The sequence below is a fragment of the Bradyrhizobium sp. genome (assembly GCF_047605465.1).
GTDB lineage: Bacteria > Pseudomonadota > Alphaproteobacteria > Rhizobiales > Xanthobacteraceae > Bradyrhizobium.
Genome location: NZ_JASGFS010000015.1, coordinates 1 through 56,175 on the forward strand (window position 1 = coordinate 1; position 56,175 = coordinate 56,175).

Annotated in this window: 55 protein-coding genes and 1 riboswitch (1 of these 56 only partly in view); of the genes, 34 read left to right on the plus strand and 21 right to left on the minus strand. The window is 65.2% G+C overall.

The features are described 5' to 3' along the window. On the minus strand, positions 1–834 hold an 834-nt coding region (locus QM712_RS14680), incomplete at its 3' end, for an NAD(P)/FAD-dependent oxidoreductase (RefSeq protein ID WP_415023832.1). 306 nt (positions 835–1,140) lie between these two features. Between QM712_RS14680 and QM712_RS14685 the strand changes: the two genes are divergently transcribed. Next, complete coding sequence (locus QM712_RS14685) at positions 1,141–2,313, plus strand: ABC transporter substrate-binding protein (protein WP_415023833.1); 1,173 nt, start codon at positions 1,141–1,143, stop codon at positions 2,311–2,313. A gap of 187 nt (positions 2,314–2,500) precedes the next feature. Here QM712_RS14685 and QM712_RS14690 read toward each other — a convergent pair whose 3' ends face one another. From QM712_RS14690 to QM712_RS14730, 9 genes are all read right to left on the minus strand, one after another. Then, entirely contained in the window at positions 2,501–4,372 is a 1,872-nt protein-coding gene (locus tag QM712_RS14690) for a bifunctional sugar phosphate isomerase/epimerase/4-hydroxyphenylpyruvate dioxygenase family protein (protein WP_415023834.1), read from the minus strand. Beyond that, on the minus strand, positions 4,369–5,106 hold the full coding sequence (locus QM712_RS14695) for an ABC transporter ATP-binding protein (RefSeq protein ID WP_415023835.1): 738 nt from the start codon (positions 5,104–5,106) through the stop codon (positions 4,369–4,371). The genes QM712_RS14690 and QM712_RS14695 overlap by 4 nt, the downstream gene beginning before the upstream one ends. A 10-nt stretch (positions 5,107–5,116) precedes the next feature. Next, a complete protein-coding gene (locus QM712_RS14700; protein ID WP_415023836.1) occupies positions 5,117–5,860 on the minus strand; it encodes an ABC transporter ATP-binding protein in 744 nt (247 codons plus the stop codon). Next, complete coding sequence (locus QM712_RS14705; RefSeq protein ID WP_415023837.1) at positions 5,857–6,855, minus strand: branched-chain amino acid ABC transporter permease; 999 nt, start codon at positions 6,853–6,855, stop codon at positions 5,857–5,859. Before QM712_RS14705 ends, QM712_RS14700 begins: the two co-directional genes overlap by 4 nt. Next, a complete protein-coding gene (locus tag QM712_RS14710; RefSeq protein WP_415023838.1) occupies positions 6,852–7,727 on the minus strand; it encodes a branched-chain amino acid ABC transporter permease in 876 nt (291 codons plus the stop codon). Before QM712_RS14710 ends, QM712_RS14705 begins: the two co-directional genes overlap by 4 nt. Before the next feature lie 184 nt (positions 7,728–7,911). Then, entirely contained in the window at positions 7,912–9,042 is a 1,131-nt protein-coding gene (locus QM712_RS14715) for an ABC transporter substrate-binding protein (protein ID WP_415023839.1), read from the minus strand. Between the two features lie 58 nt (positions 9,043–9,100). Beyond that, positions 9,101–9,976: a shikimate dehydrogenase gene (locus QM712_RS14720; protein ID WP_415023840.1), complete on the minus strand. Its 876-nt coding sequence runs from the start codon at positions 9,974–9,976 to the stop codon at positions 9,101–9,103. Between the two features lie 131 nt (positions 9,977–10,107). Then, a complete protein-coding gene (locus QM712_RS14725; protein WP_415023841.1) occupies positions 10,108–11,049 on the minus strand; it encodes a LysR family transcriptional regulator in 942 nt (313 codons plus the stop codon). Between the two features lie 118 nt (positions 11,050–11,167). Continuing rightward, on the minus strand, positions 11,168–11,344 hold the full coding sequence (locus QM712_RS14730; protein WP_415023842.1) for a hypothetical protein: 177 nt from the start codon (positions 11,342–11,344) through the stop codon (positions 11,168–11,170). Positions 11,345–11,513: 169 nt separating this feature from the next. Between QM712_RS14730 and QM712_RS14735 the strand changes: the two genes are divergently transcribed. The 7 genes from QM712_RS14735 (at position 11,514) to QM712_RS14765 (ending at position 16,965) form a co-directional block, all read left to right on the plus strand. Continuing rightward, a complete protein-coding gene (locus QM712_RS14735) occupies positions 11,514–12,242 on the plus strand; it encodes a helix-turn-helix transcriptional regulator (RefSeq protein ID WP_415023843.1) in 729 nt (242 codons plus the stop codon). An 84-nt stretch (positions 12,243–12,326) separates the two neighbouring features. Then, entirely contained in the window at positions 12,327–12,986 is a 660-nt protein-coding gene (locus tag QM712_RS14740) for an acyl-homoserine-lactone synthase (RefSeq protein ID WP_415023844.1), read from the plus strand. Between the two features lies 1 nt (position 12,987). Beyond that, positions 12,988–13,206 (plus strand): hypothetical protein, encoded by a 219-nt coding sequence (locus QM712_RS14745; protein WP_415023845.1) that lies wholly within the window; start codon positions 12,988–12,990, stop codon positions 13,204–13,206. A 419-nt stretch (positions 13,207–13,625) separates the two neighbouring features. Then, the gene (locus QM712_RS14750) at positions 13,626–14,543 is read left to right on the plus strand and encodes a branched-chain amino acid ABC transporter permease (RefSeq protein ID WP_008143427.1); all 918 of its coding nucleotides are present in this window, start codon (positions 13,626–13,628) and stop codon (positions 14,541–14,543) included. Next, entirely contained in the window at positions 14,540–15,484 is a 945-nt protein-coding gene (locus QM712_RS14755; RefSeq protein ID WP_415023846.1) for a branched-chain amino acid ABC transporter permease, read from the plus strand. Before QM712_RS14750 ends, QM712_RS14755 begins: the two co-directional genes overlap by 4 nt. After that, a complete protein-coding gene (locus QM712_RS14760; RefSeq protein ID WP_415023847.1) occupies positions 15,477–16,244 on the plus strand; it encodes an ABC transporter ATP-binding protein in 768 nt (255 codons plus the stop codon). The genes QM712_RS14755 and QM712_RS14760 overlap by 8 nt, the downstream gene beginning before the upstream one ends. Before the next feature lie 16 nt (positions 16,245–16,260). After that, positions 16,261–16,965: an ABC transporter ATP-binding protein gene (locus tag QM712_RS14765; protein ID WP_415023928.1), complete on the plus strand. Its 705-nt coding sequence runs from the start codon at positions 16,261–16,263 to the stop codon at positions 16,963–16,965. Between the two features lie 194 nt (positions 16,966–17,159). Here the strand turns inward: QM712_RS14765 and QM712_RS14770 are convergent, their stop codons facing one another. From QM712_RS14770 to QM712_RS14780, 3 genes are all read right to left on the minus strand, one after another. Then, complete coding sequence (locus QM712_RS14770; protein WP_415023848.1) at positions 17,160–17,498, minus strand: hypothetical protein; 339 nt, start codon at positions 17,496–17,498, stop codon at positions 17,160–17,162. A 326-nt stretch (positions 17,499–17,824) separates the two neighbouring features. Further along, on the minus strand, positions 17,825–19,261 hold the full coding sequence (locus tag QM712_RS14775) for a glutamine synthetase family protein (protein ID WP_415023849.1): 1,437 nt from the start codon (positions 19,259–19,261) through the stop codon (positions 17,825–17,827). A gap of 145 nt (positions 19,262–19,406) precedes the next feature. Further along, positions 19,407–20,765, minus strand: coding sequence for a Rieske 2Fe-2S domain-containing protein (locus tag QM712_RS14780; RefSeq protein WP_415023850.1), 1,359 nt, complete (start codon positions 20,763–20,765; stop codon positions 19,407–19,409). A 207-nt stretch (positions 20,766–20,972) separates the two neighbouring features. Between QM712_RS14780 and QM712_RS14785 the strand changes: the two genes are divergently transcribed. The 3 genes from QM712_RS14785 (at position 20,973) to QM712_RS14795 (ending at position 23,767) form a co-directional block, all read left to right on the plus strand. Next, complete coding sequence (locus QM712_RS14785) at positions 20,973–21,758, plus strand: IclR family transcriptional regulator C-terminal domain-containing protein (protein ID WP_415023851.1); 786 nt, start codon at positions 20,973–20,975, stop codon at positions 21,756–21,758. Between the two features lie 61 nt (positions 21,759–21,819). Then, a complete protein-coding gene (ybaL, locus tag QM712_RS14790; protein ID WP_415023852.1) occupies positions 21,820–23,556 on the plus strand; it encodes a YbaL family putative K(+) efflux transporter in 1,737 nt (578 codons plus the stop codon). Positions 23,557–23,602: 46 nt separating this feature from the next. Then, positions 23,603–23,767 carry a hypothetical protein gene (locus QM712_RS14795; protein ID WP_415023853.1) on the plus strand — a complete coding sequence of 55 codons (165 nt, stop codon included), beginning with the start codon at positions 23,603–23,605 and terminating at the stop codon, positions 23,765–23,767. Between the two features lie 22 nt (positions 23,768–23,789). On the opposite strand, the gene QM712_RS14800 is transcribed toward QM712_RS14795, so the two are convergent. Both QM712_RS14800 and QM712_RS14805 read right to left on the minus strand, forming a co-directional pair. After that, the gene (locus QM712_RS14800) at positions 23,790–24,470 is read right to left on the minus strand and encodes a transglutaminase-like domain-containing protein (protein ID WP_415023854.1); all 681 of its coding nucleotides are present in this window, start codon (positions 24,468–24,470) and stop codon (positions 23,790–23,792) included. Between the two features lie 124 nt (positions 24,471–24,594). Next, positions 24,595–24,990, minus strand: a complete 396-nt coding sequence (locus tag QM712_RS14805; RefSeq protein ID WP_415023855.1) for a group II truncated hemoglobin — start codon at positions 24,988–24,990, stop codon at positions 24,595–24,597. A 276-nt stretch (positions 24,991–25,266) separates the two neighbouring features. Between QM712_RS14805 and QM712_RS14810 the strand changes: the two genes are divergently transcribed. Beyond that, entirely contained in the window at positions 25,267–25,881 is a 615-nt protein-coding gene (locus QM712_RS14810; protein WP_415023856.1) for a GNAT family N-acetyltransferase, read from the plus strand. Positions 25,882–25,887: 6 nt separating this feature from the next. Here the strand turns inward: QM712_RS14810 and QM712_RS14815 are convergent, their stop codons facing one another. Then, a complete protein-coding gene (locus tag QM712_RS14815; protein WP_415023857.1) occupies positions 25,888–26,796 on the minus strand; it encodes a helix-turn-helix transcriptional regulator in 909 nt (302 codons plus the stop codon). Positions 26,797–26,917: 121 nt separating this feature from the next. Here QM712_RS14815 and QM712_RS14820 point away from each other — a divergent pair, with 121 nt between their 5' ends. The 5 genes from QM712_RS14820 (at position 26,918) to boxB (ending at position 33,338) form a co-directional block, all read left to right on the plus strand. Then, on the plus strand, positions 26,918–28,459 hold the full coding sequence (locus QM712_RS14820) for a benzoate-CoA ligase family protein (RefSeq protein WP_415023858.1): 1,542 nt from the start codon (positions 26,918–26,920) through the stop codon (positions 28,457–28,459). Positions 28,460–28,587: 128 nt separating this feature from the next. Beyond that, positions 28,588–29,406 (plus strand): alpha/beta fold hydrolase, encoded by an 819-nt coding sequence (locus QM712_RS14825; protein ID WP_415023859.1) that lies wholly within the window; start codon positions 28,588–28,590, stop codon positions 29,404–29,406. Positions 29,407–29,427: 21 nt separating this feature from the next. Beyond that, a complete protein-coding gene (locus tag QM712_RS14830) occupies positions 29,428–29,952 on the plus strand; it encodes a DUF309 domain-containing protein (RefSeq protein ID WP_415023860.1) in 525 nt (174 codons plus the stop codon). Positions 29,953–30,073: 121 nt separating this feature from the next. Next, positions 30,074–31,762: a 2,3-epoxybenzoyl-CoA dihydrolase gene (gene boxC / locus QM712_RS14835; RefSeq protein WP_415023861.1), complete on the plus strand. Its 1,689-nt coding sequence runs from the start codon at positions 30,074–30,076 to the stop codon at positions 31,760–31,762. A 124-nt stretch (positions 31,763–31,886) separates the two neighbouring features. Continuing rightward, positions 31,887–33,338 carry a benzoyl-CoA 2,3-epoxidase subunit BoxB gene (boxB, locus tag QM712_RS14840; RefSeq protein WP_415023862.1) on the plus strand — a complete coding sequence of 484 codons (1,452 nt, stop codon included), beginning with the start codon at positions 31,887–31,889 and terminating at the stop codon, positions 33,336–33,338. Between the two features lie 185 nt (positions 33,339–33,523). Here boxB and QM712_RS14845 read toward each other — a convergent pair whose 3' ends face one another. Then, complete coding sequence (locus QM712_RS14845) at positions 33,524–34,333, minus strand: SDR family oxidoreductase (protein WP_415023863.1); 810 nt, start codon at positions 34,331–34,333, stop codon at positions 33,524–33,526. 133 nt (positions 34,334–34,466) lie between these two features. Beyond that, complete coding sequence (locus QM712_RS14850) at positions 34,467–35,525, minus strand: polysaccharide deacetylase family protein (protein ID WP_415023864.1); 1,059 nt, start codon at positions 35,523–35,525, stop codon at positions 34,467–34,469. Between the two features lie 165 nt (positions 35,526–35,690). Here QM712_RS14850 and QM712_RS14855 point away from each other — a divergent pair, with 165 nt between their 5' ends. The 10 genes from QM712_RS14855 (at position 35,691) to phoB (ending at position 45,662) form a co-directional block, all read left to right on the plus strand. Beyond that, positions 35,691–37,085: an OmpA family protein gene (locus tag QM712_RS14855; protein ID WP_415023865.1), complete on the plus strand. Its 1,395-nt coding sequence runs from the start codon at positions 35,691–35,693 to the stop codon at positions 37,083–37,085. A gap of 2 nt (positions 37,086–37,087) precedes the next feature. Next, a complete protein-coding gene (locus tag QM712_RS14860) occupies positions 37,088–37,384 on the plus strand; it encodes a hypothetical protein (protein ID WP_415023866.1) in 297 nt (98 codons plus the stop codon). 456 nt (positions 37,385–37,840) lie between these two features. Next, a complete protein-coding gene (locus QM712_RS14865) occupies positions 37,841–38,896 on the plus strand; it encodes a lysylphosphatidylglycerol synthase domain-containing protein (RefSeq protein ID WP_415023867.1) in 1,056 nt (351 codons plus the stop codon). 32 nt (positions 38,897–38,928) lie between these two features. Next, entirely contained in the window at positions 38,929–40,221 is a 1,293-nt protein-coding gene (locus QM712_RS14870; RefSeq protein ID WP_415023868.1) for an ATP-binding protein, read from the plus strand. Between the two features lie 151 nt (positions 40,222–40,372). Then, positions 40,373–41,386 carry a phosphate ABC transporter substrate-binding protein PstS gene (gene pstS / locus QM712_RS14875; protein WP_415023869.1) on the plus strand — a complete coding sequence of 338 codons (1,014 nt, stop codon included), beginning with the start codon at positions 40,373–40,375 and terminating at the stop codon, positions 41,384–41,386. Between the two features lie 163 nt (positions 41,387–41,549). After that, the gene (gene pstC, locus QM712_RS14880) at positions 41,550–42,539 is read left to right on the plus strand and encodes a phosphate ABC transporter permease subunit PstC (protein ID WP_415023929.1); all 990 of its coding nucleotides are present in this window, start codon (positions 41,550–41,552) and stop codon (positions 42,537–42,539) included. Position 42,540: 1 nt separating this feature from the next. After that, entirely contained in the window at positions 42,541–43,386 is an 846-nt protein-coding gene (gene pstA / locus QM712_RS14885; RefSeq protein WP_415023870.1) for a phosphate ABC transporter permease PstA, read from the plus strand. After that, a complete protein-coding gene (gene pstB / locus QM712_RS14890; protein WP_415023871.1) occupies positions 43,383–44,204 on the plus strand; it encodes a phosphate ABC transporter ATP-binding protein PstB in 822 nt (273 codons plus the stop codon). The genes pstA and pstB overlap by 4 nt, the downstream gene beginning before the upstream one ends. An 11-nt stretch (positions 44,205–44,215) precedes the next feature. Then, positions 44,216–44,932, plus strand: coding sequence for a phosphate signaling complex protein PhoU (phoU, locus tag QM712_RS14895; protein WP_415023872.1), 717 nt, complete (start codon positions 44,216–44,218; stop codon positions 44,930–44,932). A gap of 22 nt (positions 44,933–44,954) precedes the next feature. After that, complete coding sequence (gene phoB / locus QM712_RS14900) at positions 44,955–45,662, plus strand: phosphate regulon transcriptional regulator PhoB (RefSeq protein ID WP_074122952.1); 708 nt, start codon at positions 44,955–44,957, stop codon at positions 45,660–45,662. A gap of 274 nt (positions 45,663–45,936) precedes the next feature. Here phoB and QM712_RS14905 read toward each other — a convergent pair whose 3' ends face one another. Then, positions 45,937–46,449, minus strand: a complete 513-nt coding sequence (locus QM712_RS14905; RefSeq protein WP_415023873.1) for a GcrA family cell cycle regulator — start codon at positions 46,447–46,449, stop codon at positions 45,937–45,939. A gap of 454 nt (positions 46,450–46,903) precedes the next feature. On the opposite strand from QM712_RS14905, the gene QM712_RS14910 reads away from it, so the two are divergent. The 3 genes from QM712_RS14910 to QM712_RS14920 all read left to right on the plus strand — a co-directional run bounded on the left by QM712_RS14910 (position 46,904) and on the right by QM712_RS14920 (position 50,300). Then, on the plus strand, positions 46,904–48,109 hold the full coding sequence (locus tag QM712_RS14910; RefSeq protein WP_415023874.1) for an aspartate aminotransferase family protein: 1,206 nt from the start codon (positions 46,904–46,906) through the stop codon (positions 48,107–48,109). Then, on the plus strand, positions 48,106–49,029 hold the full coding sequence (argF, locus tag QM712_RS14915; RefSeq protein WP_415023930.1) for an ornithine carbamoyltransferase: 924 nt from the start codon (positions 48,106–48,108) through the stop codon (positions 49,027–49,029). Before QM712_RS14910 ends, argF begins: the two co-directional genes overlap by 4 nt. Before the next feature lie 263 nt (positions 49,030–49,292). After that, positions 49,293–50,300 (plus strand): Hsp33 family molecular chaperone, encoded by a 1,008-nt coding sequence (locus tag QM712_RS14920; protein WP_415023875.1) that lies wholly within the window; start codon positions 49,293–49,295, stop codon positions 50,298–50,300. Between the two features lie 157 nt (positions 50,301–50,457). Here QM712_RS14920 and apaG read toward each other — a convergent pair whose 3' ends face one another. Next, positions 50,458–50,850 (minus strand): Co2+/Mg2+ efflux protein ApaG, encoded by a 393-nt coding sequence (gene apaG / locus QM712_RS14925; protein ID WP_415023931.1) that lies wholly within the window; start codon positions 50,848–50,850, stop codon positions 50,458–50,460. Between the two features lie 182 nt (positions 50,851–51,032). Between apaG and QM712_RS14930 the strand changes: the two genes are divergently transcribed. From QM712_RS14930 to QM712_RS14940, 3 genes are read left to right on the plus strand one after another with little or no spacing between them, the layout of a single operon-like run. Then, entirely contained in the window at positions 51,033–52,274 is a 1,242-nt protein-coding gene (locus QM712_RS14930; RefSeq protein ID WP_415023876.1) for an OpgC domain-containing protein, read from the plus strand. After that, entirely contained in the window at positions 52,274–53,053 is a 780-nt protein-coding gene (locus QM712_RS14935) for an SGNH/GDSL hydrolase family protein (RefSeq protein WP_415023877.1), read from the plus strand. Before QM712_RS14930 ends, QM712_RS14935 begins: the two co-directional genes overlap by 1 nt. Before the next feature lie 12 nt (positions 53,054–53,065). Then, positions 53,066–54,049, plus strand: coding sequence for an SGNH/GDSL hydrolase family protein (locus tag QM712_RS14940; protein WP_415023878.1), 984 nt, complete (start codon positions 53,066–53,068; stop codon positions 54,047–54,049). Between the two features lie 59 nt (positions 54,050–54,108). On the opposite strand, the gene QM712_RS14945 is transcribed toward QM712_RS14940, so the two are convergent. After that, positions 54,109–55,296, minus strand: coding sequence for an O-succinylhomoserine sulfhydrylase (locus QM712_RS14945; protein ID WP_415023879.1), 1,188 nt, complete (start codon positions 55,294–55,296; stop codon positions 54,109–54,111). Between the two features lie 73 nt (positions 55,297–55,369). Then, positions 55,370–55,449: riboswitch (SAM riboswitch) on the minus strand. 110 nt (positions 55,450–55,559) lie between these two features. Between QM712_RS14945 and QM712_RS14950 the strand changes: the two genes are divergently transcribed. Next, positions 55,560–56,175 carry the 5' portion of a 2'-deoxycytidine 5'-triphosphate deaminase gene (locus tag QM712_RS14950; RefSeq protein WP_415023880.1) on the plus strand. 491 nt of this gene lie beyond the right edge of the window, so 616 of the gene's 1,107 nt are visible here — the first part of the coding sequence; it begins with the start codon at positions 55,560–55,562; its stop codon lies off the right edge, out of view.

The window sequence follows — 56,175 nt, forward strand, 5'->3', positions numbered from 1 at the left end:
GCGGTCCGCCGGTGCGCCGAGCCACTCGGCGGCGGGCGAGGCGCGCACGCCGGCGGCCCAGATCCTCGTCTTGGCGTCGAGCCGCGTGCCGCCGAAGACAACGCCGTCGCGGTCGATCTCGGTGACGGCCTGGCCCAGCACGACCTCGACGCCGATCCTTTCCAGCGAGGCCTGCGCATAGGCCGAGAGGTCGTCGGGAAACCCGGCCAGCACGCGCGGACCGGCCTCGATCAGCACCACGCGCGCCTTGTGCGTGTCGATGTTGCGGAAATCGCCGGGGAGGGTGTGATGCGCAAGCTCGGCGATGGTGCCGGCGAGTTCGACCCCGGTGGGGCCGGCGCCGACGATGACGAAGGTCAACCGCGCGGCACGTCGCGCGGGGTCGGTCTCGCGCTCGGCGCGCTCGAACGCCACCAGGATGTGCCGGCGCAGCGTGGTCGCGTCCTCCAGCGTCTTCAGGCCGGGTGCGAACTGCTCCCACTCGTCATGGCCGAAATAGGCGTGCCGCGCGCCGGTCGCGAGCACCAGCGTGTCGTATGGCACCTCGCTGCCGTCGTCGATCAGCACGCACCGCCTGACGGTATCGACACCGCTCACGGTCGCGAACAGCGTCGTCACCTCGTTGCGGTCGCGCATGAGGTGGCGGACCGGCCAGGCGATCTCGCTGGTCGCCAGCGACGCGGTCGCGACCTGATAGAGCAGCGGCTGGAACAGGTGATGGTTGCGGCGATCGATCAGCGTGATCGCGACCGGGCAGCCTGCGAGCCGGTGGGCCGTCTCGAGCCCGCCGAAACCGGCTCCGACGATGACGACGCGATGGAGTGTCGTGGTCATGGACATTCCCCTGGCCTTCGATTCGATCTCTCCGGTCATTTAAGTGCGGAAAGTGGCGCGCGGTCCAATAGCCGTCATCAATCGAGGAATAGGCAGGGTGTATCGAAGCCCGCGAAAAAGCGCCGCAGCCTTCGTCGAAGTGAGTAGAATTATATTTCTTGCCATTCCCGATTGGGGCGAAATATGGTGCAGGGGCAGACGCTGAGCCATTGGCGGCTCGATGAATTTTGCGCTTGATAGAGACAGACCCGGCAGCGGCGATCACCGCGTTGCCGGGATCAATAATGTTTAAGGAAGGGAGTGGTTATGAGGACGGCATTCTGGCTGGCGGGCGCAGCGGCGCTCGCGCTGGCAAGCCCGGCATTCGCCGGCGACACCATCAAGATCGGTTTCGTCTCGACCTTCAGCGGCCCGACTGCCGTGATCGGCAACGACATGCGCAATTCCTTCGAGCTCGCACTCGACCATCTCGGGCGCAAGATGGACGGCAAGCCGGTCGAAGTGATCTACGAGGACGACGGCCAGAAGCCCGATGTCGGCAAGCAGAAGACCGAGAAGCTGGTACAGTCCGACAAGGTCGACTTCATCGTCGGCTACATCTGGTCGAACGTGTTCCTGGCCTCGCTCAAGACCGCCGTGGACTCGCAGACCTTCATGATCTCGGCCAATGCCGGCCCGTCGCAGGTCGCCGGTGAGCTCTGCAGCCCCTACGTGTTCTCGACCTCCTGGCAGAACGACCAGACGCCCGCCGCCATGGGCCTCTACATGAACCAGAAGGGCGTCAAGAGCGTCTTCCTGATCGGGCCGAACTACGCCGCCGGCAAGGACATGCTCGCCGGCCTGAAGAGCACCTTCAAGGGCGAGATCAAGGGCGAGGAATACACGGTCTGGCCGAGCCAGCTCGATTTCTCCGCCGAACTCTCCAAGGCGCGCGCCTCGGGCGCTGAGTCGATCTTCGTGTTCTATCCCGGCGCCGCCGGCGTGCAGTTCCTCAATCAATATGCGCAGGCCGGCCTGAAGAGCACGATGCCGCTCTACACCGCCTTCACCGTCGACGAACTTTCACTGCCGCTGCAGAAGGAGAACGCGCTCGGCGTTCCCGGCGCGCAGGAATGGGTCAACGACCTCCCCAACGAGCAGAACAAGCGCTTCGTCGCCGACTACCGCAAGAAGTACACCGGCCTGCGTCCGACCTATTACGGCGCGCAAGCCTATGACGCGGCCCAGCTCATCAACAGCGCGGTGGTCGCGGTGAAGGGCGACACCAGCAAGAAGGACGCGATGAAAGCCGAGATGGAGAAGGCCAACTTCAAGTCGCTGCGCGGCGCCTTCAAGTTCGGCAACAACCACGTGCCGGTGCAGAGCTTCTACCTGCAGGACGTGGTCAAGGACGCCGAAGGTCAGCTCTCTCTGAAGACGGTCGCCACCATTGTCGAGAACGACCAGGACCGCTTCCACGACAAGTGCCCGATGAAGTGAGGGCTTGAGGAGCCACGACGCTTGCTGCCCCTTCTCCCCCTCTGGGAGAAGGTGGCGCGAAGCGCCGGCTGAGGGGGCTGTCTCCGCGAAGCAACCTCTGTCGAGTCTGCGGACATGGACCCCTCGCTTGTCTCGCCGCTTTACGGCGGCGAGCCACACTCTCCCCCAAGGCGAGAGGATGAAACCCTCACACCCGCGGCATGCTCGCGGGTCGCACCTCGCGGGCCTGCGCTGCGAGCCTGATACCGGCATTGGCCGCGCCGAAACCCTGATAATTCCTGCGCTCGACGATCTCAAAGAAGAATCGTTCGTCGAAGATGTGCGTGTAGACCTGGAAGAACTCGCCGTCGCCCTCGCGGTCGTAGAGGATGTGGTTAGCGCGGAGCCGTGCCATCAGTTCGGGCGCCAGATCGTATTTGGCTTCGATGTCGTCGTAGTAATTGTCGGGAATATCCAGGAATCCCGCGCCGCGCTTCCGCATCTCCGCGACCGCCGCGAAGATGTCCGGGCACGCGAACGCGACGTGCTGCACGCCGGAGCCGAAGAACTCCGAGATGAAACGCGCCGGCAGCGTACGGTTGGCGGAGGAGCCGTTGAGCACGAAGCGCAGGCTCTGGTCGGCGTTGACGATGGCCTGGCTCTGCACGAGCCCCCTGGGATCGGCGATCTCCATCTGCGGCAACCGCTCGAGGTCGAGAATGCCGGTGTAGAACAAGAGCCAGGACAGCATCTCGTCATAGGGCATCGACTGCGCGATGTGATCGACGGCGAGCAGGGCGTCCGTATGCGCTTCGTCCGGAACCCGTTCGAAATCGGTGTCCCAGTTCTTGCCGGCCTGATCGAGGAAATACAGAAGGCTGCCGCCGACGCCGTGGATCGCCGGGATTTCCAGTTCGCCCGGCCCGACCGGCTGGTAGAACGTGCGCGCCTTCAGCGCCTCGGCGCGCTGCATGGCGAGGCCGGCATCGTCGACGTCGAGCGCGATCGCGCAGACACCGGGACCGTGCGTGACATAGTGGGAATGCGCAAAGCCGTCGGTCTCGCTGTTGATCACGAGTTCGACCTTGCCTTGCGACCAGCGCTCCACCGCCTTGCTGCGATGCTTGCCGGTCTTGCGGAAGCCGAGTTGCGCGAACAGATGGGCAAGCTCGCCCGCCTTGGTCTCGTTGACGGCGAATTCGATGAAGCCCGTGCCATGGCTTTTGGCCTTCGGTGCCAGCGGCTCGCCGGCGAGCCTGGGCCAATCCGGCGCGAGTTGGTCCTCCAGCAGGATCAGCGAGCGCAGGCCGTCGATCGCGGTCTGGGTGGCCGAGCCCGCGCGGAACTGGTCGTTGAAGATCTCCAGCGACAGCGGCCCGGCATAGCCCGTTGCCGCGATCGCGGCCATGAACTCGCGGATCGGCAGGTCGCCCTGGCCGGGGAAGGAGCGGAAGTGCCGGCTCCAGGAGAGGATGTCGAGTTCGAGCCTTGGCGCGTCGGCAAGCTGCACCAGGAAGATCTTGTCGCCGGGGATCGAGGCCATGGCGCGGGTCGGAAATCCCGGTGCCAGCGCGTGAAAGCTGTCGAGGATGACGCCGATCGCGGGATGATCGGCGCGCCGCACGATCTCCCAGGCGTCGCGGTAGTCGTTGACGTGGAGTCCCCAGGCCAGAGCCTCGAAGCCGACGCGCAAGCCGCGCCTGGCCGCGCGTTCGCCGAGTTCGCGGAAATCGTCCGCGGCGCGGTCGATGCCGCCGAGCGAAGCCGGCGATACGTTGGAGCAGATCAGCAGCAGGTCGGTCCCGAGCTCCTGCATCAGGTCGAACTTCCGTTCGGCGCGCGCGAAATTGCGCGTGCGCTGCGGCTCCGGCATGCCCTCGAAATCGCGGAACGGCTGGAACGCGCAGATGCCGAGATCGAGATCGCGGCAGAACTTCGCGATGTCGCGCGGGCCCGCGCCGAACGACAACAGATCGTTCTCGAAGATCTCGACCGCATCGAACCCGGCCGATGCGATGGCGCGGAGCTTCTCGTCGAGAGCCCCCGAAACGGACACGGTCGCAATAGAGCGCTTGTTCATGCTGCGTTGTCCTCCATGGTGCCACCGAGGAAAAGCTGGCCGATGCGGGGGTCGTTCAGGATGCGCTCCGCCTTGTCGACCATGCGGGTCTGGCCGAGTTCGAGCACGATGCCGATGTCGGAAATCTCCAGCGCCGAGCGGGCGTTCTGCTCGATCATCAGGATCGTGACGCCGCGGTCGCGCAGGCTCTTGAGGATGTCGAAGGTCTGCTGCACCATCAGCGGCGACAGGCCGATCGAGGGTTCGTCGACCAGGACGAGTTTCGGCTCGAGCAGAAGCGAGCGGGCGATCTCGAGCTGCTTCTGTTCGCCGCCCGACAGCGTGGAGGCCTGCTGCGCCGACTTGCGGCGCAGTGCGGGAAACAGGTCGAGCGCGGCCTCGATCCGCCTGGGCAGATCGATATCCTTGCCGGCCGCGACGCCGCCGAGTTCGATATTGTGACGCACCGACAGCTCGGGAAAGATGTTGCGGCCCTGCGGCACGTAGCAGATGCCGGCGTTGAGCAATGCGCGCTGGTTCAGATGGGTGACGTCGTTGCCGGCGAAGCCGACCTTGCCCTCGCGCAGCTTCAGCAAGCCGAAGATCGCCTTGAACACGGTGGATTTGCCGGCACCGTTCGGGCCGATGATGGTGGTGATGGTGGCCTGCGGCACGCTGAAGGTCGTGCCGTTCAGGATCGTCATCTTGCCGTAGCCGCCGACGAGATTGTGAACCGAGAGGATGGGATCGCTCATGGCCGCCTCCTCAATGCCCGAGATAGGCTTCGATCACGGCGGGGTTCCGGCGGATCTCGTCCGGCCGTCCCATCGCCAGCACTTTGCCTTCCGCCATCACCATCACGCGCGAGCAAAGCGACATCACGAACTCCATGTTGTGTTCGATCACGACGAAGGTCGCGTTCCTCTCGCGGTTGATCGCCACCAGCCGCTCCTTCAGGTCGGCGAGCATCGACGGGTTGACGCCGCCCGCCGGCTCGTCGAGCAGCACCAGCCGCGGTCCGCCCATGAAAGCCATCGCGGCATCGAGCAGCTTCTGCTGGCCGTAGGAGAGACCGCCGGCCGGTTCGGCGGCGAGATGATCGAGCTTGAAGAAGCCGATCATCTGGTCGGCGCTGTCCGTCAACCCGGCATCGGAGCGGCCGATCAGGCGGGCGGCCATGTTGCCCTGGTGCTCCTGGCCCGCCAGGATCAGGTTCTCGCGCACCGAGAGCTTCGGGAAGACCTGCAGGAGCTGGAAGGTGCGGCTGACCCCGAGCTTGTTGAGTTCGGAGGGGCGCAGGCCGGTGACGACCTTGCCGTCGAGCCTGACCTCGCCGCCTGACGGTGTGAGCTGGCCGAGAATGCAGTTGAACAAGGTCGACTTGCCGCAGCCGTTAGGTCCGATCAGGCCGAGGATCTCGCCCTCGCGCACGTCGAAGGAGACGCCATCGACCGCGGTGATCCCGCCGAAGCTCTTCCTGATGTTCGCGACCTCGAGCACCGTGCTCATTGCGCGGTCTCCAGGCGGGATTTCGCGACGGCGCGCAGTGCGGAGGCGGACCTGGTCCGCCGTGCGGCCATGGCGCGGTCGAGGATTCCCAGGATGCCGGTCGGCGACCAGACCAGGAGCAGGATCACCGCGAGCGCGTAGAGCATCAGATAATAACCCTCGGTGAAGCGCAGCCATTCCGGCAGCAGGACCGCGATCATCGCTCCCAGGAAGGGGCCGAAATAGAAGCCGGCGCCGCCGACGATCACCATCATCAGGAGGTCGAGCGAGAGCGACAGGTTGAACGGCACCGGGTCGATATATTGCGTCAGTGGTGCATAGAGCGCGCCGGCGACGCCGCCGAGCGCCGAGCCGATCGCAAACGCCATCAGCGTGTAGCGCCGCGTATCGACCCCGAGCGATTGCGCGCGCAGGGGATTCTCGCGCAGTGCCATGAAGGCGCGGCCCCAGGGCGAGCGGATCAGCCACCACACCGCCAGGGACACGATCGCGAGGGTGCCGAGGCAGACGTAATAGAAGGGCAGCGGCTTGCTGGTCGCGATCCCCAGGATGTGCGGCCGCGGAATGTTGGAGATGCCGTAGATACCTCCGGTGAGCCAGCTTTCGTTGCGGAACACGAGGAAGGCCAGCGTCGAGAAGGCAAGGGTGACGAAGGCGAGGTAGTGGTGCTGCACGCGCAGCGCGGGATAGCCGAGCATCCAGCCGACGGCGAAGCTCAGCACGATGGCGGCCATGATCGCCGCCGGCAACGGCCAGCCATGACTGGTCATGATCGCCGATGCATAAGCGCCGATCCCAACGAACGCGCCCTGCGCCAGCGAGACCTGGCCGGCATAGCCGAGCGTCAAATTGAGCCCCATCGCGGCGATCGTCATCACCGCCCACTGGCTGAGGATGAACAGGCCGTAGCGGTTGAAGTTCATGGGGACGAGGATCAGCGCCGCGATCACGGCGAGCCCGAGCGCGATCTTCAGGGCTCTGCCGAGTCCGCTCATACCGTGCGCTCCTCGGCGCGGCCGAGCAGGCCCTGCGGCCGGAACAGGATGACGAGGATCAGGAAGACCAGCGGTACGGCCGCGCGATACTGGGTGGAGACGTAGGCGGCCGCGAGATTGTCGAGCACGCCGATCAGGAGGCCGCCGGCGATCGCGCCGCGCACCTGGTTGAAGCCTCCGACGATCGCCGCGATGAAGGCGGCCTGGCCGAGCACTTCTCCGCTGGAGAACTTGGCCAGATAGATCGGCGTGATCAGCAGCGAGGCCAACGCGACCAGCACGGCGTTGATCAGGAAGGTCAGCAGGATCATCCGCTCGACCGGCACGCCGATGATGCGCGCAACGGTCGGGTTCTGTGCCGCAGCCTGCATCTGGTGTCCGAGCGAGGTGCGATTCAGGAGCGTGGTCAGGCCGGTGACGGCGAGGATCGCGACGACGAGAACGCCGATGCTTTGCAGCGAGACGGCGTGTCCGAGAACGGAGACGTCGCCGGTCGGCACGATCGAAGGGAAGGGGGAAGCCTCGGCGCTGAAGAACTGCTTCACCGCTTCCTTGATGCCGATCGCCAGCGCCATGGTCGCGATCGCGAGCGGCAGCACGCCATGGCGCATCATCGGATCGACCAGCAGCATCTTGAAGCCGAGACCGAGCAGGATCATCGACAGCAGGATGCCGAGAACGATCGCCAGCCAGAACGGCGCGCCGGCATGCATCGTCGCGAGCATCAGGAACGCGGGTAGCATCACGAACTCGCCCTGCGCGAAGTTGATGGTCTGCGAGGTCTGCCACAACAGCGTGAAGCCGACCGCGACCAGCGCGTAGATGGCGCCGGTAGCAAGTCCCGCGATCAGAAGATCGAACAGATTGGACATGTTCCTCTCTCGCCGCGCCTTCTCGTCCCGCTCCTTTATCCCCCTCGCCCCGTTTGCGGAGAGAGGGGTGGGGTGAGGAGGAGTCTCCGCGAGGACGATGGCAATCCGTTTCGCGGAGGGGCCCCTCACCCGCCAGGCTTCGCGTGTCGCCTCTCGCCGCAGGCGGGGAGAGGCGAAGAAGCCCTCACTTCAATTTCGGCAACACCTGCTTCACCATCTGCTTGCCTTCGACCACTTCGACCAGGAAGCTCTGGCGATCGATGTCGCCGTTCTGGTCGAAGGTGACGTCCATCAGGATGCCCGGCTCGTCGGCCGCCTTGATGGTCAGGCCGTGCAGCGTGTCGGCGAACGCCTTCGGGTCGACCTTGCCCATCTTCTCGGTCGTGGCCTTCACCATGTAGACGGCGAGATAGCCCTTCAGGCCGTTATGGTCCGGCACGTAGTTGTATTTCTTGGCGAAGCGGTCACGGAAACCCTTGATCAGGTCGACCGGCGCGTCCGTGGTGAGGCCGACATGGCCGCGCGCGCCGTTGGCGGCATCGCCGGCCAGCTCGATCACCTTCTGGCCGATCAGCGTGGTCTCGCCCATCAGTGGTGCGGTGACGCCCTGGCGCTTCAGCTCCTTCAGGATGCGCGCGCTCTCTTCCTCGTTCAGGTAGACGAACACGGCATCGGGATTGGCGGCCTTGATCTTGCCGACGTCGGCGGCGAAATCGGCTTGGCCCGCTTCGGTAGAGAGGTCGGCGACCACCTTGGAGCCGAGGTGGTCGAGTTCCTTGATGATGACGTCGCGCCCGCCGCGGCCGAAATCATTGTTGACCCAGACCACCGCGACCGATTTCGCCTTCATGTCGTCGTGGATGTATCTCGCCACCTTCGGCATCGACGATTGCTGACCGAAGGAGGTGCGGAACGTGTACTTGTTGCCGGCCTGCGTCAGCTCGGCGGCCTCACCACCCATGATCTGCGCGATGCCGGCTTCGGCGGCGAGCGGTGCGGTGACCTTGACCGAGCCGGAATAGCCGGGGCCGAGCAGCACATAGGGTTCGGCGTCGAGCGCCTTCTGCACCTGCGCGCGCGCAACGCCAGGGTTGGATTGCGAGTCGGCATGGGTGACTTCGAGCTTGCGGCCGAGCACGCCGCCCTTGGCATTGATCTCCTCGATGGCGAGGTCGATGCCGTTCTTCCAGTTGGTGCCGACGGTGGCGCCGCCGCCCGAGAGTTCGGCGACATCGGCGAGCTTGATCGCCTGCGCATGGACGCCGGTTGCCGCAGCGAAGGCAAGCAGGGCGCCCGCCAATAGTGTGGACTTCATCTCATTCCTCCCTTGGTGTTTTCTGCTTTTTGGACGGCCTTGTGTGCGGCCGCTTGGGTCAGGCTGCCGTGTAGGTCGCGCTTCGCTCCGCCATCACGCCATCAAATGCCTCTCCCATGACATCCGTCGATGGTGCAAGGCCGGTGAACAATTCGAAGGCGTCGGCCGCCTGATAGATCGCAAGCTCCCGTCCGGTCATGATCCGCGCGCCCTCGGCCTCTGCTGCCGCCAGCATCGGTGTGATCAACGGCGAGTAGACGGCATCCGCAACCCAGAGCTTGTCGTGCAGCAGCGCCGCCGGAACGGGCATGCCCCGGTTCGGCAGCATGCCGACCGGCGTGCCGTTGACGAGGCCGGTGGCGCGGTCGAGCGCATCCTCGGCGCTTGCGGTGACCCGAGCCCCCGCCACGGTCAGCAGGCCGGCGAGCCGCTCGGCGCGCGCGGGCTCGCTGTCGAAGATGCGGATGTCCGCGACCTTCAGGTTCGCCAGCGCGAATGCGATCGCCTTGCCGACACCGCCGGCGCCGATCACGGCAACGGCGTTGCCGGACGGTGCCAGCAACGGCGCCACCGCGCGGGCAAAGCCGGTCGTGTCCGTGTTGTGGCCGATCAGACGGTCGTCCCTGACCACGACGGTGTTCACCGCGCCCATCGCAGCAGCACCCGGCGCCAGCTCGTCGAGCAGGGGGACGACCGCTTCCTTGTAGGGATAGGTGACGTTGACGCCGGCGAAGCCGAGCCGCCTTACGCCCTCCAGCATCAGGCGGAGCGCGTCCGCATCGGCGCCGGCGACCTCGATGAGCTGATAGTGGCCGCGCAGGCCGAGCGCCGCGGCGGCGCTCTCGTGCATGGCGGGCGAAGCGGAATGGGCGATCGGCGCACCGATCAGTCCGGTGAGGAGCTTCTTGCTGGTGGCGGATCCGCGCTTGGACATGGTGTGCGATCGTCTCGTGAGGAGCGTTTATCCCGGTCCACTCGCGGGTGGTCAACGTAATTCCAGGCGCGACGATAGCCGTTCTCCGGCCTAACACAATTATTCATTTATCCGGCAAACCTAACATGATGTTATTTTCGCCGGCGCCCGCGAGATGGCGTGCCCTTGCCGTTGGCGTGGGATGGCTCGACCGCGCGCATCTCGGCGCGCAGCGCCTCGATGAATGACTCGGCATGGAGCGACAGTGGCGCGCCGCGCTTGACCGCGATGTAGGTATCGAACCTCGTCGGCTCGGTGATCTTCAGGAGCTCGATGCCGGAATAGCCGCCGTGAGCCACCGTGAACTGGTCGATGACGGCGACGCCGAGGCCCGCCTTCACGAGCGCGCAGACCGTGGTTCCGAAGCGAGCGCGGATGGTGATGTCGTAGTCGAGGCGATTGCGCGCGAAGATCTCCGCCATGATCCGTCCGTAAGGATCGTTGGCATCGATGCCGATCAGCGGATAGCGGGTGATCTCGGCGGCGGACACCTGCTTGCGCCCTGCCAGTTCATGGCCGGGCGGCACGATGCAGTACAATTCACCGGAGGCGAGCGGCATGAAATCGAGCCCGGAATGCTCGATGCGATAGCTCGTCGCGACGCACTCGCCGCGTCCGAGCATGAGATAGTCGATGGCCTCCTCGAGCTTGAGGATGTTGATGTCGATGCCGAGATCCGGATAGCGGCGCCGGACGCGTTCGATCGCGCGCGGCACCATCACCTGTGCAATGCTCGGGACCGAGCCGATGCGCAGTTCGGAGAGGCCGCCGCGCCCGATCTTGGAGATGGTTTCGGCGAGATCATCGACCTTCTTGTAGACGCCGTTGATCTGCTCGAAGATGTTCTCGGCTTCCGGGGTCGGGAAGTAGCGCCCGTTCTGGCGCTGGAAGAAGCGGATGCCGAGCGAACGCTCGGTATATTTGACGAGCCGGCTGATGCCGGGCGCCGACACGTTGAGCAGCTTCGCCGCGCCGGCAATGGTACCCGTCACCATCACGGCACGGATCACCTCGACCTGGCGTAGTGTCATCATGTTCCGGGCATCCGCGGACAATCGTGGGGGCGATCATCCCAGAGAGCCGCGATGACAGCCAGCGGCAAGTGGCCGTGCCGACATTGGCGGTCAAGATCGACCGGGCGTCGCTCGCGTCCTAGCCCGCCGGCCCCTCCGGCGAAGCGCTCTCGCTGGGTTTCGCGCGCTCGCTGTCCAGCACCTCGCGCGCGAACTCGACGATCCTCTTCTTGTTTGCCGCTTCGCGGACGGCGAAAAACACGCGGTTGAGTTCGAGGCCGAGCACGCTGTTGAGGGCGATGTTCTCGTCTTCCATCGTGGTTTCCCCGCTTCAGACGTCATAGGTGTATCCGTCCCTCACTTCCTCCACAAGTAGATCGCGTCGGGAGGGCGGGTTGCATGGCGGAACCACGGAAGCGGCCGGCGAATTGAGGCCGCGCCCGAAGACGTGCTATAGGGAACAGTGAGGGTCAGGAAACGCACCGATGTCCGCCGTGGATTATGGCCGGGAAGCGCTGGACTTCATCGAGGGGCTGGGAACCCACACCAGTGTTCCCGACGCCATGGACGCGCTCGCAACTGCGTTCGGCCGTTACGGCTTCGAGCACATCATCGTGACCGGCCTGCCCAATCCCGATCAGCGCTTCGCGCAGATGGTGCTGGCCAAACGCTGGCCGGTGGAGTGGTTCAACCTCTATACGGAAAAGAGTTACGACCGCGTCGATCCCGTGATCCGCATGTGTCGGCACACGGTCAATCCATTCGAATGGTCGGAAGCCCCCTATGACGCCGAACTCGAACTCGGTGCGCTGGAGGTGATGCGGCGCGCCGCCGATTTCCGCATGTCTCACGGCTTCGTCGTTCCGATCCACGGATTGACCGGCTACGAGGCCGGCGTGTCGCTCGGCGGCGTCCACCTCGATCTCAATGCGCGCAGCAAGCCGGCGCTGCATCTGATGGCGATGTACGGCTTCGATCACATTCGCCGCCTGCTTGCCCCGCCGCAGCATCCGTCGGCGCGCCTCACCCCGCGCGAGCGCGAGGTGATTGCCTGGGCCTCCCAGGGCAAGTCGGCCTGGGAGATCGGCGAGATCCTCCACATCACACAGCGCACCGCCGAAGAGCATCTCGCAACTGCGGCGCGCAAGCTCGGTGCCGTCAACCGGACGCACGCGGTCGCGCTCGCGATCCGCCAGAGAATCATCAATCCCTGAGACCGCCGCCTACTGGGAAATTTCCCAATAGTCGTCTCCGCCGTTTTCCGTGAGGCTTTCCCCGTCTCAACAATGGGGGAGTCCATGATTCATGTGATTTCTGCCGCCAACCGGCACCTCTACGAAGACGTCATCGAGCGGCATTTCCGGGTGCGCCACGAGATTTTCGTCGAGGAGCGGAAATGGGAGGCGCTGCGCAGGCCCGATGGTTGCGACATCGATGCCTACGACAATGAAGACGCGATCTACCTGCTTGCGCTCGAAAATCGCCGCGTGCTCGGTGGCTCCCGCCTGTATCCGACCACCAAGCCGACGATGATGAGCGAGGTCTTCCCGCATCTGGCGGCGGTGCGAGGCTGTCCCGTCGGCGCCCTCGTCTGGGAATGGTCGCGGTTCTTCGTGGCACGCGAACGCCGCGACGGCGCGCTTAATCTGCAATTGATGGCGGCGGCGCAGGAGTTCTGCCTCGATCAGGGGATCGAACGTCTCTGCCTCGTCATGGAGACGTGGTGGCTGCCGCGCTTCCAGGACATCGGATTCGTCGTCACGCCGCTGGGATTACCGGCGCTGATCGAGAACTCCTGGACGATGGCCGCGACCATCGAGATTCGTCAGCAATCACTCGACGTCGTGCGCGACCGGATCGGCATGGCGAGCGTCGTTCACCAGGACGGTCCGCGGATCGATTGCATTGCTCGTGCCCACACCTGCGGCCTTGCGGCCGCGCAACGAAAGACGGCTTGAGATGTCGAACATGATGCGAGACAGCCAGATCATGGCTCAGACCAAGGACGAGAATCTCGGCTACATGTCGGACATGGCGCTCGAACTGGCGCAGATGGCGGAAGACGACGGGCTGGCGACGCTCGCCTATCTGTTCCGGATGGCGGCGCTGGAAGCCTCGACGGCCAACGGCATGCGCGCCGAGCCCGGTGTCTACCCCCGGCAGATGACGTCGCATTAGACATCTCCCCGGCAGGCGGGCACCGGCCCGCGCGCCGAACGCGACGAGGCGGGAGGGCTCGCCCCTGAAGTGCCGCTTCCATCGGAAAGGAAGCTGCGCGCCTCGCCTTGGATCCGACGACGTGTGCACCCTCTCCCGGCCGCGGGGGAGGGTGATCGTTTGGGTGCGTCAGCTTGCCCCATCAGGTACGGCAGCCTTCTTGCAGGGATAGGCACGTTGCAGGAAGCGCGTCGCGCGGAGGGCGCGACCGCATCCACCGAGATGCAACAAAGTGCATGTCTGGCGTCAAATCGCTCTTGCCTCGGAACGATACTGCCATTACCCATTTTTCTGCCTTGAAGAGGCAGGGGGAGCTCTTTCACTGATGGCGACCGTGTTCGAACATCGGCGCGATTCCGCGTGCGCCTGAAAGAGTTTTGATGCTGCTCGTCGTCGAACAATTCCTGAACGGGTTGCAGTTCGGCCTGCTCCTGTTCCTGCTCGCGGCCGGCCTGACGCTGGTGTTCGGGATCATGGATCTCGTCAACCTCGCGCATGGCTCGCTCTACATGATGGGCGCCTATTTCGCGGCCACGTTCGCGGCCTGGACCGGCAGTTTCCTGCTCGGCGCACTGCTGGCGCTCGGCGCCACGTTGGTGCTCGGCATCGTGCTCGAGATGAGCGCGCTGCGGCATCTCTACGGGCGCGACCATCTCGACCACGTGCTCGCGACCTTCGGGCTGATCCTGTTCTTCAATGAGGCCGTGCGGCTGATCTGGGGGCCGGCGGGGCTGGCGCTGCCGCTGCCGGCCTGGCTCACGGTGCCGGTGCCGATCCTGCCCGGCATTCACTATCCCGCCTATCGCCTGGCCATCATCGTGGTCGCGCTGCTGGTGGCGCTGCTGCTCTATCTCGGCGTGATGCGCACCCGTATCGGCATGCTGATCCGGGCCGGCGCCTCCAACCGCGAGATGATCGGCGCGCTCGGCATCAACATCAAGCTGCTCTATACGCTCGTCTTCGGCCTCGGCGCCGCTCTCGCGGGGCTCGCAGGGCTGATGCAGGCGCCGATCCTCACCGTGCAGATCGGCATGGGCGAGAACATCCTGATCCTGGCCTTCGTCATCATCGTGATCGGCGGCATCGGCTCGATCCGCGGCGCATTCCTGGCCGCGATCTTCGTCGGCATGATCGACACGCTCGGCCGCGCCTTCCTGCCCAATCTGCTGCGGCAGGTGCTGAGCGGCGCAGCCGCCTCCACCGCCGCGCCCGCACTGTCCTCCATGCTGATCTACCTGCTGATGGCGATCGTGCTGGTGGTCCGGCCGGAGGGGCTGTTTCCGGCCAACCGTCGATGAAGGCTTTCACTGTGAGCAAGGCCGTCACGGCCCTGATGCTGGCGGGCCTCGTGCTGCTGCCGCTCTATTCGCAGCTGTCGGGAAACATCTTCATCCTGACGCTGTTCACCCGCATCGTCATCCTGGCGCTGGCGGCGACGAGCCTGAACCTCATCATGGGCTATGGCGGCATGATGAGCTTCGGCCACGCCGCCTATCTCGGCATCGGCGGTTACGCGGTCGGCATCCTCGCGCAGGAAGGCTTCGGCTCCGGCTTTATCCAGTTTCCGGTCGCGCTCGCGGCGTCGGCGATCTACGCGCTGGTGATCGGCGCGCTCAGTTTGCGCACCCGCGGCGTCTATTTCATCATGATCACGCTCGCCTTCGCGCAGATGGCCTATTACGTCGCCTCGGGACTGGCGCGATATGGCGGCGACGACGGCCTCACCGTCTACAAGCGCAGCGACTTCTCCGGGCTGATCAACCTGTCGAACCGCACGCAGTTCTATTATCTCTGCCTCGCCTGCCTGCTCGGCGTGATCGCCCTGATCTGGCGCATCGCCAATTCGCGATTCGGCCTGGTGGTGCAGGGCCTGCGCTCGAACGAGCAGCGCATGCAGGCGATCGGCTTTCCCGCCAAGCGATACCAGCTCGTCTGCTTCGTCATTTCCGGCACCATGTGCGGGCTCGCCGGCGCACTGCTCGCCAACAACACCGATTTCGTCAGTCCGGCGGTGATGTACTGGACCCGCTCCGGCGATCTCATGGTGATGGTGATCCTCGGCGGCATGGGCACGCTGTTCGGCCCGGTGATGGGCGCGGTGGTCTATCTGCTGCTGGAGGAATTCCTGTCGCAGATCACCGAATATTGGGCGCTGATCATGGGCCCGCTGCTGCTGCTGATCGTGCTGTTCGGCCGTGGCGGCATCATGGGCCTGCTCGGGAGGCTTGGCCGTGGCTGAACCGCTGCTCCGGGTCGAAAAGCTCGTGCGCCGTTTCGGCGGCATCACCGCGACGGACAACGTCTCGCTCGACGTCGCGAGCGGTGAGCTGCACGCCATCATCGGGCCGAACGGCGCCGGCAAGACCACGCTGATCAGCCAGCTCACCGGGCATCTCGCGCCGCATGCCGGCACCGTCTCGCTCGCAGGGCGCGACATCACCTATCTGCCGGCCTATCGCCGCTGCGCGCTGGGCCTCGCCCGCTCGTTCCAGATCACCTCGCTGCTGCTCGATTTCACCGCGGCCGACAACGTCGCGCTGGCGGCGCAGGCTCATGCCGGCACGTCGTTCCGCTTCTTCGCCAACGCACGCCGGGAAAAAGGCCTGCGCGATGCCGCGCATGCCGCGCTCGATCGCGTCGGCCTCGCGGAGCGCGCCGACGTCGTGGTGAACCGGCTCAGCCACGGCGAACGCCGCGAGCTCGAGCTTGCGGTCGCGCTCGCGAGCAAGCCGAAACTGCTGCTGCTCGACGAGCCGATGGCGGGCCTCGGCGTCACCGAATCCCAGCGCATGGTCAAGCTGCTTCAGGAGCTCCGCAAGGAGGTCTCGATCGTGCTGGTCGAGCACGACATGCCGGCGGTGTTCGCGCTCGCCGACCGCATCACGGTGCTGGTCTACGGCCGCGTCATCGCCTCCGGAGATCCGGCCGCGATCCGCGGCAACGAAGAGGTCAAGCGCGCTTATCTCGGCGACCAGCATGTGGTGACGCGCCATGGCTGACAAGATGACGGGTGACATGCTGCTCGATGTCGACGGCATCGAGACCTGCTACGGCCTCTCCCAGGTGCTGTTCGGGCTGTCGCTGTCGATCCGGCCCGGCGAGATGGTCTCGCTGATGGGCCGTAACGGCATGGGCAAGACCACGACCATCCGCTCGATCATGGGCCTGACACCGGCGCGTGCCGGCGCGATTCGTTTTGCGGGCTCCGAGGTCAGGCTGCTTCCGTCGTACCGGATCGCGAAGCTCGGCGTCGGCCTTGTCCCCGAAGGACGCCAGATCTTTCCGAATCTCACCGTGCGCGAAAACCTCGTCGCGGCTGCGGCCGACCGCTTCGGCAGCGCCAATCCCTGGACGCTCGCCGCCATCTACGTGCTGTTTCCGCGGCTCGCCGAGCGCGCCTCCAACATGGGCAACCAGCTTTCCGGCGGCGAGCAACAGATGCTCGCCATCGGTCGCGCGCTGATGACCAATCCGAAACTTCTGATCCTGGACGAAGCGACCGAGGGGCTGGCGCCGCTGATCCGCGAGGAGATCTGGAGCTGCCTGTCGATGCTGAAGACGCGCGGCCAGTCCATCCTCGTCGTCGACAAGAACGTCGACCATCTCGCCCGCATCTGCGACCGCCACTACATCATCGAGCGCGGCAAGACGGTGTGGAGCGGAACCTCGGACGAGCTGATGGCCGAGCCGGACCTGCAGCACAAATATCTCGGGATCTGAGGACGCTTCGGCAAACCTGTCATTGCCAGCTCGTGATTGCGACCTCGTCATTTCTCGCTTCGTCATTGCGAGCGTAGCGAAGCAATCCAGCTCCTCTCTGCAAAGCGAGACTGGATTGCTTCGTCGCTGCGCTCCTCGCGACGACGGAGGAGGGAGCGTTCGCTGTCACCAAGGGCCTGAGGGGTGGTCCACCCTCACCAATAGATCCCGTGACGGTGCAGTTCGCGGATCACGCGGGCCTCGGTGGAGACTTGGCGGTGTTTCGGCCTAGCCACTTCGTTCGTGGCAGCGACCGGCGCCGGCATGGCGGTCGGGGCCGCTGCGGTTTGCGGCGCCGGCGCTGGCGGCGGCGGAGCCGGCGCGGGTGCCGTGGTGGCCGTCTGGACATTGGCCGCCGGGGCTGTCGCGGGTGCCGGAGACTCGGTCGCTTGCGGGCTTGCGTTCGTCGCCGTCAGGCTGAGGCTCCGCGAGCCGCCGGCGAAGGCGGGCGTCACGAGCAACGACATCGCGGCAATCAGAAATAGCTTATGCATGGCGGGATCCCTTATCTGGTCAATCCGGCTGACCCAATCGAGGCTGGTTAAGGCTAGCGCGCCAGGCGGTGCACACCGATGCCGACCAGGGTGCTGCGGCAGGACAAGCGATAGATCAGACTGAATAATTGGCCCCACATGATCGAACTCCACTGTTGATCACATGGCTGGAGACTAGGCCGCCGGTCTTTCCGGCGTTTTTCGAGGCGCACTGAAAATGGCTTCGCCGACCGCGGCGATGATGTCGTCGGAGGCCGCCTGACGAAGTCATCTCACGGGAGTGTGAGACGCGCCGGCCGCCATGCGGGAAACGACGATGCCGGGGCTCAGAACATCTCGAAATATTCGCGGTGCTCCCAGTCGGTCACCTCGGCGAGGAAGCGGTCGATCTCGGCGTTCTTGATGTGGGTGTAGTAGTCGATGAACGCGGCACCGAATTTTTCGCGGAAGAACGGATCGTCCTTCAGGGCCGCGACCGCGTCGCGCAGGGATTTCGGCAGCAGCGGCGCCTTGGTCTCGTAGGGTGTGTCGGCGGACGGGCCGGGATCGAGCTTGCGGTCGACGCCGTCGAGGCCGGCGAGAATCTGCGAGGCCATGTAGAGATAGGGATTGGCGGCGGGCTCGCCGACGCGGTTCTCCAGGCGCGTCGCGGGATCGCCGGCACCTCCCAGCACGCGGATCATCACGCCGCGATTGTCGCGGCCCCAGATCGCGCGGTCCGGTGCCAGCGAATAGGAGCGGTAACGCTTGTAGCCGTTGATGGTCGGCGTGGTGAACACCGTGGCGGCACGCGCGTGGTCGAGCAGGCCGGCGAGATAGGCGCGGGCGAATTCGCTCAAGGGTTCGCCGCCCGCTTTCGCCATGAACAGGTTCTCGCCATTCGCGCGCGAGACGATCGACTGGTGCAGGTGCCAGCCGCTCGCGAACAGGTTGGTGAGCTTCGGCCGGCACATGAAGGTGGCGTGATAGCCGTGGCGGCGCGCGATCTGCTTCACGGCGGAGCGGAACAGCACCATGTTGTCGGCGGGCTCCAGGCCCTTCTTCGGCTGGAACGTGAATTCGCACTGGCTCGGGCCGAACTCGACCTCGACCGAACGCAGCGGTAGCCCGAGCGCGACGATGTTGCGGCGCAGGATCTCCAGCACCGGCTCCATCTGATCGAAGCGCTGCTCGGTCAGATATTGATAGCCGTGGCTGAGCAGGCTCACCGAGGGCGGCGTGCCGGGCTGGCCGGCGTCTTCCGCGCCGAGGTGGGGATCGTCGAGCTTGAAGAGGTGGAATTCGACCTCCAGGCCCGCCACGAAATCGTAGCCGCGGGTCGCGAGTTCACCGAGCGCCTTGCGGTAAAGGCCGCGGGTCGCGAACGGTACGGGGCGCCCGTCGCTGAAATGAAGGTCGCACAGCAGCCAGCCGGTGCCGGGCGCCCACGGCAGCACGCGGAACGTCGTGGGATCGGCGACCATCAGCACGTCGGCTGCGCCTTCCATCTCCTTCACGCCCAGACCGGCGCCGGCGGTGAACACCGGAAACACCGTGCGATGCGAGGTGTCCTTGGCGAGCACGGTGCTGGTGATGGAGCAGCCGCTTTCCAGCGAGGCGATGGCCTCGGACGCGATGATGGTCTTGCCGCGCAGGATGCCGTGCTGGTCCGGGAAGGCGAGGCGGATGACCTCGAGATTCTTCTCCTCGACGATGCGACGCAGGCGCTGCGCCGCGTCTTTCTGCTCATCCGACCACAGCGCATGACGCGCGACGAAAGTCACTTTTCCACTCCTCCCATCGTGAGGTGCGAAGCATGCACCACACTCTCCGTCAATGCGAGCGCAGCGAAACAATCCAGACTGTCACCGCGGACAAATGCCTGGATGGCTTCGCCGCGCTCGCAATGACGAGGATAGGTCCTCACATTCACTCCGCCGCCGTCAGCCGGTGCACGTTGTCGGCGATCTCCTTCGGCACCGGCGCCGTCCAGGGCGCGCCGCGGCGGCGCTTGACGTCGACCTCCATCCAGTAGGTCTCCCAGCCGCGCGTCGGACCGATGCCGTCCATGGTCGCCGGGCCCTGGATGCTGCGCGAATTGGCTTCGTCGAGGAACAGCATCGGCTTCTCGCCGCCTGAAACCTTCTCGATCTCCTGACGCAGGAGGCGGCGGTATTGCACGATCGCCTTGTCGCTCTGGCCGAGATGCTCCTTGGTGCGGTCCTGGATCGCACCCATGGACTCCACCGCCCACTGGTCGTGAACGTTGATGTCGCTGCCCATGCCGGTATAGGTCGCCGTCGCCTGCTCGTGCGGATCGAAACCGTAATCGTTGGTCTTGTTCTTGCGTGAGGTGTAGTCGGGCAGCTCATAGAGCTCGAGCCGCTGGTCGCGCATCTTCTTCTTGTCGACCGGGTTCGTGTAGCTGGTGAAGATCGCGTACCAGTAGCAGTTCTCGTCGTCGACCGGCACGTGCCACTGCGTGATCGTCATTTCCGTGCTCATGGGGATGACGAAGCCGTGCGGAAAGAGCTGGTTGGTGACGCGCACATGGGTGCGCTCCTCGTCGATCTCGCGCAGCGCGATCAGCCGCAGGCCGTATTCGGTGTGTTCGACGTTGATGATCGGACGATCGTATTCGCGCAGGATCTTCGTCATCGGCAGGTCGGTGCCCGCGGAGGCGCCGCGGAACTGCTTGCCGTAGGCGGTGGACGTATCCTCGTCCTCGAAGAAGCGGTGCAGGTAGGACGCGTGCGCGGGGTCGATGCCGACCTCCAGCGCCTGCAGCCAGTTGCAGGCCATGTGACCCTTGAACGCGAACGTGTGCGTTCCGGGAGCGACGAAACAGTCGAGCTCCGGAAATGCCGGCGGCTCACCTTCGCCGAGATAGGCCCAGAGGATGCCGCTCTTCTCGACCACGGGATAAGAGCGCTGCCTGATGTTCTGACAGAGCTTGGAATCCTTCGGCTCGGCCGGCGTCTCGATGCACTGGCCGGTGGCGTCGAACAGCCAGCCGTGGAAGGCGCAGCGCAGCCCGCCATGTTCGAGCCGCCCGAAGGCGAGGTCGGCGCCGCGATGCGCGCAATGGCGCTCGATCAGGCCGTAGCGTCCGGTCTCGTCGCGAAACAGCACCAGGTTTTCGCCAAGCAGCCTGACCGGACGGATCGGCCGCGTGCCTTCCAGCTCGTCGACCAGTGCCGCCGGCTGCCAGTAGCTCCGCATCAGCTTTCCGCAGAGGTCCTTGGGACCGGTGCGGGTGATCAGGTCGTTCTGCTCCTGGCTCATCATGGCGGTCGCGTCCTTCTTGATGAGGATCGTTGTCGATCGGCGAAACCGTCCGACTTGCACCTCACCCGTCAACGACGGCGGAGGAAAAGCGGGCTTGCCGACCCAAAACCATCCAAGGCGATTTGTTCGCCTATTGAACGAATGGGCGAATTATGACATGCCTCGGAGCAGCAGCAAGCACTATTTTGCCGGAATGTCCCGACGCCCATGCCGAAACTGAAACGCAGCGAGACCGAGGAGCGAGCGACGGATTTCGTCGAGAGCCTCGATCGCGGCCTGCGCCTGCTGCAGTGCTTCGGCGCGAATGCGGGGCCGATGACGCTCAGCGATCTTGCCCGCGCCGCCGAACTTCCACGCGCCACCGCGCGCCGCATGCTGTTCACGCTCCAGCGCGGCGGCTTCGTCATCGGCGACGGCAAACTGTTCTCCCTGACACCGCACGTGCTGACGCTGGCAGCGTCCTATCTGCGCTCGAACCAGCTCGTCGTGGTGCTGCAGCCCGTGCTCGACCGCCTCGCCGCCGCGGCGCAGGAGATCTCCTCGCTTGCGGTCCTCGACGGCGACGACGTCGTCTTCATCGCGCGCGGCAGTCCGGCGCGGGTGTTTTCGGGCGGGCTCGAGATCGGCTACCGGCTTCCCGGCTTCTGCACGTCGGTCGGCCGCGCCATGCTCGGCCAGCTCGATGACGCGGATCTCGCCTCGCGCCTGAAGGCGATGACGCGCGAGTCGTTGACGCCGCAGACGGTGACCGATCCCAAGGCGCTGCTGGCGCGCATCGCCGCCGATCGCGCGCAGGGCTACTCGCTGGTCGATCGCGAAGCCGAGCCGCACTTCCGCTCGATCTCGGTTCCCGTGCGTCGTTACGACAATGTGATCGTCGCCGCCATCAACATGGGCGCCCATGTCGACCGCGTGCCGGCACAGGAATTGATCGACCGTTTCCTGCCGCTGCTGCGCGAAGGCGCCGACGCGGTGCGCTCGCAATTGCTCTGAGCCGCGACCCGCGCGCACGGGTCGCGGTGCGCAGCCGCGAACGCTGTGTCAAAAGGCGAAAATGCCGCATGACACGCCTCTCATCGCCACCATCGTCGTTGGACTCGGACTTGCTTTCGTGCTCGGAACCATCGCGCAGCGGTTCCGGGTCCCGCCATTGGTCGGTTATCTGCTTGCCGGCGTCGCCGTAGGTCCGTTCACGCCGGGCTTCGTCGCCGACCAGGCGCTCGCGACCGAGCTCGCGGAGCTCGGAATTATCCTGCTGATGTTCGGCGTCGGCCTGCATTTCTCGCTTCAGGATCTGCTCTCGGTCCGCAACATCGCGGTCCCCGGGGCGGTCGCGCAGATCAGCGTGGCCACGCTGATGGGGCTCGGTCTTGCGATGCTGATGGGCTGGAGCGTCACCGCCGGCCTCGTGTTCGGCCTGGCATTGTCGGTGGCGAGTACCGTCGTGCTGCTCCGTGCGCTGCAGGAGCGCCGCCTGATGGAGACCGATCGCGGGCGCATCGCGGTCGGCTGGCTGATCGTCGAAGATCTCGCGATGGTGCTGGTGCTGGTCCTGTTTCCGGCGATCGCGAGCCTTCAGGGCGGCGCCGACGGCAAACCCGCTTTCGAACCGTTGGCCGCGCAGGCCGGCTTCGGGCTTGCCGGTGTCGTGATCCTCACCATCGTCAAGATCGTCGTGTTCATCGGCTTGATGCTGGTGGTGGGCCGCCGCGTCATCCCCTGGATCCTGCACTACATCGCCCATACCGGCTCGCGCGAGCTCTTCCGCCTCGCGGTGCTCGCGATCGCGCTCTGCATCGCGTTCGGCGCGACCAAGCTGTTCGATGTCTCGCTGGCGCTCGGCGCCTTCTTCGCCGGCATGATGTTGCGCGAGTCTCCGCTCAGCGCGCGCGCCGCGCAGGAATCGCTGCCGCTGCGCGATGCCTTCGCGGTGCTGTTCTTCGTCTCGGTCGGCATGATGTTCGATCCAGCGAGCGTGATCCGCGAGCCCTGGCCGCTGCTCGCCACGCTCGTGATCATCATGCTCGGCAAGTCGGTCGCGGCATTCCTGATCGTGATCCTGTTCCGGCATCCGGTCGCCACGGCGTTGACGATCTCGGCGAGCCTGTCGCAGATCGGCGAGTTCTCCTTCATCCTGGCTGAGCTCGGCGTTGCCTCGCAGATCCTGCCGCGCGACGGCCGCGATCTGATCATGGCCGGCGCGATCCTCTCCATCATGTTCAATCCGCTGATGTTCGCGGGCGCGACCTGGCTCGCGCGCCGTCTCGAGCCGCGGCGGGATTCACCGCAAGCGGCGACCGCGATACCCGAACCGATCCGGACCACCGACCTGACCGACCATACCATCGTCATCGGCTATGGCCGCGTCGGCGCGCTGGTCGGCGATGCCTTGAAACAGCGGAAGCTGCCCTTTCTCGTCGCCGAGGTCGGCGAGGGGGCGCTGACGAAGCTGCGGGAGAGCGGCATCGAGACCATCATCGGCAACGCGGCGCAACCGGAAATCCTCGGCGCCACGAATCCCTCGCGGGCGCGGCATCTCGTGATCGCGATTCCCGAGGCATTCGAGGCCGGGCAGATCGTGCAGCAGGCGCGCGCGGCCAATCCGGGCATCCGCATCATCGCGCGGGCGCATGCGGATGCCGAGGTCGATCACCTGACGGGGCTGGGCGCGGATGTCGTGATCATGGGCGAGCGGGAAATCGCGCGCGGCATGATCGAAGAGCTGGAGAGGAGATATCCCGATGCTGCCGAGCAAGATCCCCGCGCGTTCGCGGTCGGTTCGGTCGTTTGAGGTGATTACGCCGGCGGGCCGGGTCTACCGGTTTCCGCCGCCGACCATGTCCCAGCGCCTTCTCCGGTTCGCGTCCGCGCATGCCGGCACGGTCGCGATCTCCGCGGCGATCCTCGCGCTGATCTACGTCGCGGGCTTTCTCGCCGAGGCGCTCGATCGCTCGATCTTCGATGCCTGCAACGACCGGATCGGTGAACGCAGGGTGGGTTAGCTTCGCGAGCTCACCCGCCCGACTATCCTTTCTCCGCCTCGCGCTCCATGTCGCGGCCCGAGAGATCCTCGCCCTGCATGTTGGCGTATTCGCGCGCCATCTCGCGCATCAGGAATTTCGCCGGTACGTCGTGATAGGTGCCGCGGTCGTTGACGTATTGCATGTACGCGCGGCCTGCGCCGTCGAAGGGGTGCAGCAGCGCGTCGCTGTGACCGTCGAAGTCGAGCGGAGCCACGCCGACCTTGGCGCAGAGCGTGTCGTTGAAGGTCGGCGTCGCCTTGCGCCAGGCACCGTCGACATGCACCTCGGTGAAGCCGTGCCAGGTGAACATGTCGGTGCCCATGCTTTGGCGCAGCTTCTCGGTGGTGAGATGGTTCTTCACGTCGGCAAAGCCGACGCGAGCCGGAATGCCGTGGACGCGGCAGGCGGCGGCATAGAGCGCGGCCTTGCCGACGCAATAGCCTTGTCCCGCGGCCAGCACGCTGGAGGCCCGGAAGGTCTCCGCGACGCGCATGCTGACATAGGGATTGTAGCGGATGCCGTCGCGCACCGCCTTGTAGAGCACGCTGGCCTTCTCGCGCGCACTCGCGTCAGCGCGCGCGGCGCTCTCCGCGAATTTCTGCACGGCGGGATGATCGCTGTCGATGTACTCGCCGGGCTCGGTGTAGAGGCGGCGGATGGTGTCGGGGAGAATATCGGTCATGCCCCGAGCTTAGCAGGTGAGCCGCGCGGAACTCAAATCGCCAGATGTGCCGACGTGATGCGCGCGGACATGCCACGTCTTCACGGACCGCAAGGCACGGGTGGGCCGAAGGCTCCCGATCTTTTCACTGCCGGTTGCGCATCCAGTCGGCAAGGCCCGACAACGCGCGGTCGAGATCCTGCCGCGCGGCGGAATCCGTGACGGTCTCCGCGAGCGCGCCGCGCATACAGAGCAGCCAGGCGTCGCGCTCGGGATCGCCGATGGCGAAGCCGATGTGCCGCTGGCGCAGCCGCGGGTGTCCCTTCTCGACGGAATACAGTTTCGGTCCGCCGGTCCATTCGGTGAGATAGCGCTTCAGCACGTCCTTGATGAGCCCGAGATCTGACGCATGCATCGCGCGGATGATCCGTGCCTCCGGCAGCGTGTCCATGCGTTCGTAGAAGCGCTCGACCAGCCGGTCGATCGTGGGCTCGCCGCCGATCCGCTCGAACATGGAGATTGCGGCTGCAGAATCGTTCATGGCGTGTCCCATGTCAGGCTTCGGTCGATGTCCAGATCAGACAAATGCTCCGTTCGACAAGGAGCAGGCGGCAGGCACCGCCGGAAGATGTCTAAACATTTCGTGTACTAAACGAAACTTAATCTGCGACATGAGGTCTCGATTAACCGCTGGTTTACCATTTGAACCCAGGCTCGAACGCGTTTCCCGCCGGTTCGTCAGCTCGTCGCTGCTGCCAAGGGGGCCGGAAGTCTTCGATTTCGGAATTCAGCTTTCACTGTCGAGATGAGGACCACAATGCTGGTGGGAGAACGCGTTTCGCTGGGCGCTTTCGTTCCGGACGATTATGCCGCCATGTTCTGCTGGGCCAACGACATCGTCGCGGCCCGCCTGAACGGCGCGTTCCGGCCGGCCAATCTCAGGGACGTCGTCAGCCAGTGCGAAGTCGCCGGCAAGGATCCGGCGCAAGTCATGCTGGCGATCCGTCAGCGGGGCCAGTCGAAGATCCTGGGCTTCGTCCACATCCACAACATCAGCCCCGTTCACCGTTCGGCGGAGATCGGCATCCGGATCGGTGAAGAGGGCCATCGCGGCAAGGGCTACGGCACCGAAGCCATGAACATGGCGCTGAGCTATTGCTGGAATCATCTCAACCTCGAACGGATATCGCTCGTCGTCTTCCGCAAGAACGAGCGGGCGATCAAGGTCTACAGGAAGGTCGGTTTCAGGCAGGAAGGAATCATGAGGCGGCTGTTCTTCGTCGATGGCCAGCGCATCGACGTCGTGATCATGGCGGCCTTCCGGTCGTCCCGTACGTCGCGTCAGCGCGCGGTGACGATCCCCGATGTTGCACTCAGCCCGGCGATCGCGCCGGCCGGGCAGGGTGAGCCCGCCAGGTCGAAGGCGGCCTAGCCGGCGCTACATGGCCACGCTGCGCAGCCCGAAGCTGCGCGCTTCGTTCTGCAGCACCGGCCGAACCGCGTCGATCAGCCGTGCTGCCGCCGCGTCGACACTCAATCCGGCGGTATCGACCACGGCCGTCGCACGCGAATACAGCGGCTCACGGCTCAAGAGGATGTTGCGAAGCTCCGCCATCGCGGAACGGTCGTCGGCCATCGGACGCAAATCGCCCTGGCCGCGGACGCGCGCCATGTGCTCTTCCGGCTCGGCCTTCAGCCAGATCGTGTAGAACGATGTCAGGATCTGGTCGAAGGTCAGCGGCTCGGAGACGATGCCGCCGCCGGTCGCCAGCACCATCAGTTCGTTGCGGGCGAGCAGCTGCTGCAGCGCCGCCTGCTCCATGCGGCGAAAGCCTTCCTGGCCGTAGAGCGCGATGATCTCGGCGACGGAGAGGCCGTTCTGCTCTTCGATGGCCTTGTTGAGCTCGACGAAGCTCCAGCCGATCTTCTTCGCCAGGATCTTGCCGAGCGTGGATTTGCCGGCGCCGCGCAGGCCGATCAAGGCGATGCCGCAGAACGGCGCGCGGCGCGGTGCGGATGCGCTGCCGCCGGCGAGCAACTCCTTGGCCTGCGCGATCTGCGCGGGCGTCGCCTTGCGCAGGAGATCGCGGAACATCTGCCAATCCGGTGTCGGATCGGCGCCGGGAAGCACATCTTCGAGATGGGCGCCCATGGCATCCGACACGCGGCGCAGCAGCACGATGGAGACGTTGCCCTTGCCGCTCTCGAGCTGCGCGATGTAGCGCTCCGAGATTCCTGATACCTTGGCGAGCACTTTGCGCGACATGCCGCGCAGCGCGCGCATGGTCCGCACGCGCTGGCCGAGCTGCTCGAGAAATCGGGATTCGGCGTCGGGACTGTCGGTCATGGGCTTTCTTTAGCGGATGTCCTGCGGCGCACTTTAATGAAACATAGTGCCTGGTGGCATTGACAGCAAGCCGCCACGATGTCTTTCTATGAATTATAATTCTAAATTCGGGGAGAAGTCCGTGAGCGAGGGATCCTACAACGCGGTGACCTGGCTGCTCGATCGCAACGTCGAGGAGGGCCGCGGCGACAAGATCGTCTTCGACGACACGGTCTCGAGGCTCACCTATGGCGAGCTCCAGCGCCAGACGCGGCGCGCCGCCAACATGCTACGCCGTCTCGGCGTCCGCCGCGAGGAGCGCGTGGCGATGATCATGCTGGATACGGTCGACTTTCCGGTCGTGTTCCTGGGCGCGATCCGCGCCGGCATCGTGCCGGTGCCGCTGAACACGCTGCTGACCGCGGATCAATATGCCTACATCCTCGCCGACTGCCGCGCGCGGGTGCTGTTCGTCTCCGAAGCGCTCTATCCCGTCATCAAGGACGTCGTCGGCCGCATGCCGGATCTGGAGCATGTCGTGGTCTCCGGCGCCAAGCAGAACGGCCACAAGCAGCTCGCCGAGGAGCTCGCGGGCGAGAACGACCAGTTCACGACCGCGGCGACCCATTCCGACGAGCCGGCCTTCTGGCTGTATTCGTCGGGCTCGACCGGCATGCCCAAGGGCGTGCGGCACCTGCATTCGAACCTGCAGGCGACCGCCGACACCTATGCCAGGCAGGTGCTCGGCATTCGCGAGAACGACGTCTGCCTCTCCGCGGCAAAGCTGTTCTTCGCCTATGGGCTCGGCAACGGGCTGACCTTTCCGATGTCGGTCGGCGCCACCGTGGTCCTCAACAGCGAGCGCCCGACGCCGGCGCGCATGTTCGACCTGATGAACCGCTACAACCCGTCGATCTTCTATGGGGTGCCGACGCTGTTCGCGGCAATGCTCAACGACGAGGCCATGAAGGCCGAGCGCGGCGGCAGGTCGCTGCGGATCTGCACCTCCGCCGGCGAGGCGCTGCCGGAATCCGTCGGCAACAGCTGGAAGGCGCGTTTCCGCGTCGACATCCTCGACGGCGTCGGCTCGACCGAGCTGCTGCACATCTTCCTGTCGAACGCGCCGGGCGACATCAAGTACGGCTCCTCCGGCAAGCCGGTGCCGGGCTACGCGGTGCGGCTCGTCAACGACGCCGGCCAGGACGTTGCCGACGGCGAGGTCGGCGAGCTGCTGGTCGATGCGCCCTCCGCCGGCGAAGGCTACTGGAATCAGCGCCACAAGAGCCGCCGCACATTCGAGGGGCCCTGGACCCGCACCGGCGACAAATACGTCCGCGATGCCGATGGCCGCTACACCTTCTGCGGCCGCGCCGACGACATGTTCAAGGTCTCCGGCATCTGGGTCTCGCCGTTCGAGGTCGAGAGCGCGCTGATCACGCATCCGGCCGTGCTCGAAGCCGCCGTCGTGCCCGAAGCCGATCCGGAGGGTCTGCTCAAGCCGAAGGCCTTCGTCGTGCTGCGCCCGGATGCGAAGACCGGCGATCTCCAGGAGATGCTGAAGGAGCACGTCAAGCAGAAGATCGGCCCGTGGAAATATCCGCGCTGGATCGACGTGGTGGAGTCCCTGCCGAAGACCGCGACGGGAAAGATCCAGCGGTTCAAGCTGCGGGAAGGGGCGAACTGAGCAGTTCGTCATTCCGGGGCGATGCGAAGCGTCGAACCCGGAAGCTCGACCGGCAAACGACAATCTCGGGATTCCGGATCAGCTCGCTTGCGAACTGTCCGGAATGACGGAATGGATGGAACGACAGCATGACCGACCTCACCCCCACGGGCTTCCTCACCATCGGCGACGCCAGCCTCGAATACAAATGGCTCGCGCCGCAAGCCGCCGACGCGCCGACCATCGTGATGCTGCACGAGGGTCTCGGCTCGGTCGGTCTCTGGGGCGACTTCCCTGACAAGCTTCGAGAGGCGACCGGCGCCGGCATCTTCGCCTATTCGCGCGCGGGCTACGGCCAGTCGAGTGCCGCCGCGTTGCCGCGGCCGCTCGATTACATGCAGCGCGAGGCGCTGGAGGTGCTGCCGGCCGTCCTCGATGCCATCGGCTTCAGGCGCGGCCTGCTGCTCGGCCATTCCGACGGCGGATCGATCGCGGCGATCTATGCCGGCGCGCACCAGGACCATCGGCTCCAGGGCATCGCGCTGATCGCGCCGCATTTCATCGTCGAGGACGTCTCGGTGACATCCATCGCCGCGATCAAGACGGCCTACGAGACCACCGACCTCAAGGCCAGGCTCGCACGCTGGCACAAGGACGTCGACAACGCCTTCTATGGCTGGAATCGCGCCTGGCTCGATCCGAAATTCCGCGACTGGGACATCTCCGAATACCTCGCTTACGTCCGCGTCCCCGTCCTGGTCGTGCAGGGTGTGGACGATCAATATGGGACACTGCGTCAGATCGAGATCGCGCAGGATGAGTGTTATTGTCCGGTAGATTTGAAAGTCATTTCAGGCGCGGGACACTCCCCGCATCGTGAAGCGCCCGGAGCGACGCTTGACGCGATTGAGCAATTTGCAAGAGCGGCCCTGCGCGACGATCAGGGACTCCAGGGGCGCGCCGCATGATCCTGCGGAGGCACATCCGCGATGAATGTGCCGCCGAACCCGGGCGATCCGTTGCCATGGCCGCAATGGGCCTATGTGCCGGGCGAGACCGCCGCGGCCGATGCGGACTACGAGACGCTCGCGCTGGCCAAGGCGCTGGTGCCGTCGGCCTTCCGCGGCTACGTGCCGGCGCGCCATCCGGCGCTGCGCTACGGACTGGCGCTCAACGACCGCGGCTATTTCTGGGAAGCGCAGGAGCTGCTGGAAACGGTCTGGGCCGCGGCGCCGCAAGGCGGCCGCGAGCGCATTCTGCTGCGGGCCTGCATCCACATCGCCAATGCGAATTTGCGGCTGCGCATGCAGCGTCCGCATTCGGCCACGCGCCTGTTCGGCGATGCGCTGGCCGAGTTGCAGGTGCTGACCACGCGCAAGGCGGCCGCTGCCGGCAACGGCTTCGTCGAGACGTTTCCAGTCCCGGCGCTGGTCGCACTGCTGCAGGCCAAACTCGGCCGCGACCGGCTTTCGAAAGCCGATTGGATCGCGCTCGGCGCTGTCGCGCGGTCGTGAACCCCGGATATGAAGCAAAATGCATGTCGAGCGAGTTGGGGGCTAGACGCATCTAAAAAGATGCACTATTGTGCATCTAACGGTTAAGACCGAAGCTCATAATCAAGCTCAAGGGTGGCCCATGGCCGGGGAAGATCGGCGCCTCGCAGGCGGCGCGACATTCATCGATTTCCAGACCGAACCGTCCCGCTACCGGCACTGGAAGCTCGCGGTCGACGGCGACGTCGCCACGCTGACCATGGACGTCGACGAGAACGGCGGCCTGTTCGAGGGCTATCTGCTTAAGCTCAATTCCTACGACCTCGGTGTCGACATCGAGCTTGCGGACGTGGTGCAGCGCCTGCGCTTCGAACACCCCGAGGTGAAGGTGGTGGTGATGCGCTCGGCCAAGAACCGCGTGTTCTGCGCCGGCGCTAACATCCGGATGCTGGCGGGCTCGACGCACGCCCACAAGGTCAATTTCTGCAAATTCACCAACGAGACCCGCAACGGCATGGAAGACTCCTCGGAGAATTCCGGCCAGCGATTCATCACCGTCGTGAACGGCTCGGCCGCCGGCGGCGGCTACGAACTGGCGCTGGCGACCGACCACATCATCCTCGCCGACGACGGCGCGTCCGCGGTCGCGCTGCCCGAAGTGCCGCTGCTCGCGGTGCTGCCCGGCACCGGCGGCCTGACGCGCGTCGTCGACAAGCGCAAGGTGCGCCGCGACCACGCCGATTTCTTCTGCACCATCGAAGAGGGCGTGAAGGGCAAGCGCGCCGTGCAATGGCGTCTCGTCGACGAGATCGCGCCGAACTCGAAGCTCGAAGGCAAGATCGTCGAGCGTGCCAGGGAATTCGCCGATGCCTCGCAGCGCAAGGGCAGCGGCAAGGGCGTCGCGTTGACGCCGCTCGACCGCGCGATCGACGAGACCAGCATCCGCTACGGTTTCGTCAGCGTCGACATCGACCGCGCGGCGCGCATCGCCACCATCTCGATCAAGGCGCCCGAAGCGGCGCCGCCGGCCGACATCGACGGCATGATGGCGCAGGGCGCCTCGTTCTGGCCGCTGCAGGTCGCGCGCGAGCTCGACGATGCGATCCTGCATCTGCGCATCAACGAGCTCGAGATCGCCATGCTGGTGTTCAAGAGCCATGGCGACCGCGCCCATGTGCTCGCCTGCGACGCTTTCCTCGAAGCCAACAAGGCGCACTGGCTGGTCAACGAGATCCGCCACTACTGGAAGCGCGTGCTCAAGCGCATCGACGTCACCTCGCGCACGCTGGTGACGCTGGTCGAGCCCGGCTCCTGCTTCGCCGGTACGCTCGCCGAACTCGTGTTCGCCGCCGACCGCTCCTACATGCTGATCGGCACGCGCCAGGGCGACAATCGTCCGCCGCCCTCGATCGAACTCTCCGCCATGAATTTCGGTCCGTATCCGATGAGCCACGGGTTGACGCGGCTGGAGTCGCGCTTCCAGGCCGATCCCGCGGACGTGGAGCGCGCGGAAGCGACCGTCGGCACGACCCTCGACGCCGAGCAGGCCGAGGAGCTCGGTCTCGTCACCTTCGCACTCGACGACATCGACTGGGACGACGAGGTCCGCGTGTTCCTGGAGGAGCGCGCCAGCTTCTCGCCCGACAGCCTCACCGGCATGGAGGCGAGCCTGCGCTTCGTCGGCCCCGAGACGATGGAGTCGAAGATCTTCTCGCGTCTGACCGCATGGCAGAACTGGATCTTCCAGCGCCCGAACGCGGTCGGCGAGGAAGGCGCGCTTCGTCGCTACGGCAGCGGCCAGAAGCCGAAATTCGACATGACGCGCGTGTAGCGACTTTCCCGTCCCGGACGCAGAACCGGGACCCGGACGGACCAGGCAACAGGTCCCGGCTCAGCAATGCGGCACGTCGCGCCGCACGGGGTACGGGACACGAGACGGAGCAAGGAGTACGGCCATGAACATGAACATCATGAACGTCGACTACTCGACCAAGATTCCGAACAACGTGAATCTTGCCGAAGACCGCCAGGTGCTGAAGGCGCTCGAAGGCTGGCATCCCGGCTACATGGACTGGTGGAGCGACATGGGACCGGAAGGTTTCCAGGAATCGCTGGTCTATCTGCGCACCGCTTACTCGGTCGATCCGCGCGGCTGGGCCAAGTTCGACTATGTCCGCATGCCCGAATATCGCTGGGGCATCCTGCTGGCCCCGCAGGAGGAGAACCGCGTCGTACCGTTCGGCGAGCATTTCGGCGAGCCGGCCTGGCAGGAAGTCCCCGGCGAATACCGCGCCTTGCTGCGCCGCCTGATCGTGATCCAGGGCGACACCGAGCCGGCCTCGGTCGAGCAGCAGCGCCACCTCGGCAAGACCGCGCCCTCGCTCTACGACATGCGCAATCTGTTCCAGGTCAACGTCGAGGAGGGGCGTCACCTCTGGGCGATGGTCTATCTGCTCCAGAAGTATTTCGGCCGCGACGGCCGTGAGGAAGCCGACGATCTGTTGCGCCGCCGCTCCGGCGATGCCGACGCGCCGCGCATGCTCGGTGCCTTCAACGAGGCGACGCCGGACTGGCTGTCGTTCTTCATGTTCACCTACTTCACCGACCGCGACGGCAAGATGCAGCTGCATAGCCTTGCGCAGTCCGGCTTCGATCCGCTGTCGCGCACCTGCCGCTTCATGCTGACGGAGGAAGCGCATCACATGTTCGTCGGCGAGACCGGCATCACCCGCGTCGTGCAGCGCACCTGCGATGCCATGCGCGAGGCCGGCATCACCGATCCGACCGACATCGCCAAGGTCCGGGCGCTCGGCGTGATCGATCTTCCGACCATCCAGAAGAAGCTCAACCTGCACTACACGCTATCGCTCGACCTGTTCGGCTCCGAAGTCTCGACCAACGCCGCGAACGCCTTCAACACCGGCATCAAGGGCCGCTATCACGAGACCCAGATCGAGGACGATCATCAGCTCAAGAACTCGACCTATCCGGTGCTCAAGCTGATCAATGGCGAGGTCAAGCTGGTCGACGAGCCGGCGCTGACCGCGCTCAACATGCGCCTGCGCGACGATTACAGCCAGGATTGCGTCAAGGGCATGCTGCGTTGGAACAAGGTGATCTCGACCGCGGGCTACGACTTCAAGCTGGCGCTGCCCAATGTGGCCTTCCATCGCCACATCGGCGAGTTCAAGGACGTCCATGCGACGCCGGACGGCATCCTGATCGACAATGCCACCTGGGCCAAGCGCAAGGACGAGTGGTTGCCCTCCACCGCCGACGGCGACTTCATCACCTCGCTGATGCAGCCCGTCACCGAGAGCGGCAAGTTCGCCTCCTGGATCTCGCCGCCGAAGGTCGGCATCGACAACAAGCCGGGCGATTTCGAGTACGTGAAGATCGAGTCCTAGTCGTCAGGATCTCGCGTTCGCGAACCGCGCGTCATGCCGTCATCACCCGCGAAAGCGGGTGATGCAGTTTCCGGAGACGGCGGAGATGAATCGAGAAGTCGCCGCGTACTGTCATGCCCCGCCTTCGCGGGGCATGAGCGTGACGTGGGAAAGCCGTGTTGCGCTCTCGCGGCCCCGCAGCTTTTTCAGCTGTCCCAGCCGCTTCCCTTGATCCCGGGGTTCGCATAGACGATCCCGCCATCCACCGCGATGGTCGCGCCCACCACGTAGTCTCCCGCGCGCGAGGCCAGGTAGATCGCGGCACCGGCCATGTCCTCGTCGGTGCCGACGCGCCCTGCGGGAACGCGCGTTGCGACCTCGTCGGAATTGTCGCGCGCGGCGCGGTTCATGTCGGATTTGAACGGCCCCGGCGCGATCGCCGTGACCACGACATGGTCGGAGATCAGCTTGACCGCCATGCGCCGCGTCAGATGGATCAACCCGGCCTTGCTCGCGGCGTAGGAATAGGTCTCCAGCGGATTGACGAAGATGCCATCGATCGAGGCGATGTTGATCACCTTCGCCGGTCGCTCGGCGGAAGCGGCGGCACGCAACGCCGGCGCCAGCGCCTTCGTCAGGAAGAACGGCGACTTGACGTTGAGGTTCATCACCTTGTCCCAGCCGCTCTCCGGGAATTCGTCGAAATCGGCGCCCCAGGCCGCGCCCGCATTGTTGACGAGGATGTCGAGCCTCGTTTCGCGCTTCCCGATCTCGCCCGCCAGCATGTCGGCGCCTGACAGCGTGGAAATGTCGATCGGCAGCGCGATGCATTCGCCGCCATATTGCGCGGAGAGCTCCTTGGCGGTCTCCTCGCACGGCCCCGCCTTGCGCGCGGTGATGTAGACCTTCGCCGCGCCGGCGCTGAGAAAGCCCGCCGCGATCATCTTGCCGATGCCGCGGGAGCCGCCGGTCACGAGCGCGATGCGGCCTTTGAGTGAGAACAGGTCGTTGAACATGATGCCTCCCTTGATTGCCGCCGTTTTGAGCGCGGCCGGGGAGGGGAGTCAAGGAACGCGCCGGCTCCGCTGCTGTCACGAGGAGGGCGCCTTCGCATCGCTCCTTGGAATGAGGTCCGGGTGTGCCGGGAAATCAGGCCGCGGCGATCCGGCGAAAGCCGTTCCACATCGCCGTCGCTGCGCCGGAGGTCAGCACCGGCAGGATGCGGGCGTCCTGATAATTGCCGTTGAGCGAGACGCGCGGCAGCGCGGTCATGTGGCCGGCGTTCTCGGCGAACAGCATGCCGGGCCGCGTCGTCACCGCGGTCTTGAAGCCGGCGGACGCGGCCAGCAAGAATTCACGCTCGCCGGCGGCCTCGCGGTCGCCATAGGGATAGGCGAAGTGCTGCACGGGCCGGTCGAGCGCATGTTCGATGCGCGCGCGGCTTGCCGCCATCTCCTGCGCGGCGGTTGCCTCGCTCTGCTTGGCGAGATTGCAATGGCTGATGGTGTGGGCGCCGATCGTCATCAGCGGATCGGCGGCGAGCTGCTTCACCTCGTCCCAGGACATGCAGAGCCCGCGGCACAGCGCGGCCATGTCGACGTCGTGTTTCGCGCAGAGCGCCTCGATCTCGCGCTTGAGATCGTGCTCGCCAGGCAGCGCGCGCAGCCAGTCGTGAAGACGGTCGAACGTCGCCTGCTTTGCGGCGGGCGTCGATGCGTCGAGCCGAAGTACGGCGCGCCCGATCTGAACCTCGACCTGCTCGGCCTTGGCGACCACGGCCTCCAGCGCGGTCCACCACAGGCGTCCGACGCCCTCGGCGAAATCGCTCGCGACATAGACGGTCGAGGGCGCGTCAAATTCGCGCAGCACGGGCAACGCATGTTCGAGATTGTCGCGATAGCCGTCGTCGAGGGTGAAAGCGGCGAAGCGGCGGGCGAACCGGCCCTGCACGAGCCGCTCGTGCAACTCGTCCATGCTGACGATGTCGATGTCGCGCGAGCGCAGGTGGCGCAGCGTCGCACGAAGGAAATCGGGGGTGACTTCGAGGTGGCGGTTCGGCTGGAACGCGGCTTCGCGGGCGGGCCGCACGTGGTGCAGCATGAAAATGGCGCCGACGCCCGACAGGAGCGGGCGCAGCAGATGGTGCGCCCCGCTGAAATAGAGTGCTCCCAGCCCGGCGCGAATGACGTTGTTACGGAGTTGTTTCATGACCGGCTGGTCGACCCTGGTATTCCGTCTCCAACTCTAAGGAACGACCCTTGAAGAAAAAGTTATTCCATTTGCCCATATCGGGCCTTTGGAGGGCCGCCATTTCCGGTTTGACAGCCCGCCAAGGGTTTGTTTTGTCTCCGGTTCCAGAGTTCGGGTCGTCGAATGCAGAAGCTTTTCAGGTGGGCCAGCAAATGGTGGCCAGGGCTGATCCCCTTGGCCTTCATGTGGGGATTTGCGGCCTGGAATAACACCTTGCCGGTCGAGGCCGACCTGTCCGGTCGGAGTTCGGCCGCCCTCAAGGATACCGTTCTCGACAAGACCCGAATCACGGTGGACGGCCGCGACGTCAGCCTCGCAGCGGATGCGTTCTCCGAGGAGGGGCGCCGCGATGCCGTGACGGCGGTCGAGACCGTCCCGGGCGTGCGCCTGGTCGATGACCGGACCCGTCTTGTTCCCGAGGCCAAGCCTTTCGTCTGGACCGCCGAACGTGACGTGGTGCGGGTGACGCTGTCGGGCAGCGCGCCGCTGCCGGCGGTCAAGGCCCGCCTGACCGATGCGGCCCGCAAGGAGGTCGCGGGGGTCGAGGTGGCCGACCAGATGGGCCTGGCGCGCGGCGCACCGCCCCGCTTCGAGGCCGCCGCGCTGCTGCTGCTCGACCAGATCGGCAAGCTGAAGGACGGCAAGATCACGATTTCCGACACCCAGATCAGTCTGTCGGGCATGGCACGCGAGCTCGGCGGACGCGAGGCGATCGCGGCCGCGCTGAAGAACCTGCCCGAGGGGTTTTCGATCGCCGCCAATGAGATCAAGGCGCCGCCTTACATCTTCCAGGCCTACAAGGATCCGGTCGCGGCGACCGTGACGCTGACCGGCTATGTGCCCGACAACAACGTGCACGCGACGATCGCCTCGAGCGCGTCGCGGAAGTTCTTCGCCGAGAAAGTCGTCGACAATCTCAAGGCCAGCATCGGCGCGCCCAGCGCCTTCAACACCGCGGTGGTCGCCGCGCTCGGCGCGCTGTCGCGGCTGTCGACGGGCACGCTCGTGGTGTCCGACCGCGAGGTGAAACTGTCGGGCGATGCGCTCTACGAAGGCGCAGCGAACGACATCCGCGCAGGGCTCGGCAAGGATTTCCCCAAAAACTGGCTGTACAAGCCCGAGATCACGGTGAAGCCCGCGGCGGGGCCTGTCGACGGCACGGTCTGCCAGCAATTGTTTTCCGAACTGCTGACCAAGGGCAAGATCCGCTTCGCGCCGAAGCGCGCCGACATCGATCCGGACTCCGCGGGGATCCTCGATCATCTGATCGAGACGGCGTTGCGCTGCCCCACGACGAACATCGAGGTTGCCGGCCATACCGATGCCGACGGCGAGGATGCCTTCAACCAGGCTCTCTCCGAGAAGCGCGCGCAGGCCGTCATCGATTACCTGGTCAAGGCAGGCCTGCCGGCCAATCGTTTCACCGCGGTCGGCTACGGCAGCACGCAGCCCGTCGCCGGCAACGACACCGATGACGGCAAGGCCCAGAACCGCCGCATCGAATTTCTGGTGAGGTGACCATGCCCTATCTCGTCTCGTTCCATTGGGGCTGGCTGGTCGGATCGCTGCTGCTTGGGCTGGCGATGGGCTGGATCTCGGTGGTTCAACGCGGCAACGGCACCTCGAAGGTGACCGCGCGCTGGCTGGCCGTCCTCGTCGCCGGGCTGGTCGCGGCCTCGTTCGCGCATGTGGTCCCCGGCCGTTTCGGCTACTGGCTCGATCTCGGCCTGGTCATGTTCGCCTGTTACCTGGTCGGCTGCACCATCGGCGCGTGGCTGCGCGACCGGGTGGTCTCGCGGAGCATGCCGGCTGCCTGAATTCGGGGCCGCCGGTATCCGGATGAGACCCGACAAGGCGGGCACCTGGCCTGTTTCAATGGCCGCCATCGCCGCGGCTTTTGGGCACACCGCATATCCGCGCACCTCTTTCAACGGGCCGCTGCGCCTCATAGATTGACGTCGGCTTAAGCCGCGCCGGAACATTGCGCGGTCAAAATCATCAAAACTTCATGGCCCTTGCGCAGGATTGCCATGGAGATTCGCACCAGTCTGCCGCCGAAAGCGCCAAACCGCCGGTCCGGAGCCCGCACCCTGCCTAAAATATTGAAGGCACGTGTTTTTGTTCGAATTGGCGAATTCCACTCGGCCCCAAAACGCGCTAGTGGAAGGGTGGGGGGCATGCGCGGAGCCGGTGGCGAGGGTTCGTTGAGTGCCTGTGCGTCGTCCGCCTGTTCGCCGGCCACCCTGGCCGCTGAAGCGTTGTTCGAGGTCTAGATGCTGGAAGCCATACGCAGGGCGATGTCGTTTCTGCGCCAGAAGCAAATCCTGCATAAGCTTGGAGTTGTGATCAGCGTCGCGGTCATCGGCATCGCTTGCTACGTGCTCTACCACATGCTGCGCGGCATCGACGTCAACGAGGTGGTCGAGGCGATCAAGAGCACCGAGCCGCGCCAGATCGCGATGGCGGCGCTGTTCGTGGCCGCCGGCTACTTCACCCTGACATTCTACGACCTGTTCGCCGTGCGCGCGATCGGCCATGCCCACGTGCCCTATCGCATCAACGCGCTCGCAGCCTTCACCAGCTATTCGATCGGTCACAATGTCGGCGCCAGCGTCTTCACCGGCGGCGCGGTGCGCTATCGCATCTATTCGGCCCATGGCCTCAACGCGATCGACGTCGCGAAGATCTGCTTCCTCGCCGGCCTGACCTTCTGGCTCGGCAATGCGGCCGTGCTCGGCCTCGGCATCGCCTATCATCCGGAAGCCGCTTCCTCGATCGACCAGCTTCCGCCCTGGCTGAACCGGACGCTGGCGATGATGATCATCGTGGGGCTGGTCGCCTATGTGGTGTGGGTCTGGACCCAGCCGCGTGTGGTCGGCCGCGGACCCTGGACCGTGGTGCTGCCGGGCGGGCCGCTGACGCTGCTCCAGATCGCGATCGGCATCCTCGATCTCGGCTTCTGTGCGCTCGCCATGTACGTGCTGGTTCCCGACGAGCCCAATCTCGGCTTCGTCGTGGTCGCGGTGATCTTCGTTTCCGCCACCCTGCTCGGCTTCGCCAGCCATTCGCCGGGAGGCCTCGGGGTCTTCGACGCCGCCATGCTGGTCGGCCTCTGGCAGATGGACCGGGAGGAACTCCTGGGCGGCATGCTCCTGTTCCGGGTCCTCTATTATCTTTCCCCCTTCGTCATATCTGTAATCTTGCTGACGTTTCGCGAAGTTATAATCGGGGCCCGATCGAAGCGCCTGCAGCAGGCGGCGCTCAAGCTAGACCCCGGCCCGGCCCGTGAAGCCGCCTATGTGAGAGAGCGCAGCGACAGCGGCGCCTGACCGGCACAAGCCCTTTGGAGAAGCCCGCCCCGATGGCGATCGACGCCCCATCTTCTCCCTCCGCCCAGCCCTGGTCCGACCGGCTGCGGCACTCGACCATGATCCTGATCGCCGCGGCGCTGGCGCTCTCGGTCGTGGTTTCGCTCGGCGAATTGTCGGTGGTGCGGGCGGTGACGGTCTTTCTCTGCATTGCCGCTGCCGCCCTGATCCCCTGGCGCCTGCACGACAACGCCGCCTCGCGCGATGACGTCCGCCGCGTCAACCCGGTGGAGAGTGCGGCGGTCGCGGCCGTCGTCGCCGGCATGCCGGATCCCGCCGTGCTGCTCGACCGCGCCGGCCGCGTCATCCATCTCAACGCCGCCGCCGCCCAGCTCGCGCCGGCACTGCGCAAGAACGAGCTCGCGCAGTTCGCGCTGCGCTCGCCGGAGATCATCACCGCGCTGCGCGAGTCGATCGCGACCACCGAGCCGCGGCGCGCGACCTATCTCGACCACGTTCCGGTCGATCGGTGGATGGAACTCATCATCACGCCCGTACCGGTGCCGACCTCGTTCGGCGGCGCCGACAAATGCATGCTGATGACCTTCCACGACCAGACGCCGCTGCGCCGGGTCGAGGAAATGCGCGCCGACTTCGTCGCCAACGCGAGCCACGAACTGCGCACGCCGCTGGCGGCGCTGTCGGGCTTCATCGATACGCTCCAGGGCCAGGCCAAGGACGATCCCAAGGCGCGCGAGCGCTTCCTCGGCATCATGCACAACCAGGCCACGCGCATGGCGCGCCTGATCGACGATCTGCTGTCGCTGTCGCGGGTCGAACTGTCCGCACATGTCCGGCCCGACACCCTCGTGGACCTGTTGCCGATCATCCTCCAGGTCGCCGACGGGCTGGAACCCCTGGCGCGCGAACGCCAGGTCGACGTCGAGACCCATCTGCCGGAGGCGCCGGTGATGATCGCGGGCGACCGGGAGGAACTCCTGCGCCTGTTCGAGAACCTGATCGAGAACGCGCTCAAATACGGCGCCTCGGGCGGACGCGTCATCGTGTCGCTGACCACCCCGGCGGCCACTGACGGAACTCAGGAAATCCGGGTGATGGTGCGCGATTTCGGCCCCGGCATCGCCCCGGAACACCTGCCGCGCCTGACCGAGCGCTTCTACCGGGTTGACGTCGGCGACAGCCGCTCGCAGGGCGGGACGGGGCTCGGATTATCGCTGGTGAAACATATTCTTAACCGTCATCGCGGCCGCCTTTTGATCGAAAGCGTGCCCCGCCAGGGTGCCACTTTCACCGCCTGTTTCCCCCAGGCGAAGCCTTCGGTTTGAGGCTGAAAGTCAAGCGATTTCAATTGCTTGACCGTGTCATCCGACTGTCACGAAACCTTCGTAAAAGCACTACCGACCGGCCCTAAAGGGGGCGGCGCGGGGAGCGCGATCGGGCGCGGATGGCGCTTCGCTCCCCTGTATGGAGACCAGCATGAATTTCATCAAAACTATCGTCGCTGCCGGCTTGGTCGCCGCATCGACGACGGTGGCCTATGCCGCCGACATCACCGGCGCGGGCGCGACGTTCCCGTTCCCGATCTATTCCAAGTGGGCCGACGCCTACAAGAAGGAGACCGGCAACGGTCTGAACTACCAGTCGATCGGTTCCGGCGGCGGCATCAAGCAGATCCAGGCCAAGACCGTGACCTTCGGCGCCAGCGACGCTCCGCTCAAGGCCGAGCAGCTCGAGAAGGACGGCCTCGTCCAGTGGCCGATGGTGATGGGTGCGATCGTTCCCGTCGTCAACATCGAGGGCGTGAAGGCCGGCGAGCTGGTGTTCGACGGCGAGACGCTGGCCAACATCTATCTCGGCAAGATCACCAAGTGGGATGACGCCGCGATCAAGAAGCTCAATCCGAACGTGAAGCTGCCGTCGGACGCGATCACCGTGGTCCGCCGCTCGGACGGTTCGGGCACCACCTTCAACTTCACCAACTACCTCTCCAAGGCCAGCGCGGACTGGAAGAGCAAGGTGGGCGAAGGTACGGCGGTCGAGTGGCCGGTCGGTGTCGGCGCCAAGGGTAACGAAGGCGTGTCCGGCAACATCAGCCAGACCAAGAACTCGATCGGTTACGTCGAGTATGCCTATGCCAAGCAGAACAAGCTGACCTACACCGGTCTCGTCAACAAGGCCGGCAAGCCGGTGCAGCCGACCGTCGAGGCCTTCCAGGCGGCCGCTTCCAACGCCGACTGGGCCAAGGCGCCCGGCTACTACGTCATCCTGACCGACCAGCCCGGCGACAAGTCCTGGCCGATCACCGCGGCGACCTTCATCCTCATGCACAAGGAGCCGACCGACAAGGCGGCGTCGAAGGAAGCCCTCAAGTTCTTCACCTGGGCGTTCAAGAACGGCGCGAAGGCGGCCGAAGAACTCGACTACATCCCTATGCCCGACAGCGTCGTGCAGCTGATCGAGAAGACCTGGTCTGCTGACATCAAGAGCTAAGCTCTTGTCCGGGGCGCGGTGCAGCATCGAGAGCTGCACCGCGACTCTCCAGATACGCGACTTTTCGTTCTCCGCGCCGGCGCCGCAGTCGCGCTCGGGGGCGCAAGACCGATGATCAAAGAACAAGTATATATTGGCAGTGCAGGGGATCGGCGTGGCAGAAATGGCCGTTGAGAGCAATGTAGTTGATGCCGCCGGACCGTATGACCGCGCAAAGGCTTTGAGCGCGTTCAAGCTCGGCGACCTCACATTTTACTGGATCACGCGACTCAGCGCGATCTCCGTGCTGCTGATCCTCGGCGGCATCATCATCTCGCTGATCGTCGGTGCCTTCCCGGCGATGAAGGAATACGGCCTGTCGTTCCTGTGGACGCAGCGCTGGGCGCCGTCGGCCGATCCACCCGTGCTCGGCGCGCTCGGACCGATGTACGGCACGCTCGTGACCTCCTTCATCGCGATGCTGATCGCCATTCCCGTCGGCCTCGGCATTGCGATCTTCCTGACCGAGCTGTGCCCGCAATGGCTGCGCCGCCCGATCGGCATGGCGATCGAGCTGCTGGCCGGCATCCCTTCGATCATCTACGGCATGTGGGGCTTCTTCGTGCTGGGCCCGTTCCTGGCCAACACCTTCCAGCCCTTCATGATCAAGATCTTCGACGGCGTTCCCGTGCTGGGGGCGATCTTCGCGGGTCCGCCGTCCTATCTCAGCCTGTTCAACGCCGCGCTGATCCTGGCGATCATGGTGCTGCCGTTCATCACCTCGATCTCGGTCGACGTGTTCAAGACGGTGCCGCCGGTGCTCAAGGAAGCCGCCTATGGCGTCGGATGCACCACCTGGGAAGTCGTCCGCAGCGTGGTGATCCCCTACACCCGTGTCGGCATCATCGGCGGCGTCATGCTGGCGCTGGGCCGCGCGCTCGGCGAGACCATGGCGGTGACGTTCATCATCGGCAACTCGTTCCGGATCTCGTCATCGATCTTCGCTCCGGGCACCACGATCTCGGCGGCGATCGCCAGCGAGTTCGCCGAGAGCGACGGCCTGCACCAATCCGGCCTGATCCTGCTCGGCCTTCTGCTCTTCGTGCTGACGTTCTTCGTGCTCGCAGGCGCCCGGCTGATGCTGCTGCGTCTCGAAAAGAAGGCGGGGAAGTAACATGAACCCGATTTACGTACGCCGCCGCCGCAAGGACATCGTGGTCCGCGGGCTCTGCGTCGCCGCGGCCGCCTTCGGCGTCACCTGGCTCGCGCTGATCCTGATCACGCTGCTCTACAACGGTCTGTCGGGCCTGAACTTCCAGATCTTCAGCGAGAACACGCCGCCGCCCGGCTCGACCGAAGGCGGTCTGCTCAACGCCATCGTCGGCTCGCTGATCATGACCGTGCTCGGTGTCGGCATCGGCGCTCCGCTCGGCCTGTTCGCCGGCACCTATCTCGCCGAGTACGGCCGCAACGACAAGCTGACGTCGGTGATCCGCTTCATCAACGACATCCTGCTTTCGGCGCCCTCGATCATCATCGGCCTGTTCATCTACGGTGCGGTGGTGGTGCCGATGCGCGGCTTCTCGGCGATCGCGGGTGCGCTGGCGCTTGCCGTCATCGTCATCCCGGTGGTGCTGCGCACGACCGAGGACATGCTGCTGCTGGTACCGAACGCACTGCGCGAGGCGGCCTCCGCGCTCGGCCTGCCGCGATCGCTGGTGATCAAGCGGATCGCCTATCGTGCGGCGCGCTCGGGCCTGATCACCGGCGTACTGCTCGCCACGGCGCGCGTCGCCGGCGAGACCGCGCCGCTGCTCTTCACTGCGCTGTCGAACCAGTTCTTCAGCCTGGATCTGACCAAGACGATGGCGAACCTGCCGGTCACCATCAACAACTTCGTTCAGAGCCCCTACGCCTACTGGAAGCAGCTTGCCTGGAGCGGCGCGCTGCTGATCACGCTCACCGTGCTTGCCCTGAACATTGGCGCGCGCATCCTTGGCGCCGAGAGGACCGCAAAATGACCGAACTGTCCGTATCCGTGAGTTCCAACGCTCACCTGGCTTCGCAGCAACCGCTGCCCGAAGCCCCCGCCAAGGTGACTGTTCGCAACCTCAACTTCTACTATGGCGAGCACCACGCGCTGAAGAACATCAACCTGGCGCTGGGGACCAACCGCGTCACGGCGTTCATCGGCCCGTCGGGCTGCGGCAAGTCGACCCTGCTGCGCATCTTCAACCGGATGTACGACCTGTATCCGGGCCAGCGCGTCACGGGTCAGCTCATGCTCGACCAGACCAACATTCTCGATCCCAAGCTGGACCTCAACCTGCTGCGTGCCCGCGTCGGCATGGTGTTCCAGAAGCCGACGCCGTTCCCGATGACGATCTACGAGAACATCGCCTTCGGCATCCGCCTCTACGAGAAGATCTCGAAATCCGAGATGGACGATCGCGTCGAGAAGGCGCTGCGCGGCGGTGCGCTCTGGAACGAGGTCAAGGACAAGCTCAACGCCTCCGGCCTTTCGCTCTCCGGCGGCCAGCAGCAGCGCCTGTGCATCGCCCGCACCGTCGCGGTGCGGCCCGAGGTGATCCTGTTCGACGAGCCCTGCTCTGCGCTCGACCCGATCTCGACCGCCAAGGTCGAGGAGCTGATCCAGGAACTGTCCGAGAACTACACGATCGCGATCGTCACCCACAACATGCAGCAGGCGGCCCGCGTCTCCGACAAGACCGCCTTCATGTATCTCGGCGAGCTGATCGAGTTCGACGACACCAGCAAGATCTTCACGTCGCCGACTGACCGGCGTACGCAGGATTACATTACCGGCCGGTTCGGCTGAGGAGACAGGACATGGGTTCTGAACATACCGCTAAGGCCTTCGACACTGACCTCCAGGAACTCACTCGCCTGGTTGCCGAGATGGGCGGCATCGCCGAGCGCATGATCGTCGATTCCGTCGACGCGCTGATCCGGCGTGACGTTGCCCTCGGACAACGCGTCGTCACCATCGACGCCGAGCTCGACGCGCTGCAGAAGAAGATCGAGGAGCGTGCCGTGCTCACGATCGCACGCCGCCAGCCGATGGCGGTCGATCTGCGCGAAATCGTCGGCGCGATGCGCGTCGCCACCGATCTCGAGCGCATCGGCGATCTCGCCAAGAACATGGGCAAGCGCGTCGCGGCGCTGGAGACGGATTTCCATCCGCTCAAGCTGTTCCGCGGCCTGGAGCACATGACCGACCTCGTGCAGCAGCAGGTCAAGTCGGTTCTGGACGCCTACGCCGCGCACGACCTGCCGGCGGCGATGACGGTGTGGAAGGGCGACGAGGAAGTCGACGCCATCTGCACCTCGCTGTTCCGCGAGCTCCTCACCTACATGATGGAGGATCCGCGCAACATCTCGTTCTGCATCCACCTGATGTTCTGCGCCAAGAACATCGAGCGGATCGGCGACCACGCCACCAACATCGCCGAGACCGTGTTCTACATGATCGAAGGCCAGGCGATCGCGGACAAGCGCCCCAAGGGCGACATGACGACGTTCGCCACGACGGTCCCGAACACCTGAATCCTCAAGGAGCGACGACCCCATGGGCGCACGCATTATGGTGGTTGAGGACGAGGAAGCTCTGACCGAGCTTCTTCGTTACAACCTCGAAGGCGACGGCTATGACGTCGAGACGGTGATGCGCGGCGACGACGCCGACACCCGCCTCAAGGAACACATCCCCGACCTGATCGTGCTCGACTGGATGTTGCCGGGCCTGTCCGGCATCGAGCTGTGCCGGCGCCTGCGCACGCGCCCCGAGACCAAGCAGCTCCCGATCATCATGCTCACCGCGCGCGGCGAGGAGAGCGAGCGGGTGCGCGGGCTTGCGACCGGAGCCGACGATTACATCGTCAAGCCGTTCTCGGTGCCGGAATTGCTGGCACGCGTGAAGGGCCTGCTCAGGCGCGCGAGCCCCGAACGGCTCGCCACCGTGCTCGCCTATGGCGACATCGAGCTCGATCGCGAGAAGCGCCGCGTGGCGCGCTCCGGCCGGCCGATCGATCTCGGCCCGACCGAATATCGCCTGCTGGAGTTCTTCCTGGAGCATCCCGGCCGCGTATTCTCGCGCGAGCAGTTGCTCGACAGCGTCTGGGGCCGCGACATCTACATCGACGAGCGTACGGTCGACGTGCATATCGGCCGTCTGCGCAAGCTCCTCAATCTCGGCCGCGAGCAGGACCCGATCCGCACCGTGCGCGGCGCGGGCTATGCGCTTGACGATCGCTTTGCGAAGGCCGAGCAGACGTAAGTCTGTGAGCTGGTTTTGATGATGCGATGTGGCGGACTGCCGCCACATGTGCCCGGCGTCGTCATCGCCGGGTGCGCAGATGCGCATGGAAGCCGGGACCCGTAGTCGCCAAATACGGTTTGGCGAGGACCCGGGGTTATCCCTTTTTACGCAAGAACTGAGTGCTCAGAGTTTGGGTCGCCGCCCTCGTGTGCTTTCGCGCGCTAGACCGGGATGACACCGAACTTGTCGAGCCGCCGTCGCGCGGCGGCTCCAGCTTGATCTCAATCCAGCCTCAGCGCGTGCCCGGCTTGGCCGGTGCACGGCGGCGATCCGCCGCGGGCTGATACGCGACGCGCGAGTGTTGCGCGCAATAGGGCAGGCCCGAGAGCGCCTTGCCGCCGCAGAAGAAGAAATCCGGGCTCGAGGGATCGCCGACCGGCCAGTGGCAGGTCGCCTCGTTCAATTCGAGCAGCGACAGCCGCTGGCTCATCGGCACCACGTTGTCGTAGGTGACCGGATCGGGCTCGACCTCGACCTCGAAGGCCTGGGCCAGCGCGGTATTGCCGCGCGAGATCGGGCGGGATACCCGCATCATGTGCTGCGCCGGCCGTGCCTTGCGCGGGCGGGGCGCCGCCGAAGAGGGGCTCTTGGCCCGGCCGGACAGGCCGAGCCTGTGGACCTTGCCGATCACGGCGTTGCGGGTGACATTGCCGAGTTCGGCCGCAATCTGGCTGGCCGAAAGTCCGGCCTCCCAGAGTTTTTTCAACTGCTCGACGCGATCGTCGGACCAGGTCAAAACCGTCATTGCACCCTTTCCTTCGCCGGCGCCTGCCATCCTGGGGCCGCACAGCGAATGCCTAAGCCTCGAAAAACCCGTGCCGCCAGAATCCCTTAAGGCTCGCCGGGCGTGACCAGAGCGCCCGAACGTTTACGCCGGTACATGAGGACTTAGAGGATCAGAACTGCTGCACGAGATGTCGTATCTGACAAGCCAAACGCTACAATATGGCGTGACTCGCGCGCAAGAGTCCGCCGACTCGCTTCCACATGTTCCGTGGTCAAATCCCACGAAATCGGTACCGCAAGACTACGGTTTCTGCATTTCGCTGGGCTTTCCGGGCGGCATTGACACCCGTCTTACCAGGCATAAGATAGTGACACGTGCCGCCCTTAAAAGGCGGCACGTTTCGTTTTCCGGACCGGTCAATGGTGCGCTGCGCAAGGCGTTTCAGGCCGGTCTCAACATCCAAGTGATCGCCATGACCAAGAGCGCCGCGCCGCATCTGCTTCCCGTTTTCGCCAGAGCCGACATCGGTTTCGAGCGTGGTGAGGGCTGCTGGCTGATCGCGACCAATGGCGAGCGCTATCTCGATTTCACCTCGGGCGTGGCGGTGAATGCGCTCGGTCATGCCCATCCCGTGCTGGTCAAGGCGCTGCAGGAGCAGGCGACGAAGCTCTGGCACATGTCGAACCTGTTCCAGAGCCCGGACGGCGAGAAACTCGCCGCGCGCCTGTGCAACGAGAGCTTCGCGGACTTCGTGTTCTTCTGCAATTCCGGCGCCGAAGCGCTGGAGGGCGTCATCAAGCTGGTTCGCCACTATCATTTCTCCAAGGGGCATCCCGAGCGTTATCGCATCATCACCTTCGAAGGCGCCTTCCACGGCCGCACGCTGGCGACGCTGGCCGCGACGGGGTCCGCAAAATATCTCGAGGGTTTTGGTCCGCCGATGGATGGTTTCGACCAGATCCCGCACGGTGACATCGAGGCGGTAAAGAAGGCTATCGGCCCGCAGACCGCCGGCATCCTGATCGAGCCGATCCAGGGCGAGGGCGGCGTGCGTTCGGCGCCGCCTTCCTTCCTCAAGGCGCTGCGTCAGATCTGCGATGAGAAGGGTCTGCTGCTCGCGTTCGACGAGGTGCAGACCGGCATGGGCCGCACCGGCGATCTCTTCGCGCATCGGCGCAGCGGCGTCACGCCCGACGTGATGTCGCTGGCCAAGGCGCTCGGCGGCGGCTTTCCGATCGGCGCGGTGCTGGCGACCGCCGATGCTGCGGCCGGCATGGGGCCGGGTTCGCACGGCTCGACCTTCGGCGGCAATCCGCTCGCGATCGCGGCCGCGAATGCGGTGCTGGACGTGATGCTCAAACCCGGCTTCTTCGATCAAGTGCAGAAGATGTCGCTGCTGCTCAAGCAGAAACTCGCCTCCGTGATCGACCGTCATCCCGATGTCGTCAGCGAAGTCCGCGGCGAGGGGCTGCTGATCGGCATCAAGGCCGTGGTGCCCTCGGGCGACCTGGTCGCCGCGCTGCGCAATCAGAAGCTTCTCACCGTCGGGGCGGGCGACAACGTCGTGCGCTTCCTGCCGCCCCTGATCGTCACCGAAGCCGAGATCGAGGACAGCGTCGGGCGCCTCGAGCGCGCCTGTGCCGCCCTGTCGTCCGGCAACCAGCGGGCGGCAAGCTGATGAGTACGCCCAAGCACTTCCTGGATATCAACGAGCTCCCGCTTTCGGAGCTCAAGCGCATGCTGGCCGCCTCTTCGGCGATGAAGGCGAAGCAGAAGGCGCATCAGCCGGTCAAGCCGCTCGAAGGCAAGACGCTGGCGATGATCTTCGAGCGCCCCTCGACCCGCACGCGCGTGTCGTTCGACGTCGCCATGCGCCAGCTCGGCGGCGAGCCCATCATGCTCACCGGTGCCGAGATGCAGCTCGGCCGCGGCGAGACCATCGCCGACACCGCGCGCGTGCTGTCGCGTTATGTCGACGCCATCATGATCCGCATCCTCAATCACGAGGCCCTGCTGGAGCTGGCGGCCTATGCCACCGTGCCCGTGATCAACGGCCTGACGCGTCGTTCGCATCCCTGCCAGGTGATGGCGGACCTCATGACCTATGAGGAGCATCGCGGCCCGATCGAAGGCAGGACGGTTGCCTGGACCGGCGACGACAACAACGTGCTGGCCTCCTGGGCCCACGCCGCCGAGCGCTTCAAGTTCAAGCTCAATGTTGCGACGCCGCCGGAGCTCGCGCCGAAGAAGGTGATGCGGGACTGGATCAAGGCAACGGGTGCGCCGATCGTGCTCGGCACCGATCCGGAAGCCGCCGTGCGCGGCGCCGACTGCGTCGTCACCGACACCTGGGTGTCGATGGGCGACAAGGAGGGCGAGCATCGTCACAACGTGCTCAAGCCGTATCAGGTCAATGCCAAGCTGATGTCGCTGGCCAAGCCCGACGCGCTGTTCATGCATTGCCTGCCCGCGCATCGCGGCGAGGAGGTCACCGACGAGGTGATCGACGGTCCGCAGTCGGTCGTGTTCGACGAGGCCGAAAACCGCCTGCATGCGCAGAAGGGCATTCTGGCTTGGTGCTTTGACGCGGTGAAGTAGAACGCTGGGATCCCGGCGGCTACTCGATACACGATTGTTGTCCCGGCGAATGCCGGGACCATACCGCGAAATCTCTCTGTGGCAGGCTGGAGGAGGCTGATGTTCTTCGCCAAACCAAGTCCTGTGGCTATGGGTCCCGGATCCGCGCTCGCTTTGCTCGCTTGTCCGGGATGACATCGAGCGTGAGTCTGCTTGCCTTACAGCCGGAACACACCATTTCGCGCCCCTTCCATTTTCCGCCCTCCGACCCCAGATAGAGCGCCATGGTTTCCCAATCTCCTGACATGAAAACCGGGTCTGAAGGTCCGGTTCGCGCGCCGTCAGCGGTTCCCATCGATGACACGGCGCTGCCTTATGAGGTCGACGCGCTCGATGTGCGCGGGCGGCTGGTGCGGCTCGGCCCGGCGCTCGACGAGATCCTGACCAAGCACGATTATCCCGCGCCGGTCGGCAAGCTGCTCGGCGAGGCGATCGTGCTGACGACCCTGCTCGGTTCGGCGCTGAAGTTCGAAGGCCGTTTCATCCTCCAGGCCCAGACCGATGGCCCGGTGTCGTTCCTGGTCGTGGACTACATGGCGCCGGATCGCCTGCGCGCCTATGCGCGCTTCGACGATGCGCGTCTTGGCGAGGCACATGATTCCGGTGCGCTGCTCGGCCGCGGCCATCTTGCCATGACCATCGACCAGGGGCCCGACATGAGCCGCTATCAGGGTCTGGTCGCCCTCGACGGCGGCAGCCTGGAAGATGCGGCCCACGAATATTTCCTGCGTTCCGAGCAGATCCCGACGCGCGTGCGTCTCGCGGTCGGCGAGGAATGGCGTTCGAGCGACGGCGGCAAGCACCGCTGGCGCGCCGGCGGCATGCTGATGCAGTTCCTGCCCAAGGCGCCGGAGCGGGCACGGCAGGCCGATCTGCATCCCGGCGATGCGCCCGAAGGCGTCGAGGTGCACAGTGTCGCCGAGGACGATGCCTGGGTCGAGGCGCGCTCGCTGATCGAGACCGTCGAGGACGTCGAACTGATCGATCCCGAACTCTCCGGCGAACGGCTGTTGTACCGGCTGTTCCACGAGCGCGGCGTGCGCGTGTTCAATCCGCTGCCTTTGAAGGCGCAATGCTCCTGCTCACGCGAGGCGGTGGCTGCGATGCTGAAGAGTTTCTCGCCGGACGACCGTGTCGCCATGGTCAAGGACGACAAGGTCGTCGTGACCTGCGAATTCTGCAGCTCCGTCTATCAGTTCACGCCGCACGAAGCGGGCGTGGAAGACGCATAACGCGCGCGCTGTCATCGCCCGCCAAGGCAGGCAAGCCGGTACGCCGAGAGACGACTGATTGAATCGAGAGGTCGCGGTATGCTGGATGCCCTGGCCGAGCTCGGGCATGACGATTGCGGGTGTGATGCGCTGACCATGACGTATCCGCCCGCCTGGTTCAGTTCAGCACCCGCTTGTTGTCCGGACTGTCCAGCGAGAAGGTCGGTACGTCGATTTCGAAGCGCTCACCGCTTTCGTTGACCATCTGGTAGCGGCCGGTCATGAAGCCCGACGCGGTCGAGAGCGGTACGCCCGAGGTGTATTCGAAGCGCTCGCCGGGCGCGAGGACCGGCTGCTCGCCGACCACCCCTTCGCCCTTCACCTCCTGCTGCCGGCCGGAGGAATCGGTGATGATCCAGTGCCGGGTCTTGAGCTGAACGGTCTCTTCGCCGGAATTGACGATGACGATGGTATAGGACCAGAAATAGCGGGAACGCTCGGCCGACGATTGCTCCGGAACATAATTCGGCTCGACTGTCACTTCGATCTGGCGGGTCACGGCGCGGTACATGTCCGCCATCATACCGAAATCCGTGCCGGGAACCAAACGTCGCAGCCCTCTTTCGCGACATCGTGCCGCCAGAATTGGCGGGGAATTACACCCCGTTGTGATCCGGCCGCTTTGCGAGGCGGCGGCCGGGCCAGTACACTCCTTGAAGCGTCACGACTTGCGAAAGGGTTTTTGGGCCCCCGATGACCATTGCCGACCAAGTGACGGGATCGCCGATCGCGGGAACCGCGAAGGCGAAGCCGCGCGTCGCCGCGCCGGCCATCACGCTGCCCGCCATCGGCGAGCGAGAGCTCAGGCTCGACCTGTTCCGCGGGCTGGCGCTGTGGTTGATCTTCATCGACCATCTGCCGCCGAACTGGCTGACCTGGTTCACGATCCGCAATTACGGCTTCAGCGACGCCACCGAGATCTTCATCTTCATCTCCGGCTATACCGCCGCCTTCGTCTACGGCCGCGCGATGCTGGAAAGCGGCGTCGTCATCGCCACCGCCCGCATCCTGCGCCGGGTCTGGCAGATCTATGTCGCCCACGTCTTCCTGTTCACGATCTTCCTCGCGGAGATCTCCTACGTCGCGACCAGCTTCGAGAACCCGCTCTACACTGAAGAGATGGGCATCATGGATTTTCTCAAGCAGCCCGACGTCACCATCGTGCAGGCGCTGCTGCTGCGCTTCCGCCCCGTCAACATGGACGTGCTGCCGCTCTACATCGTGCTGATGCTGGCGCTGCCGCTGATCCTGTGGTCGATGAAGTGGAAGCCCGACGTCACGCTCGGCCTTTCCGCCGTGCTTTACGCCGTCACCTGGGAATACGACCTCTACTTCTCGGCCTATCCGAACGGCTTCTGGGCGTTCAATCCGCTGGCCTGGCAATTGCTTTTCGTATTCGGCGCATGGTGCGCGCTCGGAGGCGCGCGGCGCATGTCGCGCATTCTGGCTTCACCGGTGACGATGTGGATTTCGATCGCCTATCTGCTTGCGGCGTTCTACGTGACGCTGACCTGGTATGTGCCGCAGCTGTCCCATCTCATGCCCAAGCGGCTCGAGCAGTGGATGTATCCGATCGACAAGACCGACCTTGACGTGCTGCGCTTCACGCATTTCCTGGCGCTGGCCGCGCTCACCGTGCGCTTCCTGCCGCGCGACTGGCCGGGCCTGAAATCGCCCTGGCTGCGGCCGCTCATCCTGTGCGGCCAGCATTCGCTGGAGATCTTCTGCCTCGGCGTCTTCCTGGCCTTCGCCGGTCATTTCATCCTGGCCGAGGTCTCCGGCGGTCCGGCCATGCATGCGCTGATTAGTCTCTCCGGAATCCTGATCATGTGGGCAATGGCCTGGGTGATTTCGTGGTACAAGCGCGTGGCTGACAAGAGCGGTGCGAAAACCAAAAACGCCGTCGGCAACGCCGATCTGGCGGGAGGGGGCTGATGAAGGCGAAGGTTCTCCTGAGCCTGATCCTGCTGTGCGGTAACCTCGCCGCGCCTCCGGCGCGGGCGGGAGATTCTGCGCCTGCGGTGCCCGCCGCGCCGGCCGCCTGCGAACTGCCGTCCTATCTGCTCGCGACCGACAGCCAGCTTCTCAAGGTCGCCGGTGCCGTCAAGGCAGGCAAACCGCTCGAAATCCTGGTGATCGGCAGCCGCTCGACGACCATCCCCTCCTCGGAAGAGAGTTCCTATCCGGCGCGGATGCAGGCCATCCTGAAGGAAAAGCTGCCACCTGCCGAGGTGGTGCACGTCTCCGTAGAAATACAGAGCAAGAAGACGGCGGAGGAAGCAGCCGCTACCTTCGTTAATCTCATGGAAGCAAAAAAGCCTACTTTGGTCATCTGGCAGACCGGGACGGTGGATGCTATCCGAGCGATCGATCCCGACGATTTTCGTGGCGCAGTAACCGATGGTGTTGTTGCGTTGCAAAATGCGGGGGCCGACGTTGTCTTGATGAATTTGCAGTACAGCCCGCGTACCGAAACCATGATCTCGGCGCCGCCCTATCTCGACAATATGCGCGTGGTGGCGCAGGAGCATGACGTCCCGCTGTTCGATCGTTTCGCGATCATGCGGCAATGGAATGATCAGGGGCAGTTCGACCTGTTCAGTCCGTCGCGCGGCCCTGAACTGGCAAAGCAGGTTCATGATTGCCTTGGCAGGGCGTTGGCGCGGTTCGTGATCGACGCCGCCCATCTGGGTCCGGCCCAGCAGCAAAATTGAGGTCTAGCGTTAATGAGTTCTCTTCGCCCTTTTTGCCTGACGGCGTGGTCGGCCACGCCCGTCGTTGCGGCGCTGCTGTTGCTGGCGCCGGCCTCGCATTCGCCCGCACAGGCGCAGCCCGCGCAGGCAGCTAGCTCTGCTTCCACGTCGGCGTCGCAGACCGCGGTCGCCGCGACCACCCAGCCGTCGTCCTCCACCGAGCGCGGCATCACGGCGCGCGCGATCGACAAGGTGAAGCAGGTCGCCAAATCCGCGGGTGACATCTTCAGCCGCGTGCCCTGCCTGCCGCCCAAGGGCGGTGCGAAGTCGATGGGCTCGCTGCCGCATGTCGCGGGCAAGCTCATCGCCGGCCAGCCCGTCGTGATCGTCGCGTTCGGTTCGTCGTCGACCGCCGGTTATGGCGCGAGCTCGCCGGACTTCAACTATCCGAACCGTCTCGCCGCGCAGCTTCGCCGGCAATATCCGACCGCCGACATCAGCGTCATCAATGCCGGCGTCGGCGGCGAGGACGCGCCCGAGATGATGAAGCGCCTCCAGAAGGAGGTCATCGACGTGCATCCGGATCTCGTGATCTGGCAGGTCGGCACCAACGCCGTGCTGCGCAACCTCGATCCGGGCGACACCGCGAAGCTCGTCGAGGACGGCATCTCCCGCATCCAGGCCGCCGACGAGGCCGACATCGTGCTGGTCGACCCGCAATATTCGCCGGCCGTCACTCAGCGCGCCGAGAGCGCCGGCAAGATGGTGAGGCTGCTCGGCAAGGTCGCTGAGCTTCGCCATGTCGGCATCTTCCCGCGCTTCGAGGTGATGCGCGACTGGCACGAGAAACAGGCGATCCCGGTCGAAAGCTTCGTCATCGCCGACGGCCTGCATATGAACGACTGGGGCTATGCCTGCTTCGCCCAGCTTCTCGGCGACGACATCATCCGTTCGGTCGGCCAGATCAAGCTGGGCATCAACGTGCCGGCGGACGTGCACGCCTATCGGCCGATGTGATTGGCTCTCTCCGTCGTTCCGGCGAAGGCCGGAACGACGCCGAGAGTGTCGTTACGGTCTCACGCTTTCTCCAGAGCCGCCGTCAGGTCCTCGATCAGGTCATCCACGTGCTCGAGGCCCGCGGAGAAGCGGATGAAGCCTTCGCTGATGCCGAGTGCCGCGCGGTCTTCCGGCTTCAGGCGTTGATGCGTCGTGGTGGCCGGATGCGTCACCAGGCTCTTGGCGTCGCCGAGATTGTTCGAGATCTTCGCAAGCTTGAGCTCGTTGAGCACGCGGAACGCCGCGGCCTTGCCGCCCTTCACCTCGAAGCCGACCAGCGTCGAGCCGCCGCGCATCTGCTTCTTCACCAACGCGGCCTGCGGATGATCGGCGCGGCCGGGATAGACCAGCCGCGCGATCTTCGGATGGCTGGCGAGAGTCTCGGCAATGCGCGCTGCCGTATCGGTCTGCGCGCGCACGCGCACGCCGAGCGTCTCCAGGCCCTTCAGCAGCACCCAGGCATTGAACGGCGAGATCGATGGCCCGGTCTGGCGCATGAAATTGTGGATGTGCTCGGCGATGAAGGCTTCCGAGGACAGGATGATGCCGCCGAGACAGCGGCCCTGGCCGTCGATGTGCTTGGTCGCGGAATAGACCACGACGTCGGCGCCGAGCGCGAGCGGGCTCTGCCAGATCGGCGTCGCGAACACGTTGTCGACGACGAGCCGCGCGCCGCCCTTGTGGGCGATCTCGGCGATGGCGGGAATGTCGAGCACGTCGAGCGTCGGGTTGGTCGGGCTCTCCAGGAAGAACGTCTTGGTGTTCGGCTTCAGCGCGCGCTGCCACTGGTCGAGATCGAGTCCGTCGACGAGCGTCGTCTCGATTCCATAGCGCGGCAACAAATCCTGCACGACGTAGAGGCACGAGCCGAACAGGGCGCGCGAGGCGACCACGTGATCGCCGGCCTTCAGCGGCGCCAGGATCGCGGTGGTGACCGCGGCCATGCCGGTCGCCGCCGAGCGGGCGGCCTCGGCGCCCTCGAGCTCGATCATGCGGCGCTCGAACATCGCGATGGTCGGGTTGGAGTAGCGCGAATAGATGAAGCCGGGATCTTCGCCCTTGAACCGCGCCTCGCACTCCTCGGCGCTGTTGTAGACATAGCCCTGGGTCAGGAACAGCGACTCCGACGTCTCGCCATATTGCGAGCGCAGGGTGCCGGAATGGACCAGGCGGGTTTCGGGGCGGTAAGTGGCAGGCGACTTCGACATAGGACCCTCCGACGTGACCACGCGAGCGAAATGGTCACAAAAAAACCGGCCTGGATATCTCCACTGGCCGGGATCACAGAGGTCCCCGGCCTGTTTAGCGACTTATTTAACGTGGCTGCAAGCCGGCCGGCTCAAATCACCACGGGATAAGTCATGCTCTTATTCCGCAATGCCCTTTCCGTCAAGGCGTCCATCGGATAGCCGTAAAAGGTTCATTTTTCCGCGTTTTCGGATGCGTTTTGACCCGAGTTGAGGATCACCGGTTGACGTTCACGGTTGCCGACGACGCCAATGGCATCCTGCCCGACCGCATGATCGCGGCGATGGCGGAAGAGGGGCTCATCCTGCCCGCTTACGACTTCGTCGAAAGCCAGATTCAGCCGGCGAGCCTCGATCTGCGTCTCGGCGACATCGCCTATCGCGTCCGCGCGAGCTTCCTGCCCGGCCCCGGCGCGACCGTCGCCGAGCGCATCGACGAGTTGAAGCTGCACGAGTTCAGCCTGGCCGACGGCGCGGTGCTGGAAACCAATTGCGTCTACATCGTTCCGCTGCTCGAAAGCCTCGCGCTGCCGCCGGATATCGTCGCGGCCGCAAATCCGAAGAGCTCGACCGGCCGGCTCGACGTCTTCACGCGCGTCATTGCCGACGGCACGCGCCGCTTCGACATGATCGGCGCCGGTTATCACGGCCCGCTCTATGCCGAGATCAGCCCGAAGACGTTTCCGGTGCTGGTGCGCGAGGGCTCGCGTCTGTCCCAGGTGCGCTTCCGCACCGGCGATGCGATCCTCAATGCCGACGAGCTCGATGCGCTGCATGGCGCCGAGCGCCTCGTCGACATCGACGATGCCGATCTCTCCGGCGGCGTCGCCGTCTCCGTTG

What these genes read in the sequence shown, in the direction of transcription:
- QM712_RS14855 (WP_415023865.1), top strand. Translation starts at nt 35,691, where the DNA reads ATGCAGAAGCTTTTCAGGTGGGCCAGCAAATGGTGGCCAGGGCTGATC.
- QM712_RS14810 (WP_415023856.1), top strand. Translation starts at nt 25,267, where the DNA reads ATGCTGGTGGGAGAACGCGTTTCGCTGGGCGCTTTCGTTCCGGACGAT.
- QM712_RS14930 (WP_415023876.1), top strand. Translation starts at nt 51,033, where the DNA reads ATGACCATTGCCGACCAAGTGACGGGATCGCCGATCGCGGGAACCGCG.
- QM712_RS14780 (WP_415023850.1), bottom strand. Translation starts at nt 20,765, where the DNA reads ATGATGAGCCAGGAGCAGAACGACCTGATCACCCGCACCGGTCCCAAG.
- QM712_RS14800 (WP_415023854.1), bottom strand. Translation starts at nt 24,470, where the DNA reads ATGACCGATATTCTCCCCGACACCATCCGCCGCCTCTACACCGAGCCC.
- QM712_RS14940 (WP_415023878.1), top strand. Translation starts at nt 53,066, where the DNA reads ATGAGTTCTCTTCGCCCTTTTTGCCTGACGGCGTGGTCGGCCACGCCC.
- QM712_RS14935 (WP_415023877.1), top strand. Translation starts at nt 52,274, where the DNA reads ATGAAGGCGAAGGTTCTCCTGAGCCTGATCCTGCTGTGCGGTAACCTC.
- QM712_RS14705 (WP_415023837.1), bottom strand. Translation starts at nt 6,855, where the DNA reads ATGAGCGGACTCGGCAGAGCCCTGAAGATCGCGCTCGGGCTCGCCGTG.
- QM712_RS14700 (WP_415023836.1), bottom strand. Translation starts at nt 5,860, where the DNA reads ATGAGCACGGTGCTCGAGGTCGCGAACATCAGGAAGAGCTTCGGCGGG.
- QM712_RS14795 (WP_415023853.1), top strand. Translation starts at nt 23,603, where the DNA reads ATGTCCCAGCGCCTTCTCCGGTTCGCGTCCGCGCATGCCGGCACGGTC.
- ybaL (WP_415023852.1), top strand. Translation starts at nt 21,820, where the DNA reads ATGCCGCATGACACGCCTCTCATCGCCACCATCGTCGTTGGACTCGGA.
- pstA (WP_415023870.1), top strand. Translation starts at nt 42,541, where the DNA reads ATGAACCCGATTTACGTACGCCGCCGCCGCAAGGACATCGTGGTCCGC.
- apaG (WP_415023931.1), bottom strand. Translation starts at nt 50,850, where the DNA reads ATGTACCGCGCCGTGACCCGCCAGATCGAAGTGACAGTCGAGCCGAAT.
- QM712_RS14860 (WP_415023866.1), top strand. Translation starts at nt 37,088, where the DNA reads ATGCCCTATCTCGTCTCGTTCCATTGGGGCTGGCTGGTCGGATCGCTG.
- pstS (WP_415023869.1), top strand. Translation starts at nt 40,373, where the DNA reads ATGAATTTCATCAAAACTATCGTCGCTGCCGGCTTGGTCGCCGCATCG.
- QM712_RS14725 (WP_415023841.1), bottom strand. Translation starts at nt 11,049, where the DNA reads ATGATGACACTACGCCAGGTCGAGGTGATCCGTGCCGTGATGGTGACG.
- boxB (WP_415023862.1), top strand. Translation starts at nt 31,887, where the DNA reads ATGAACATGAACATCATGAACGTCGACTACTCGACCAAGATTCCGAAC.
- QM712_RS14740 (WP_415023844.1), top strand. Translation starts at nt 12,327, where the DNA reads ATGATTCATGTGATTTCTGCCGCCAACCGGCACCTCTACGAAGACGTC.
- QM712_RS14920 (WP_415023875.1), top strand. Translation starts at nt 49,293, where the DNA reads ATGGTTTCCCAATCTCCTGACATGAAAACCGGGTCTGAAGGTCCGGTT.
- QM712_RS14750 (WP_008143427.1), top strand. Translation starts at nt 13,626, where the DNA reads ATGCTGCTCGTCGTCGAACAATTCCTGAACGGGTTGCAGTTCGGCCTG.
- QM712_RS14945 (WP_415023879.1), bottom strand. Translation starts at nt 55,296, where the DNA reads ATGTCGAAGTCGCCTGCCACTTACCGCCCCGAAACCCGCCTGGTCCAT.
- QM712_RS14785 (WP_415023851.1), top strand. Translation starts at nt 20,973, where the DNA reads ATGCCGAAACTGAAACGCAGCGAGACCGAGGAGCGAGCGACGGATTTC.
- QM712_RS14865 (WP_415023867.1), top strand. Translation starts at nt 37,841, where the DNA reads ATGCTGGAAGCCATACGCAGGGCGATGTCGTTTCTGCGCCAGAAGCAA.
- QM712_RS14805 (WP_415023855.1), bottom strand. Translation starts at nt 24,990, where the DNA reads ATGAACGATTCTGCAGCCGCAATCTCCATGTTCGAGCGGATCGGCGGC.
- QM712_RS14690 (WP_415023834.1), bottom strand. Translation starts at nt 4,372, where the DNA reads ATGAACAAGCGCTCTATTGCGACCGTGTCCGTTTCGGGGGCTCTCGAC.
- QM712_RS14755 (WP_415023846.1), top strand. Translation starts at nt 14,540, where the DNA reads ATGAAGGCTTTCACTGTGAGCAAGGCCGTCACGGCCCTGATGCTGGCG.
- QM712_RS14720 (WP_415023840.1), bottom strand. Translation starts at nt 9,976, where the DNA reads ATGTCCAAGCGCGGATCCGCCACCAGCAAGAAGCTCCTCACCGGACTG.
- QM712_RS14735 (WP_415023843.1), top strand. Translation starts at nt 11,514, where the DNA reads ATGTCCGCCGTGGATTATGGCCGGGAAGCGCTGGACTTCATCGAGGGG.
- QM712_RS14905 (WP_415023873.1), bottom strand. Translation starts at nt 46,449, where the DNA reads ATGACGGTTTTGACCTGGTCCGACGATCGCGTCGAGCAGTTGAAAAAA.
- QM712_RS14850 (WP_415023864.1), bottom strand. Translation starts at nt 35,525, where the DNA reads ATGAAACAACTCCGTAACAACGTCATTCGCGCCGGGCTGGGAGCACTC.
- QM712_RS14910 (WP_415023874.1), top strand. Translation starts at nt 46,904, where the DNA reads ATGACCAAGAGCGCCGCGCCGCATCTGCTTCCCGTTTTCGCCAGAGCC.
- pstC (WP_415023929.1), top strand. Translation starts at nt 41,550, where the DNA reads ATGGCCGTTGAGAGCAATGTAGTTGATGCCGCCGGACCGTATGACCGC.
- QM712_RS14710 (WP_415023838.1), bottom strand. Translation starts at nt 7,727, where the DNA reads ATGTCCAATCTGTTCGATCTTCTGATCGCGGGACTTGCTACCGGCGCC.
- QM712_RS14685 (WP_415023833.1), top strand. Translation starts at nt 1,141, where the DNA reads ATGAGGACGGCATTCTGGCTGGCGGGCGCAGCGGCGCTCGCGCTGGCA.
- QM712_RS14715 (WP_415023839.1), bottom strand. Translation starts at nt 9,042, where the DNA reads ATGAAGTCCACACTATTGGCGGGCGCCCTGCTTGCCTTCGCTGCGGCA.
- QM712_RS14825 (WP_415023859.1), top strand. Translation starts at nt 28,588, where the DNA reads ATGACCGACCTCACCCCCACGGGCTTCCTCACCATCGGCGACGCCAGC.
- QM712_RS14765 (WP_415023928.1), top strand. Translation starts at nt 16,261, where the DNA reads ATGCTGCTCGATGTCGACGGCATCGAGACCTGCTACGGCCTCTCCCAG.
- pstB (WP_415023871.1), top strand. Translation starts at nt 43,383, where the DNA reads ATGACCGAACTGTCCGTATCCGTGAGTTCCAACGCTCACCTGGCTTCG.
- QM712_RS14695 (WP_415023835.1), bottom strand. Translation starts at nt 5,106, where the DNA reads ATGAGCGATCCCATCCTCTCGGTTCACAATCTCGTCGGCGGCTACGGC.
- phoB (WP_074122952.1), top strand. Translation starts at nt 44,955, where the DNA reads ATGGGCGCACGCATTATGGTGGTTGAGGACGAGGAAGCTCTGACCGAG.
- QM712_RS14845 (WP_415023863.1), bottom strand. Translation starts at nt 34,333, where the DNA reads ATGTTCAACGACCTGTTCTCACTCAAAGGCCGCATCGCGCTCGTGACC.
- QM712_RS14745 (WP_415023845.1), top strand. Translation starts at nt 12,988, where the DNA reads ATGTCGAACATGATGCGAGACAGCCAGATCATGGCTCAGACCAAGGAC.
- QM712_RS14770 (WP_415023848.1), bottom strand. Translation starts at nt 17,498, where the DNA reads ATGCATAAGCTATTTCTGATTGCCGCGATGTCGTTGCTCGTGACGCCC.
- boxC (WP_415023861.1), top strand. Translation starts at nt 30,074, where the DNA reads ATGGCCGGGGAAGATCGGCGCCTCGCAGGCGGCGCGACATTCATCGAT.
- QM712_RS14730 (WP_415023842.1), bottom strand. Translation starts at nt 11,344, where the DNA reads ATGGAAGACGAGAACATCGCCCTCAACAGCGTGCTCGGCCTCGAACTC.
- QM712_RS14830 (WP_415023860.1), top strand. Translation starts at nt 29,428, where the DNA reads ATGAATGTGCCGCCGAACCCGGGCGATCCGTTGCCATGGCCGCAATGG.
- QM712_RS14815 (WP_415023857.1), bottom strand. Translation starts at nt 26,796, where the DNA reads ATGACCGACAGTCCCGACGCCGAATCCCGATTTCTCGAGCAGCTCGGC.
- QM712_RS14870 (WP_415023868.1), top strand. Translation starts at nt 38,929, where the DNA reads ATGGCGATCGACGCCCCATCTTCTCCCTCCGCCCAGCCCTGGTCCGAC.
- phoU (WP_415023872.1), top strand. Translation starts at nt 44,216, where the DNA reads ATGGGTTCTGAACATACCGCTAAGGCCTTCGACACTGACCTCCAGGAA.